Genomic DNA, 55,617 nt, shown 5'->3' on the forward strand with positions numbered 1-55,617 from the left:
TTCCGCCGGGGTCGTGGTGTCGCTGCGCCCGCCCCACCTGACCGGGGGGGGTTTCCTGTGCCGCTCCCGGAGGTTGTGGGGTCGGGGCGGGGCCGCGGGGCCGGGGCCCCGGGCGACGCTCCATGCCCTCAGTACTCGCCCTTGATGACGAAGTAGGAGCCGCGGATCGTGCCGGCCAGTTTGGACTTCTGGCGCGCGAACTTGAACGACGACAGCTCCTCCGGCACTTCCATCCCGTCCGAAAGCTTGAACCCGACCGCCCGCTTCCCGCCGTCGTCGACGGTGTACATCACGTTGATCGACAGGCCGCTTTCGTAGAACACGTAAGCCATCCGGATGTTCTCGACCTGGAACGCGGTCGCCTCGAGCGGGCGCGAGGCGATCACGATGCCGCGCTCCTCCTCGAGGATCCGGTGCACCCAGTCGATCGTCGGCCGGGCGTCGGCCGCGGGCTCGACAGTGAACACGTGGTCGTACTTGTTCTTGTAGTACCGGGCCTCGTTGGCCCGCAGGCCGGCCAGCGCGTCGGCGACCGGTGACGTCTCCAGGCCGGTGGTCGATACGGTCCCGAAGTCGACGGCATGGGGCATGGCGCAGTCCTCCGCGTGTGTGTCCGGTCGATCGGGCCTCAGCGTAGGCGCCGGCAGCGGAGGTGGACCACTCGAAAGCTCGCCGCCCGGCTCGAGGCGCGCCGGCAGGAGTCCTCGGCGTCCCTGCGGCAGATGCAGGACGGGCTCGGCCAGGCCGGCCTCAGCGCCCAGGACATCCGCCGGTGCATGGTCAACATGCAGGCGGAGACGGTCAAGCCGGGGCTGGCCCTGGCGGAACGGCGGGCTTACATCGAGCTGACCCAGCACTTCACCACGATGCTCGTCCAGCACCACACCGACCTCACGGGCGGGGTCGCGGTCGTCATCGACAAGGTGCTCAACGGGGCCGGTGCCACCGCGCGCGCACCGGCCGCGCGGCCCTCGGGCGCCCGGAAACCGGGGCCACCGGCGAAGCGGAAGTCACCGAGCGGGCGTCGGTGATCCGTGGCCGGTAACCGCAACGGCTGCGGTGGGTGCGCCGCCGTGGTCCTGGCCGTGTTCGGCGGCCTGCCGCTGACGATGGTGCTGGCGGCCCCGGCGATCGCGGCGCGCATCGCCACCAGCGGCGCGCCCGCATTGACGCCGTACCTCGCGGAATGGCGGTGGGCCATGATCGGCTCGCCGCTGCTCGCGCTGCTGCTGGTCCGATTCGTCCTGGCCCGCGACGGCCGGCTCCGCGGCGGCTCGGTCCGGCCGGGGAAACGGTGGCTCGGCCTGCTGGGCCGGGCCGCGATCCTGCTCGCGGCGGTGAACGTCGTCGTCTTCGCGCAGCTGGCCCGGGCCGGGCGCACCGACTTCGTCATCGCGGACGGGATGCCGATCTTCGTCTTCGGGGCGCTGGCCGGGATCGCCGTGCTCGTCGCGGTCGCGCGGTGGGACCGCCGCCCGGAACGCGTCACCGTCGAGCAGGTCCGCGTCGCGGCCAAGGACGCCGATCGCGCTCTGCGCCGCGTCCGCGCGGAAAACGAGCGGGTGCGCCGGCAGGCCGAGCAGGTGCAGGCACGGCTGGCGAAACTCCGCGCCCGTGCGCCCGGCCCGCCCGCGAGCCGGGCCGACGTCGCGTTCCCGGCCCTGCGGATCTTCCACCGCGAGTCCTACCAGTGCGCCGACACCGCGCACGTGGCGTACCAGTCCGCCCAGGATTCGCTCCGCACGATGTCGTACGTGGTGCGCCGCGCGCGGCTCACCTCCCCGAACTGGCTGCCGGGCGGCCGGCAGGCGCGCGCCGAGCTGCGCGGCCGCGGCGCAGCTGGCCCGGTCCCACGGGGAACTGCGGGTCCAGGTCGACCAGGGGCTGACCATGGTGCGGACGCTCAACGCGAACACGTCCGAGCTCAAGCACGAAATCCGCGACAGCTGCGGCCGGCCCGGGCGCCAGTGGTTCGCGGACCTGGAGGAACGCGTTGCCGAGCGCCGGCGTGCCGAACGGGTCAGCCGCGGGTAGCCAGGACCTGGTGCAGCCGGGCGAACCGCACCGGATCGACCGCGGCCGGGTCGTCCAACAGTTCGATCACCGCGGCCGCACCGGGCGTCCGCCGGACGCGCGCGCCGAGCTCCGCCGGGACGGGCGGCAGCGCCCGGAAGCGGCCGGCGTCGAAGTAGGTCGACCAGCTCAGCCACTCCGGCCAGGCCCCCGGAGGCGGTGGGGTGCTGTCTGACCGCGGATCGCGCAGCTCGGCCCAGATCTGCTCGAGCGACCACTCGTCCTCGACCCGGCCGAACACCGCACCGAGCTCGTCCGCCAGCGCCACCCACAGCTCGGTGAGCCGCCGGTGCAGCGCGCGGAAGGGGTCCGCCCGCGCGTCGGGGGACCGCCTGCAGTAGCACGAGTTCAGCGACAGGTACACCTCGTCCCAGGCGCCCGGACTGGTGGACAGCCAGACGTCGACGTCGGCCCCGATCCACAGGTTGGTGGCCCAGGATCCGGTGGCCAGCCCCCGCACCAGCTGGTGCCGGTCGTGCACCCGGTGTTCGCCCTCGCGCCCCGGCGCCCTGTCGAAGCCGTTGATCCCGCCGCCCGGCCGGTCCGGGACCAGCCCGAACGTGCCGGCCGTCGCCAGCAGCCGCTCGACGGCCGCCGCGTCCACCGCGCCGGCGGGGAGTGTCAACGTCCACGACCAGTCCGAGCCCATGCAGTACAGCTTGGCATCGCGCCGCGGGAAGGTCCTCCGAAATAATCCGGGCGGCGGTGTCGGATCGGGGCAGCGGTGTTCGTAGCAGTGGTGAAGCCGTCCAATGAGCACAGGGAGTTCGGATGCAGTACCTGGTTTCGGTGATCGACGACAAGAGCAACCCCGGCAGCACGGACCGGCAGCCGGCCATCAGCGAGTTCAACGAACGGCTGATCGCCGAGGGCTACTGGGTGTTCGCCGGCGGGCTCGCGGACACCGACGCGGCCACCGTCGTCGACAACCGGGGCGAGCAGGCGGTGATCAGCGACGGGCCCTTCGTGGAGTCGAAGGAGTACCTGGCCGGCGTCTGGGTGTGGGAGGCGCCCGATCTGGACGTCGCGCTCAAGCTCGCCGCGGAGGCGTCCAAGGTCTGTGACCGCAAGATCGAGGTGCGGCCGTTCCGGTGAGCGACGTCGAAGCAGCGGTCACCCGGGCCCACCGTGACGAGTGGGCGCGCGTGGTGGCCGCCCTGACCAGGCGGTTCGGCGACCTCGACGTCGCCGAGGAGGCGGCGGCCGAGGCGTTCGCGGTCGCCGTCGAGCGCTGGCCGGCCGACGGCGTGCCGCCCAGCCCCGGCGCCTGGCTGACCACCACCGCCACCCGCAAGGCCATCGACCGGATCCGGCGCGAGAGCAAGCGCGACGACAAGCACAAGGAGGCTCACGTGGGGTACGCCGACGACCCGCCGGAGCCTCCCGGCGCCATCGACGACGACCGGCTCCGGCTGATCTTCACCTGCTGCCACCCGGCGCTGGCGATGGACGCCCGCGTGGCGCTGACGCTGCGCATGGTCGGCGGCCTGACGATGCCCGAGATCGCCCGCGGGTTCCTGGTCGCCGAAGCCGCGATGGGACAGCGGATCACCCGCGCGAAGGCCAAGATCAAGGCGGCCCGCATCCCCTACCGCGTGCCGTCCGCCGAGGACCTCCCGGCCCGCGTCGACGGCGTGCTCACCGTGCTGTTCCTGGTGTTCAACGAGGGCTACCTGGCGACCGGCCCGGGCACCGACCCGGTGCGCCGCGATCTGACCGCCGAGGCGATCCGCCTCACCCGCCTGATCCACGCCCTCCTGCCGGACGACGGCGAGGTGACCGGGCTGCTGGCGCTGATGCTCCTCACCGAAGCCCGCCGCCGCGCCCGCGTCTCGGCGGCCGGCGAGCTGGTCGCCCTCGACGAGCAGGACCGCGGCGCGTGGGACACGACGCTGATCGCCGAGGGACACCGGCTGGTGCGCGCGCGGCTGGCGTCCGGGGTGGCCCCGGGCCGCTACCAGGTCCTCGCGGCGATCAACGCCGTGCACACGTCCGCCCGCGACATGCGCGACACCGACTGGTCGCAGATCCTCGCGCTCTACGACCAGCTCGTCCGGCTCGACCGGTCGCCGGTGGTCGCCCTCAACCGGGCCGTCGCGGTCGCCGAGCTCGACGGCCCGGAGGTGGCGTTGGCGGCGGTCGACCGGCTGGGGGACAAGCTCGCCGGCTACCACGCCTACCACGCCACCCGCGCGGACCTGCTGCGCCGCCTCCGCCGCAGCCAGGAGGCCCGCGCGGCGTACGACCGAGCCATCGAGCTGGCGGGCAACACCGCCGAAACCGCGTCCCTCACCCGGCGCCGCGACCAGCTCAGGCCCTGACGACCCGCACCCAGGTCCGGAAGAACCGCCGGTCACCGGTGGCCGGCGGCGGCACCCGCTTGTTGAGCGCGTCTGCGCTGGCCTGCCGCTTGAGCGGGGCGTCGGCGGGCACCTGGGCGGCCTTCGGGATGGTCACGTTCCGGTACCCGGGCCAGTTTTCGTCGAGCAGCTCGTCGATGACGTCGTTGCTCAGGCCGGCGTCGAGCAGGGTCAGCCGGTCGGCTTGGGTGCCCGGTGTTTCGGCGAGTTCCATCAGGTTGAACCACGTGGTCGCGTCCTCGGCGGGCACGACCTTCAGGTAGCTGGAGAACGGTGTGGTGTCGTTCCACAGGGAGCGGAGGAAGCCGCCGACACCCGAGCACCCCTCGTGGAACGCCTTCCGGGCGGCGCCGGCGTCCTGCACCATGTCCTGGCCGTACGTCTTGGCGAGGAACGCGGCGAGTTCCTTGCCCGACACCGTCCGCCCGCCGAGCTGCGGGCTCATGTGGTGGATGGCCTCGTCCACGAACGCGACGAACTGGTTCGGCCTGATCGGCGCGATGCCGATTTCGGCCGGTTTCCCCAGCCGGCCGCGCACCCACCGCAGGTCGTTCAGGAATTCCGGCGGCAGGGACTGCTTGATCTGTTCCTCGTGTTCCGGGACCACCGTGGGGTTGAGGATGTATTCGGGCCCGGGGATGTCGACGTCGGTGTCGTAGTTGAGGTTGACGAACAGCGTCTCCCCGAACGTGTCCTTGTGCAGCATGTCCCGCCCCACACCCTGGCGTCGCCGGTAGTAGTGGATCTCGACGAGGACCTTCCACTCCTTGCCGACGAACCCGCTTCGGCGCAGGTATTCGAGCTGGTGGGCGGCGCTCATGGTGAGCAGGGTGTAGCGGACGAGGTGCCGTTCGGCGCCGACCGCCTGCGCCAGTGAGAACCCGTTCTGGTTGGTGGCGAGAGCGTGGATGGGCACCGCCGTGCCCTCGGCTTCGTAACTCGACGGCAGGTTGATCAGCTGGAGGGTGTCGAAAAGCGCTCCCTCCGATTCGGGGATGCCGGGCAGTTCGAAAGCGCCGACGAACAGAACGTGCCTGTCGAACTTCCGGTCTTTCTCGATCCCTTCCTCCAATGCGGCGACGAGAGACTTCTGGAGGTCGAGATCCGGGCAGTTCCCGACGAGCGGCGAGGCCAGTTTTTCGAGCAGCCTGGCCGATTCGCCGGCTTCCATGGTCGTCACGAATTGATCACATCCCCTGTGTGAGCCATTATCCGCACCAGCCTATAGCTTGCTCACGGTGAGAACGCTGGCCTCAACGGGTGGATTTCCCGGCTGAGTGAAACAGGGTGAAATCTTCACGGAATACCCGGGAAATCCGGCCTGTGGTGTCCGTGCTACATCGGGAAGACCGCGCGCAAAGCGGCCGAGATCGGTTCGAGGTCGGCGACGAGGCGGTCGAGTTCGGTCGGGCTCAGCACGTTGTAGGGCGCCTCGGCGAGCCGGTCGGTCAGCGCCTCGACGCGGTCCTTCGCGGCCCGGCCGGCGGGGGTGAGCCAGCCGTCGGTGCCGACGAGACCGCGGTCGCGCATGCCGTCGATGACGGCGTCCAGCTGGGCCGCCGGGAGGTGCCAGACCCGGCCGAAGTCCTTCGCCGGGACGTCGACGGACAGGGCGTGGAGCACGTGCGCTTCCGTCCCGCCGATGCCCTCGGCCACCAACGCGACGGTGTGGCCGTCGCCGCGGTGCTCGCGCAGCAGGGTGGCCGCGTGCCACAGCCGCGCTACAGGCTCCTGCGGCACTTCGACCGCGCGCAGGGCGGCGTAGAGGGCGCGTCCCTCGACCGGCGCGCTGGTCGCCGCCTTGAGCAGGAGGTCGGCGGCGCGGGCGACGCCGGGGCCGTCGGCGAGGTCGCCGAGGATCCGACGCATCCCCGCGACGCACCCCCGCTCGCGGGCGGCCAGCGCGGCCTCGGGCGTGGTCAGCTCCCAGACCCGCGGCAGGTGACGGGCAACCTCCCCGGGGGCGAAGTTGAAGAAGACGGCGTGGATGACCTGGGCGGGCACCCCGCGGCCGAGCGGCGCGGCGCGGCCGGCGAAGTAGGCGTCCCACGAATTGCGCAGGCCGAGGGCCATCAGCGCCTCGTCGGACTCGTCGGCGAAGTAGGGCACCAGGCCGAGCGGTTCGACCAGGTCGTACATCCGGCGGGCGACGGGTTCCGCGTGCGGCATCTCGGTCTCCTGTGATCATCGGCGGCGCCTTCGTGGCGGCCGTTAACCCGTCCACGAACGGCGCACACCGGATCCGACACCGGACATGTGTCAATCTGGTCGGACGATGAACGACACCGAAGCGCTGACAGAGCTGATGACGGCCCGCCTGCTGTCCTTCGGCGGCCGAGGCTTCGCCGGAGCCATCGACCCGAGCACGGCCGCCTACTGGCACCTGGCTCAACGGGGCGCAGAGGCGGCGCCGTTGCTCGAGCGGGTGCTCGTGGAGGGGACACCGGCAGGCCGCGCGTACGCGGCGACGCTGTTGACCGAACTGGATGAGACCGCGGGCCGCGCGGCGTGGGAGCGGCTGTCCGGTGAGCCCGGCCGGGTTCGCTTCTACCAGGGCTGCGTGTCCGAGGAGCTGACGCTGGGTGAGTACGCCCGGCGCAGCCTGGGTCGCGCCGGCTGACCGGTTCGGACGGCAACTCCGGCCGCGCGGGCGTTGCCCGCTGCGCTCGAGTATCGCGGGAACAACTGCCCGCCATGGGCGATACTCGGGCGGTGACTGAGCCTGAGGTCGTGAACACCGTCGGCGGTTTCGTGTCGGGATCCGTGGTCCAGGCCGGAACGATCACGGGAGGCGTGCACTTCCACGGTCGCCGAACCGATCCCACGCCGCCCGTCGGGCGCGTGCCGGCCGCGTCCAGGCTCTTCGTCGGTCGCTCCGTGGAGCTGAACAAGCTGGACCACCTCCTCCGTGAAGGGCCGACCGCGGTTGTGCACGGCCTCGGCGGGGTCGGCAAAAGCACCCTCGTCGCGCGGTACGCGCACCTCAACGCCGAGCGGTACCGCTTCATCTGGTGGATCACGGCCGACACCCCCGCCGCGATCCGGGCCGGGCTGGCCGAGCTCGCCGTGGCCGTTGCGCCGGACGCCGGCAGCCTGCCCGTCAGCGAGCGCGTCGAGATGGCCGTCCGGTGGCTGGGCGGCACCTCCGGCTGGCTGCTCGTCCTGGACAATCTGTCCACACCCGCCGACGCCGAGGCGGTGCTCGCGCGGGTTTCCTCCGGCACCGTCGTGATCACCGCCCGGCAACGCACCGGCTGGCGGGGCATGGCCACCCTCGCCCTCGACGTGCTCCCGTCCGGCGACGCCGAGGAACTGCTGACGCGCGTCGTCGTCGCGGACTGGCCGGAGGCGGACATCCCGTCCGCCACGCGGTTGTGCGAGGAGCTGGGCTGGCTGCCCCTGGCCGTCGAGCAGGCCGGTGCTTACCTCGCGCAGACGCGCATCACGCCGGCCGCCTACCTCGAACTGCTGGCCCAGTACCCCGCGCGGATGTTCGCCGCGGCCGGGGAAGGCGGGGACGCGCAGCGGACCATGGCCCGGGTCTGGCATGTCACCTTCGACCGCCTCGCGGACACCCCGGCGGCCGGGGCGTTGCTGCGTCAGCTGGCTTGGTACGCCGCGGTCGGCATTCCGCGCCGGCTGTTCGACGGCGAAGGTCCCGGCACCCTCGACGCCCTGGGCCGGCTCCACGCCTTCAGCATGGTCAAGCTGACCGCCGACGACATCGCCGTCCACCGGCTCGTCCAGGCCGTCACCCGCACGCCGGATCCGGCCGACCCCCACCGGCAGCCCGAGCAGATCGCCGACGCCCGCGCGGCCGCCACCACCCGGCTTTCCGACAGCCTCGCCGGCCACGACTTCCGCGATCCCCGGTCCTGGGCGCGGTACACCGCCGTGCTGCCGCACGCCCAGGCTCTCTTCGGCTTCGCCGAACCGGAAACCGACTTCGCCGACACCTGCCGGCTCTTGATCAGCGCGGGGAGCTTCCTGCGCGACCAGGGTGACCTCGGCGGGGCCACTGACCTGTTCGAACGGTGCTTGCGCAGCAGCCGCCGGATCTTCGGCGACGATGACCGGTCGACCCTGGCGGTACGAAGCCACCTGGCCAGCGCCTATGAAGTCGCGGGCAAACTCGACCGCGCCATCCAGATGTTCGAGGACGTCCTCGCCGATGGCGAACGTATGCTCGGGTCCGAGCACCCCGACCTCTTGGGCGTCCGCAACAACTTGTCGGTCGCCTACCACTCGGCCGGTGATCTCGCGAGGGCCATACCTTTGAACGAGGCCGTGCTCGCGCAGTACGAGCGATTGGTCGGTCCTGACCACGCGACGACACTCACGTGCCGCAGCAGTCTCGCCAGCTGCTACGAATCCGACGGCGATTTCGCCCGCGCCATCTCGCTTTACGAGTCGACGCTTGCGCAGCGCACTCGGGTTCTGGGGCATGAGCACCGCGACACGCTGAAGTCCCAGGCCAAACTCGCGTCGGCCTACGCGCAGCTCGGTGATCTGACCCGTGCTGCCGCACTGCACCAGGAGACCGCCGATGCCTTCGAACGGGTCGTGGGCGAAGAGCACCCGGATTCCCTTGCGGCTCGCGAAGACCTCGCCGGCGTCCACGAATCGAAGGGTGAACTCGCGGAATCCATCGCCGGTTACACCGGCATTCTGCGGACCCGCATCCGGATATCCGGGCCACTCCACCCCGACACGCTCAACTGCCGGAGGCGGCTCGCCGGAGCGACCATGTCGGCGGGCCGGGTGGCGGAGGCCATCGACGAGCACCGGAAGATCGTTTCGGACTGCGAGCGGGTCCTGGGGCACAACCACACGTTGACGTGGCTTTGCCGGGGAGCACTGGCTTCCGCGCATTACCGATCCGGTGACCTCACACGAGCCATCGGCACGTACCGGAAGTTGCTGCTCGACCACGAGAAGATGTTCGGTTCCGACAACCCGGGCACGCTCGCTTGCCGCGTGAACCTGGCCCAGGCGTTGGCGACGGCGGGTGATATGGAGGGTGCGATCGCCCTGCTCGAAGCCGGTGTGGTGGCTCTCGAGCGATTGCTGGGGCCCGGTCACCCGACCACCCTCGGTTCCCGGAGCCAGCTCGCCGGCGTTTGGCTCGACGCCGGCGATGTGGCGAAGGCGCTCCCCATCCACCAGGACGTCCGTGCCGAAGCGGTACGTGTGCTGGGTGAAGACCATCCGGACGCGATCAGGTACCTCAGCAACCTCGCCGGTGCGCACGAGAGTGCCGGCGACATCGCGACCGCACTCGCCCTGCACCGGACTGCGCTCGCGGACGCCGGACGAGTCCTCGGTACGGACCACCCGGAAACGCTCACCTTGCGCAACAACGTTGCGAACGCCTGCGAATCAGCCGGCGACCTGGCCACCGCGATCTCGTTGCACGAGGAACTCCTCGCCGATCGGCTGAGGATCCTGGGGCCGGACAACCCGGCCACGCTCGTCACCCGGAACAACCTCGCGCACGCCTACCTGAACGCCCGTCGCCTCGACGAGGGCCGGGCGATGGCCGAGGCCGTGGCCGCCGACCGGGAACGGATCCTCGGCGCCGACCACCCGGACACCCTGGTCTCCAAGGACAACGTGGCCACGGCCTGCTTCGCGGGCGGCGACTCCGCGAAGGCGCTGCGGCTCTGGACGGACGTCGTCGCGCGTCGACGGCGCATCCTCGGCGACGAGCACCCCGACCTGCTCGGTTCCCTCTTCGGACTCGGCATGGCCCACGTGCTCGAAGGCGACCTCGGCGGCGGCCTTTCCCTCCTGCAGCAGGCGCGAACCGGCTTCGGAAAAGTCCTGGGCGCCGACCACCCTCAGACTAGGGCGATCCAGGAGCGCCTCGACCAGATCACCAGTATCACGGGGACGTCCGGCGGGTCGTGAACGCGCTCGCGTTCACGCCGGCAAGGTCCGCCGCAGGAATTCCGTCGTCAGTTCCCACGCGCGGGCCGCCGCCTCGGGGTGGTGGAACATCGGGGCCACGTGGTTGTGGAACGCGTGGCCCGCCTCCTCCTGCACGTGGATCTCCGCGCCGGGGTGCGCCGCCACGGCCGCCTCCACCACGGCCACGTCCGACCGCGGGATGTACGGATCCTGGCCGCCGAAGTGGAACTGGATCGGGCACGAAACCCGCGAGAGGTCCGCGATCTGCCCCGCCACCTTCGAGCCGTAGAAGGACACCGCGACGTCGGGGTCGCCCGCGGCCGCCGCCGCGAAGGCCAGCGAGCCGCCCAGGCAGAAGCCCAGTACTCCCACCCCGCCCGAAACTTCGGGCAGCGCACGCAGGTGGGCGATCGTGTCGAGCACGTCCGACAGCCCCAGCGCCGGGTCGAAGGAAGCCGCGACCTCCGCCGACGCTGCCAAGCCGGCTTCGTCGTGCGTCGAGGACCAGCCCGGCGCGATCCGCCGGAACAGTTCCGGTACCGCCACCACGTACCCGGCGGCCGCCAGGCCGGCCGCCACCGAGCGGAGGTAGTCGTCCAGGCCGAAGATCTCCTGGATCAGCACCAGGCCCGGGCCGCGGCCGGCCGGCGGGTGCCACATCGGGAGGCCGGTCATCGCCACGCCCTTTCCGGGATGTCCACGGCCGGGTGGCCGTCGGGGTCGACAGCTCGAAACCCCCGGTCACCGTACTGGCTCCGGGGCCGGGAGCGTCCTAGGTTGGGGTGCCGACCAAGGAGGCGTGATGGCTGAACAGACCAAATACGTCCTGGACGAAGCCGATCTCCCGACCCAGTGGTACAACGTCATCCCTGACCTGCCCGAGCCGCCACCGCCGCCGCTGCACCCCGGCACCCGCGAGCCGGTCGGGCCGGAGGACCTGGCTCCGCTCTTCCCGCAGGCGCTCATCGCCCAGGAAGTGACGACTGATCGCTATGTCGACATCCCGGAGGAGGTCCGGGAGGTCTACCGGCTCTGGCGCCCGTCGCCGCTGTTCCGCGCGCGCCGCCTGGAGCGGGCGCTGGGCACGCCGGCGCGGATCTACTACAAGTACGAAGGCGTCAGCCCGGTCGGCTCGCACAAGCCGAACACCGCGGTGCCGCAGGCGTTCTACAACGCGGCCGAAGGCGTCAGGCGGCTGACCACCGAGACCGGCGCCGGGCAGTGGGGCAGCGCGCTCGCGTTCGCCTGCGCCCAGTACGGCCTCGAGTGCGAGGTCTGGCAGGTGCGCGCGTCGTACGACCAGAAGCCCTACCGCAAGCTGATGATGGAGACGTTCGGCGCGACGGTCCACCCGAGCCCGTCGGAGCTGACCGAGTCCGGCCGCGCGATCCTCAAGCAGCACCCCGACTCGACGGGCAGCCTCGGCATCGCGATCAGCGAGGCCGTCGAGCAGGCGGCACAGGACGAGAACACCCGCTACGCGCTGGGTAGCGTGCTCAACCACGTCCTGTTGCACCAGACGGTCATCGGCGAGGAGGCGCTTCGCCAGTTCGAGCTGGCGGGCGACACCCCGGACGTCCTGGTCGGCTGCACCGGCGGCGGCTCCAACTTCGGCGGCCTGGCCTTCCCGTTCCTGCGCGAGAAACTGGCCGGCCGGATGGACCCGGTGATCCGCGCGGTCGAGCCGGCCGCGTGCCCGTCGCTGACGCGCGGCAAGTACGCGTACGACTTCGGCGACACCGCCGGCCTCACGCCGTTGCTGAAGATGCACACGCTGGGGCACGAGTTCATCCCGGACCCGATCCACGCGGGCGGCCTGCGCTACCACGGGATGTCACCGCTCATCTCCCACATCCACGAGCTGGGCCTGATCGAGGCGCTCGCGATCGGCCAGCAGGAGTGCTTCGCGGCGGGCGTGCGGTTCGCGCGATCGGAGGGCATCATCCCGGCCCCCGAGCCGACGCACGCGCTGGCGGCGTGCATCCGGGAAGCGTTGCGGTGCAAGGAAACGGGGGAGGAGAAGGTGATCCTGACGGCGCTCTGCGGGCACGCGCACCTCGACCTGCCCGCGTACGGCGCTTACCTGGCGGGGAACATGGTGGACGACGAACTCTCGGAGGCCACGCTCGAAGCGTCGCTGGCGACGCTGCCGTAGGCGGACCCTCGAGTCAGAGGGCGTCCGGGATCTCCGGGCGGGTCAGTTCCGTGCGGGCGGTCGCCAGGACCACGCGGTCGCGGCCGCCCGCCTTGGCCTCGAACACCGCGTCGTCCGCTGCCTGCAGCAGCATCGTGTACTCCGTGGCCGTTTCCGGGTACACCGCCGCGCCGATCGATGCCGTCAGACCGGTGATCACCTCGGGTTTGCCCGGGCGGATCACCGGGACCGGGACCTCGATGCGGGCGATCGCCGTCCTGATGCGGTCGGCCACCGACGCTATCTCCGTGCTTGTCGTGCCCGGCAGCAGGACCACGAACTCGTCGCCGCCGAAGCGGCCCACGTAGTCGCCGCCGCGGACCGAGCCCTGGATCGCCGCCGCCACCGCGCGCAGGACCTCGTCGCCCGCCAGGTGGCCGTTGCCGTCGTCGATGGCCTTGAAGTGGTCGATGTCGATCATCAGCACGCCCGCCGTCGAGGACAGCTCCGCCGCGCGGGCCAGCTCGTTGCGGGCCAGCTCGACCCAGAACTCCGGGGCCAGCAGCGCGGTCTTCGAGTCGGTGCGCGCCGCCGCCTGGAACTGGGGGAGCAGCAGGCCGATGTGCAGCGCCACCGGCGTCACCATCAGCACCGGCAGCAGCCACGGCCGGACCGTCATCACCAGCGCGATCCCGCAGCCGACACCGACCGCGGCCAGCACGATCAGCACGTCCGACGGGTTGCCGAACGCCTGCCGCGGCGGCTTGCCCGGGTTGCTCATCAGGATCGCGATGATGACGAGCACGTAGTTCAGGCCGAAGTAGACGAGCCCGGACACCAGCAGCGCGGTCATCCCGCCGAAACCGTCCAGATAGGGCACGTACGGCGCCACGTGCCCGGTGCCCGCCGAAAGAACCGCGCCCGCGGCCGCGCACGCGAGGATCACCGTCGCGCCGGAAAACACTTTCCGGTGAATTACGCCGCGTCGTTTGTAGACGCGAACCCACGAATGGGCATAACTGACGACGATGACCACAGTGGCCAGTGGCGGGGGCAGCAGCAGGAGCCCGGCGAAGATCCAGATCGACTGCAGGTGCATGTGCGGCCGGCCGTCGGCAGCCAGCTCCCGGATGCGCTCGATGCGTTGCGCCGCTTCGAGATGCACGATTTCGCCGGCCAGGATCAAGCCGCACCACAGCAGCGCCTGGGCCGTGATCGGCACCAGCGCGGCCGTCGTGACGACCATGATCAACGCCAGCGCGTCGACGACGAGGACGTAGCCGAGCACCGGAGTGGCCAGCTTCCACATCGCCCACGTTCGGAAACCTGATCGTGGACGTTCTGAGCTGGGCTTTCGCCCTTGGGACCCGGACAATCCCACGAAACGCCCCTCTTCCCAGGACGGAACTCTTCGCGGAAATCGTCAATGTAACCGAATGAACGCGGTGTGTCACTAGGCCGGTCAGGCTACCGTTCGATCACGCACCGTGTGTGAACCCTCACGAACTGGAGAAAACCATGTCGCACTTCCTGCCCAACGCCAACATCGTCCCGTCCCGCCGCCGCACGCAGCGGCCCACCGACTGGACGCGGCAGCTCCCCACCGACTGGACCCGCGCGATCCCGACCGACTGGACCACGCGGCAGCTGCCGACGGACTGGACCGCCCGCGAACTGCCCACCGACTGGACCGTCCGCGAGCTGCCCACCGATTGGACCCGTCCCGGCGTCGCGCCAGCGCTGCCGCAGTGCCCGACCGATTGGACGCGGCCCTGACCCGTGCCCGGTGACCGGCAACGGTGCCGGTCACCGGGAATCCGGTTGCGCCTGCCGCCACAGGCGAGCCGCGCCGAGTGCGGCCAGGACGCCCAGCGCACCCGCACCGGCCACCACGGCGTGCGGAGCCGCGCGTTCGGCCGCCAGGCCGGCCAGCACCACGCCGAGGCCCTGCGACACCCGCAGCGCCGTCAGCGCGAACCCGAACGCCTGCGCGCGCTGGGCGTCGGGCGTGAGCTGCACGAACGTCGTGTTCGCGATCATGTTGTACGAACTGGCCACCCCCGACAGGGTGAACAGCGCCAAAGTGGCCGCCAGGTCCGGTCGCAGCGCGCAGCCGAGCAAGGCCGCGCACGCCAGCACCGCCAGCGGCCCCAGCAGCCGGCTGCGCCGCGAAGGCGGGATCCGCGACAACGCCGCCATGCCGAGCACGTTCCCCAGCGCGTACGCCCCGAGCAGCAACCCGACCACCACCGCGCCCCCGCCGAGCTCGGCGGCGTACGGCGCGGCGATCGCCTCGCCCGCGATGTAGATCCCCGACACGCAGCCCAGCGCCACCAGCGCGAGCCGCCGCCGGTCGCCGGCCACCACCGTCCAGCCCGCGCGCACGTGCCGCCACCAGCGAACCCCGGAGGATTCCCGAGGCGGCCGCGGCCGGACGCCGCTGACCAGGAACAGGGCCGACACCGCGAAGCTCGCCGCGTCCGCCATCAGGGCGCCGCCGGTGCCGAGGCCCGCGACGAGCAGGCCGCCGAGGGCGAACCCGGCGACCTGGCCCGCCTGCACCAGCATCATCAGCAGACCCATCCCGGGCACGAACGCGTCGCCGGGCAGCACCTGCGGCAGCAGCGCGGCCCGCGCCGAGTTCCACACCGGGTTGAACAGCTGGACGCCGACCAGCAGCGCCGCCACCGCGGGCAGCGGGAGGCCGGGCGCCGCCATCACGGCCACCGCGAGCGCCCGCAGGATGTCGGCCAGGACCATCACCGTGCGCGGCGGGTACCGGTCGGCCAGCCCGGACAGCAGCGGGCCGCCGACGAGGTCCGGCAGGAACGTCAGCGCGTAGGTCAGCGCGGCCCAGCCCGGCGAGTTCGTGCGGTCGTACACCAGGATCGACAGCGCGACCCGCGCCAGCTGGTCACCGGTGACCGAGACCAGCTGCGCCGAGAACAGCGCCCGGAATTCGGTCACCCCGAGCACGTCCCGGAACCCTGCCGCGCGCACCGTCATGGGCACTCAGGGTACCGCCGTGGACGCCCAGCGTGAACGGCCGTTAGGAGGTCACTGACCTTCCCCGCAGACGATTTTCGGCTGCGGGTTGTAGTGGACGGTCCGGGTCGAGCGGCCGACCTCGCGGCCGGTGGCGGCGTCCTTGAGCACGCGGGTGTTGCTCGTGGTGAACCCCGGGGCGCCGTTCGAGGCGTGGCAGTTCTCCGCCGGGCCCGGCTTGGTCGGCGGGTCGCTCGGGTTGGTCCGGGCGCCCTCGATCGACTCGACCGTGTAGCGCTTGGTGCCCCACAGCTTCACGGTGATCGACGACGGCGTCCAGATCGCCTGGATCGCGATGCCGGTCGGCGAGTCGTTGGTGAACTTGAGGTCGATGACGCTGGACCCGTCGGGGTTCTGGAACACCGTCGCCTCGCGCGCGGCGGGGTAGCGGCTGATGTAGTAGCTGTGCTCCTTGTGCCCCGCGTCCTTCAGCCCGGCGAAGTACGCCGCGTTGTACAGCGTGGTCGCGAACTGCGAGATGCCGCCGCCGACCTCGCGCCCGGGAGCGCCGTCCTTGATCACGCCCGCCTCGACGTACCCCTGGGCCGTGCCGCGGGGGCCGGTGAAACCGTTGAGGCTGAAGGTCTCCCCGGGCTTGACGATGGCGCCGTTCACCTTCTGCGCGACGACCCGGATGTTGACGCCGGAGTCGGCCGCGAACTTCTCGGTCGTGAACTCCCCGACGACTTCCTTGACGCCCAGCTGGTTCGCCTGGTCGGTGGTGACCTTCGCCGGGCTGTTCTTGTAGATCGCCGGGACCTCGCGCCCGTCGGTCTTCTTCAGCACGTCGGGCAGCGGCTTGAGGCTGGGGTCCCAGTCGATGGTGCGGCCGTCGGTGGAGGGGTCGACCGCGGGCTTGCCGCCTTCGAACACGATGGTCGCGTCCTTGCCCTCCTTTTCCGTGGACTTCAGCTGTGGCCCGGCGGCCTCGGCGATCTTCGCGTTGTCGATCTTCGGCATCAGCCCGCCGCCGTCGCCCGGTTCGAAGCTGATCGCCGCGGCGATCGCTTCCGGCTTCACGGTCGCGTTCTTGCCCTCGCCTTTGACCACGAGCGGGCCGGAGACGGCGGGGCGGGCGAACCCGTCGAGTGCCGCCTGGACGCCTTCGGGCGTGGTGCGGACCGGCGTGCCGGTCACCGGCAGCGCCAGGGTTTCCCCGCTCGCCCACTTCTCGACGACGGCGGCGGTCGCGGCCGGCACGTCGAGCTTCTGCCCGGCCTTCGGCGGCACGGCGACCGGCTCGACGCCGTCGAACTTCACGGTGCCCTCGACCGGGTCGCGGTCGATCTTGCCGCGCAGCTGCTCCAGCGCGGCGGTGAGCTTGGCGTCGTCGGCGTGGCTGACGACGCCGACCTCGCGGCTGGAGAACAGCGACGACAGCCGCGTGAACGGGTTCAGCGGCTGCTCGCCGGCCTGGTCGAGGGTCTGCGGCCAGTCGAGCTTCAGCCCGGCGAGCGTCGGCGAGAGCGTGTCCTGGACGTCGCCCGCGGTGACGGCGATCGGGCGGGTCAGCCGCGGCTCGATCTGCCCGCGCAGTTCCTGCTCGGCGGCCTCGCGGTCCATCCCGCCGACGTCGACGCCGGCCACGGTCACCCCGCGCGGCACGCTGCCCTGGCTGATCAGCAGGTCGATCCCGTAGACCGCGACGAGCAGCCCGAACACCCCGCCGGCGATCAGGCCGGCCGTGCGGAAGGAGCGCTTCGACGCGGCGCCGGGGCCCGGCTCCGGTTCGGGCCGGACGACCGGGAGGACGTCGGTCTGCTCACCGTGTGAGTCGGGCCAGCGCGGTTCGTGCGGCAACTCTCCACCCCTTCAACGCGGCGCCGGGTCGCGCCGGTGACGGCCTCAGCGTACGGGGCACCCGGACAAGCCGTACGACTCGCCCTAACGGGGGATGAAACGGTCACGGATCGGTGAACCGGGACGACCTCAGCCGGCATCCGGTTCCGGGTTGTGGCCCGCGCGGGCCAGGAAATCGAAGTCGCAACCCTCGTCCGCCTGCGTGATGTGTTCGCTGTAGAGCGCGCCGTAACCGCGTTCGAACCGCGGTGCCGGCGCGGTCCACTTCGCACGCCGCCGCTCGAGTTCTTCGTCGGGCACTTCGAGCCGCAGGGTCCGCGAAGGAACGTCCAAGGTGATCAGGTCGCCGTCGCGGACCAGCGCCAGCGGGCCGCCGACGTGCGACTCGGGTGCCACGTGCAGCACGCAGGCGCCGTAGCTCGTGCCGCTCATCCGCGCGTCGGAGATCCGGACCATGTCCCGGACGCCCTGTTCGAGCAGGTGTGCCGGGATCGGCAGCATCCCGTACTCGGGCATGCCGGGGCCGCCGAGCGGGCCGGAGCCGCGCAGCACCAGCACCGAGTCCGCGGTGATGGCCGGGTCGTCGATCCGCTTCTTCAGGTCCGGGTAGTTCTCGAACACCACGGCCGGGCCGGTGTGCGTCAGCAGGTGCGGCTCGGCGGCGATGTGCTTGATGACCGCACCCGACGGCGCCAGGTTCCCGTGCAGCACGGCGACCCCGCCCTCGGCGGCGACCGGGTTGTCCCGCGGCCGGATGACGTCGTCGTTGTGCACGCTCGCCTGCGCGAGGTTCTCGCCGAGGGTCCGGCCGGTGACGGTGAGCCGGTCCGGGTGCAGCAGGTCGGTCAGCCGCGACAGCAGCCCGGGCAGGCCGCCGGCGTAGTAGAAGTCCTCCATCAGCCAGTCGCCGCCGGGCCGGACGTTCGCCAGCACCGGCACGCGCCGGGCGATCGCGTCGAAGTCCGCCAGCGAGACTCCGATCCCGCTGCGGCCGGCCATCGCGATCAGGTGGATCACGGCGTTGGTCGAGCCGCCGAGGGCGAGCACGGTGGTGATGGCGTCGGCGTAGGCGCGCTTGCCCAGCACCTGCGTGATGGTCAGGTCCTCCCAGACCATGCCGACGATCCGGGCGCCGCTGGCGGCGGCCATCCGGTGGTGCGCCGAGTCGACGGCGGGGATCGACGCGGCGCCCGGCAGGGTCACGCCGAGCACCTCGGCGGCCGAGGTCATGGTCGACGCCGTCCCCATCGTCATGCAGTGCCCCGGCGAGCGGGCCAGCCCGCGTTCCAGTTCGGACAGTTCGGCGTCGCCGATCAGCCCGGCGCGCTTGTCGTCCCAGTACTTCCACATGTCGGTGCCGCTGCCGAGGACCTCGTTGCGCCAGTGCCCGCGCAGCATCGGCCCGGCCGGGACGAAGATGGCCGGCAGGCCCGCGCTGGCCGCGCCCATCAGCAGCGCCGGCGTGGTCTTGTCGCAGCCGCCCATCAGGACGGCGCCGTCGATCGGGTAGGACCGGAGGATCTCCTCGGTCTCCATGGCCAGCAGGTTGCGGTAGAGCATCGGTGTCGGCTTCTGGTAGGTCTCCGACAGTGTGGCGACCGGGAACTCCAGCGGGAAGCCGCCGGCCTGCCAGACGCCGCGCTTGACCTGCTCGGCGCGTTCGCGCAGGTGCATGTGGCAGGGGTTGATGTCCGACCAGGTGTTGAGGATGCCGATGACCGGTTTGCCGAGGTGCTCTTCCGGGTTGTAGCCGAGCTGGCGGCTGCGGGCGCGGTGGCTGAAGTTGCGCAGTTCGCCGCCGCCGAACCACCGGTGGCTGCGGAGTTCCTCGGGTTGCTTCATGCGGTCCAGTATGGCATCTGATATACGATCGGGGGGCCTGGTTGAATTGGGGTTCACAGACCGAGTGGGCTTTTCAGATCGAGGGAGCGCGCCATGACCGGGACGTTCAGCCTGCCCGCCTCCCGGACCGAAGTGGTCCTGGAGGAGATCCGCCGTGGCATCCTGACCCGGGAACTGGTGCCCGGCCAGCCGCTCGTCGAGGCGGAGCTGGCCGCGCGGCTCGGCGTGTCGAAGACCCCGGTGCGCGAGGCCCTCAAGGTGCTGTCCAACTCCGGGCTGGTGACGTTCAGCCCGTACAAGGGCGCGTCGGTGATCACCGTCGACGCCGAGCTGGCGAAGTCCGTCTACGACGTGCGGATGGTGCTCGAACCCGAGGCCGTCCGGCGGACCGTCGAGCGGAACGACCCCGAGCTGCTCGAAGACGCGGCCGAGGCGCTGAAGGAGGCGTCGACGGCGATCGCGGACAAGGACCAGGCCGCGCTGAGCCTGCTGAACCGCCGCTTCCACCGCGCCCTCTACTCGGGCTGCGGCAACCCGCTGCTGGTCAGCATCCTCGACGACCTCAAGGACCGCGCGGCGCTGATCAGCGTCGTCGGCTGGGAGGCCAACCCCAGCTGGAAGAAGGAGTGGACCGAGCACCGGGCGGTGCTGGCGGCGGCGAAGAAGGGTGACGCCGAGGGTGCGGCGGCGCTGCTGCGCGACCACATCGGCGGGTTCCTGGAGCGGGTGCTGAAGGCCATCGGATGAGGCTGCTGCTGATCTCGGACACCCACCTGCCGGCCCGCGCCCGCGAGCTGCCGCCGCAGGTGTGGGCCGAGGTGGCCGGGGCCGACGTCGTCGTGCACGCGGGCGACTGGGTCGACGTCGCCCTGCTGGACGAGCTCGAGGAGCGCAGCAAGCGGCTGATCGGCGTCTACGGCAACAACGACGGCCCGGCGCTGCGGGCACGGCTGCCCGAGATCGCGCGCGCGGACCTTGACGGCGTCCGCCTGGCCGTCATCCACGAGACGGGCGCGAAGCAGGGCCGTGAGCAGCGGTGCGACGCGCAGTTCCCGGACACCGACGTGCTGGTCTTCGGCCACAGCCACATCCCGTGGGACACGGTGGCGCCGTCCGGCCTGCGGTTGCTCAACCCGGGTTCGCCGACGGACCGCCGTCGTCAGCCGTACTGCACGTACCAGACGTGCCGCATCGAGAACGGCGTGCTGACCGACGTCGAGCTGCATCAACTGCCCCGGAGGGGGTAGACAGGTCCCATGGATCCGGCATGGGCGTTGCGGGAGATCGCGTTCCAGCTCGAACGCGCGGGTGAACCGACCTACCGCGTCCGGGCGTTCCGGAACGCGGCGGCGACCGTCGACAAGACCGGCGCCGAGCAGCTGGCGCAGATGGCGGAGAACGGCACGCTGACGTCGCTGCCCGGCATCGGCAAGGCGACGGCCGGCGTCATCGAGGACGCACTGGCCGGCCGCGACCCGGCGTACCGGGGGAAGATCGTCGAGAAGAAGCTGCCGGACGGCGAGCCCCTGCGCTCGGCGCTGCGCGGCGACTGCCACACCCATTCCGACTGGTCGGACGGTGGCAGTTCGATCGGCGAGATGGCGGTCGCGGGCCGCGACCTCGGCCACGAGTGGATGGTGCTGACCGACCACTCGCCGCGCCTGACGGTGGCGAACGGGCTGTCCCCGGACCGCCTGCGGACGCAGATGGAGATCGTCGCGAAGGCCAACGAGCTGATGGCGCCGTTCCGCCTGCTGCACGGCATCGAGGTCGACATCCTCGACGACGGTGCCCTGGACCAGGAGGAGGAGCTGCTGGGGCAGCTGGACTTCGTGGTGGCGAGCGTCCACTCGAAGCTGCGCATGCCGGCGCGGGACATGACACGCCGGATGGTGGCGGCGGTCCGCAACCCGCACACGCGGGTCCTGGGCCACTGCACCGGACGGCTGGTGGTGGGGCGCGGGCGTCCGGAGTCGGAGTTCGACGCGGAGAAGGTGTTCACGGCGTGCCGCGAGAACGGCGTGGCGGTGGAGATCAATTCCCGCCCGGAGCGCCTGGACCCCCCGATGCGGCTGCTGCGGCTGGCCGCGGAGATCGGCTGCGACTTCACGATCGACAGCGACGCACACGCGCCGGGACAGCTGGACTGGCTGGGTTATGGCTGCGAACGCGCGATGAAGGCGGGAATCGGGCCGGAGCGCATCCTGAACACGCGTACGGCGGACGCGCTCCTGACCCGATAGCCCTGCGTCAGTTGATGGTGTACGAGTCGCCGTACACCTTCCACTTCAGCGGCGTGTGCAGGTCGAAGTTGCCGTCGCTCAGGAACTTCGCCTGCTCGGTGTCGACGCGCGAGGTGTCCGCGTGCGCCTCTTCCTGCTTCATGATCACCTTGCGGGCGGCGAAGAACGCCTTCAGGTACGTCGCTTCGTCGCCGCCCTGGGCGGGGGTCTTCGCCTTCTTCATCGCGGCCTTGCGGATGCCGCCGAAGCTGTCGGAGCTGTCGCCGGGGCCGTGCATCACGATCGCGTCGTAGTAGGCGAACTGGCCGAGGTTGCTCAGGCCGTCCGACTTGCCCTGGTTCACCGCCGGGTTGAAGTAGACGCGGTCGCGCTCGTTGTTCTGCGCCGTCTGGAACGCCGTCGTCGCCGCGGCCTGCTTCCACGCGCTCTCGAACGCCGAACCCAGGCCCGCGTGCGAATCCGTGCCGTTCACCTTGCGCAGCGCGGGAAGGTACTTGGCCAGCGGGTTGTCCGGGACCGCGTTCGTGTACGCCTCGACGAGTTCCAGCATGTCGCCGGTGCCCGAGCAGAACCCGATGATGCCCGCGGTGTAGCCGCGGCCGTCACCGATGTCTTCGATGTACTTGTACTGCGCCTTCCAGTCCAGCGACGAGTTTTCCGCGCTGGAGACCAGCTTCATCGCGATTTCCTTCTTGGCCGGGGCCGAGAGGTCGCCGGTGGCGAGCACGGCGGTGCCGGTCGTGGCGACCGGCGCGGGTGCAGCGGACGAGAGGGCCGGCGTGGTGATCACGAGGGCGGCGATGGAGGCCGCGCCGAGCGTGCCGACGAGGACCGGCCGCAACTTCTTGCTCATGGGGAGGGGACCCTTCCGCGGGATGCGCCGTCGGAACACGGCGTTACGGGCAATGGGGGTGGAGCTGCGGCGTAACGACACGGTAGCGAAGGGTCAGCGGGCTCCACAAGAGGCGGAATTCGTTCATGTTCGTGAACGGTCCAGACCACCGTGGCGGGGTCCTCAGAGGACGGTCAGCGGCCCCCGGCGAACAGGCGGATGACGGCGGGCAGCACGGACACCGGGATCGTCGGGTCGATCGCCCGCTGGACGCCGAGCCCGATGCCCAGGGACAGCAGCGCCGTCGCGGCGTCGTCGGCCGACATCGGGAGGGTGATCCCGAACCGCTCGGCGTACCCGGTGAGCAGGCCGGCGATCGTGTCGCGGATGGCCTTGTCCCGCGCGGCCAGCTCCGCCCGCACGTGCGGGTCGCGCCGGGCGTTCGTGGCGAACTCGACCTCCAGCGCCGTCCACGCCTCGTCGCCGATGCTCCGCTCGGCCCAGGTCTGGAACGCCGCGAGCAGCCCCTCGACGCCTTCGGCGCCGGCCAGCGCCTCGGCGACCAGCGCGACCTGCTCGTCGTGGATCCGGTCGAGCACCGCCAGGCAGAGCTCGTCCTTGCTGCGGAAGTTCGAGTACACCGCGCCCTTCGAGTACCCCGCCTCGTCGGCGACCTTCTCCAGCGACGTCACCGAGTAGCCGTCGCGCAGGAAGAGCAGCTTCGCGGTCTCGACGAGCTGCTCGCGGGTGCGGGCCTGGCTTTCCGCGCGGGTGAGTCGGGGCATGCGGGCACTCTAGCGAGGTCCGGAATCGGGGTACCGATAGTATTCGGATACTGTTAGTCTCCGGAAAATGGAACAACGTGACTTCGCGGTCCTCGTCGTCGGAGCCGGGGCCTCGGGGCTGGGCGCCGCCATCCGCCTCGGGCAGGCCGGGGTCAGCGACCTCGCCGTCCTCGAAAAGGCGGACACGCTCGGCGGTACCTGGCGCGACAACACCTACCCCGGCTGCGCGTGCGACGTCCCGTCCGCGCTGTACTCCTACTCCTTCGCCCCCAATCCGGAGTGGACGCGCGCCTTCGCCGGCCAGGCCGAGATCCGGGCCTACCTGCGCGACACGGCCGAACGCTTCGGCGTCACCGGAAAGATCCGCTACGGCGTCGAGGTGACGCGCGCCCAGTGGAACGAGCGGGACGCGCGGTGGGAGCTGGAGACGTCACGGGGTCCCTACCGCGCCCGGGTCCTGGTCGCCGGTACCGGTCCCTGGCACGAACCGCTGATCCCGGACCTGCCCGGCCTCGGCGGCTTCCCCGGCGAGGTGTTCCACTCCGCGCGCTGGAACCACGGCTACGACCTGACGGGCAAGCGGGTCGCGGTGATCGGCACCGGCGCGTCCGCGGTCCAGTTCGTGCCCGAGATCGTGCCGCGGGTCGCCCGGCTGCACCTGTTCCAGCGCACGGCGCAGTGGGTGCTGCCGAAGCCGGACCACCCCGTCCCGGGCGTCGAACGGTTCCTGCTGCGGCGGTTCCCGGCGCTGCGGCGGGCGCTGCGCAGCGCGGAATACGGCGCGATGGAGACGCTCGGCTTCGGCTTCCGGCACCCGTGGCTGCTGCGGCAGGTGCAGCGGATCGGGCTCGCCCACCTGCGCCTGACCGTGCGGGATCCGGTGCTGCGCAAGGCACTCACCCCGGACTACACGCTAGGCTGCAAGCGCCTGCTCATGTCGAACACCTACTACCGGTCCCTGACGCAGTCCCATGTGGACGTTCATCCGACCGCGGTCCGTTCGGTCGAGGGGTCGCGCGTGCTCGGCGCGGACGGTTCGGACGCCGAGGTCGACGCGATCATCTTCGGCACCGGCTTCCACATCCTCGACATGCCGGTGTCGGCCCGGGTGTTCGACGCCGCCGGCCGCAGCCTCGACGACCACTGGAAGGGCAGCCCGCAGGCGTACGCGGGCACGACCGTGGCCGGCTTCCCGAACCTGTACCTGCTGCTCGGCCCCAGCCTCGGCACCGGGCACTCGTCGGCGTTCATGATCCTGGAGGCCCAGCTGCGGCACACGGTGGCGGCGGTGACCCGGACACTGCGCGAAGCGGGGACGGTGCTGTCGGTCCGCCCGGCGGCGCAGGCGGCGTTCAACGACCGGGTCCAGGCGGCGCTGCCGGGCACGGTGTACCAGTCCGGCGGCTGTTCGAGCTACTACACCGACGTCAACGGGCGCAACAGTTTCAGCTGGCCGTTCTCGACGGGCCGGCTGCGGTCGCAGGTGGGTGCGTTCCGCGAAGCCGACTACGAGATCGCTCAGTCCCACTCCCAGCACATCCCGTAGACCCCCGGCCGGGCGTCCAGCACCGCGATGTGGCTGGTGGCGCTGGGCCCCACCGGCAGTTCCGGCCGGGGAGCCGCCTCCCCGGCGTACCGGTAGCACCGCACCGGCACCGCCGCCGGGTCGAAGCACGCCTGCAGCACGATCTGGCGGGCCGGGGCCCGGACGCCGAACTGCAGGTAGTTCGTCTCCGGCGGCACGCCGTCGTAGGCGAACTCGAAGTCGAACACGTACGTCTCGCCCGCCCGCAGCGGGTAGTCGAAGCGCAGCTCGCAGGCCACCAGTTCGGACGCCGGGTCGCGGCGGACCCGGCCCGGGCGGCAGCAATGCGCCGACCGCAGCACCGGCCGGTGCCCGCCGCCGGTCTGGGGGCGGAAGAACGACACCCAGCGGTCGACGCCGTCGGCGCGGCTGGTCACCACCAGTTCGGTGCGCACCGACCGCTCGGTGCGGTCCGCGCCCAGCGTCGCCCGCTGGTGCACCGACACCAGGGCCAGCCGGGCGTTGCCGTCGAGGTCGATGCCGTCGCAGGCCGCCAGGTCCGTCGGCGCGGAGCCGAGCGCGCTGGCCAGGCTGACCCCGCCGGGCCACGGCTCCGCCCGGCGCACCCGCGGCCGCGTCACCAGGCTGGTCAGCGCGTCCGCGGGCAGGCCGAGGCAGCTTTCGGCGACGCCGACCGCGTGCAGCGAGCGCCGGCCTTCCGGGTGCCGCCGTCCCCGGCGCCAGTAGCTGAGCGTGGCCAGGCTGACCTGGGCGCCCCGGATCGCCATCCGGCGCTGCAGCGCCTCCAGGCTCAGGCCGCGGTGCCGGATCGCCAGGTCGAAGGCCACGGCGAACGGTCCTTCCCGGACCGACGCGGCGACCTCCGCGGGGAACGCCTCCATCCGGGTAAGCATGAGTACCGGACGCGGCCGGCGCAACGAGGGCCTGCCACCAAAGTAGGTGGCAGGCCCGCGTGGGGTCAGCTCAGCGCGACCCCGGTGTCGTCCACGGCGAACGACGTCTGCAGCGACTGGTCCTCGGTCCCGGCGAACTTCAGCGTGACCGTCTGGCCCGCGTAGGCGGACAGGTCGAGCGTCTTCTGGACGTAGGCGGAGGTGCGGTCGAGGTTCGAGTACGTCGCCAGCGTCGTCGTGCCCGCGGACACGACGAGCTTGTCGTAGGCGACGTTCTCGGTCTCCGCCGTCCACACGCGCAGCCAGAACGTCAGGCTCGCGTGGCAGCCGGCGGGGATGGTGACCGGCTGCGAGAGCGTGTCCGTGTGCGCCGAACCCCAGCCGCCGAGCCAGGAGTCGTAGCTGCCCGAGCGCGCCGGCGCCTGGCTGCCCCATTGACCGATCGTCGTGTTCGGGTCGGTCCAGGACGCCTGGCCGGACTCGAAGCCCGGGTTCTGCACCGGCTGGCCGCTGCACCCGCCCGGGGGCGTGGTGGTCGGCGGCGTGGTGGTCGTGGGCGGGGTCGTCGTGGTGGTCGGCGGCGCGGGAGTGCACGTCGGGTCCCCGGACTGCGCCGGGACGCTCACCGCGTTCCACGCCGCCTTCACGGCGTCGAATTCGGCGCAGCTGTCCGGGTACAGGTTCTTCGCGGCCTGGAGCGTCCACGTCCGGTAGCGCAGGTACGAACTGCCGGACGTCTTCAGCTGCAGCGCGCCGTGCATGATGTTGATCGCCTTGCGGATGCCGATGCCCGCGACCGTGCTGTTGTTGCACGTCGAGCTCGCCGGCTGGCCGTTCGTCGGGTTGCTGCCTTCGGCGAGCAGGTAGAACCAGTGGTCGCCGGGCCCGGCCGCCTTGTGCACCTCGGCGTTCGGCGTCGAACTGGAGTAGCAGTTCGGGTCGCCGACCTTCGACGGGTCGTACATGTACCGGATCGCGCCGGTGCCGACCAGGTTGACCTCTTCACCGATCGCGTAGTCCGGCGGGTCGTACTGGGACGGCTCGTTCGCGTAGAACTCCGTCGCCGTGCCGAACGTGTCCGCGATGAACTCCTGCGTGCCGCCGCCGGAGAAGCCGCCGGACCCGGAGTAGTCGTCGACGCCGTGGCCCATCTCGTGGCCGAGGATGTCGAGCGAGCCGACCCACTCACCGCTCGGGTTGTGGCCGAGGTTCACGTATGCGGGTCGCGAGTTGTAGTAGTACGCGTTCTCGTCGTCGAGCCCGACGCGGATCTTCCACGCGCCGCCGTTGCCGGTGAACCCGTTGCGGCCCACCCATTCCGAGAGCATCTTCTTCTCGGTCTGCGCGACGAACAGCGCGTCCGCGCAGCCGGTCTCGATGTTCGTGCCGTTGCCGTTGCCCCAGCTGTCGTCCGGTCCGGTCAGGACGGAGTCGCTGCTGTAGCTGCGGCAGTCGAGGTTCGGCGTGGCCGGGTCCGCCATCGCGTACGTGCTGCCGGACTTCGTCGTGTTCAGCGGCAGCGGCGCCGGGCCGTTCCACTTCCCGGTGCCGGTGCCCGCGGCGACGTGCTGGACGGTCCGCAGCACGCGCCCGTCCACGGCGTCGACGTAGACGCTCAGGCTGCTCGGCTCACCGTGTTCGTCGGTGCCCTCGACGTTGCTCTCGTAGGCGAGCCGCCCGGCGCCCTCGGTGACCACGACGAGCGTGCCGCCGGGCAGGGGCTTCGGCCCGCGGACCTGCTTGCGGGCCACGGCATCGGCCTGCGCGGCGGTCAGCTTCGCGCCGTGGACGTCGAGGTCGCCGAGTGCCTGCTGCTGCGCGACCGAGGTGGTCTTGACCGTGCCGGCGGAGTCGGTGGCGATGACCAGGTCGCCGCCGATCACCGGCAGGCCGTCGTAGGTGCGGTCGTAGACGACGTACGACAGCCCGGCCGCCGACCGCACGTCCCGCTGGACGAACTTGTCGTGCTTCCCGGCGTGGAGGGCGGCGGGCCGGGCGGCGACCAGGCCCGCGGCGGCACCGGCGGCGTTGGCTTGGGCCTGCGCGGCGGACGGCGGGGGTTCGGGGGCGGGCTGCGCGGGCGCGGCGACGGCGATGCCGACCACCACCATGCCCGCCGCCGTCGCGCCGCCGAGCGCGGCGAACCGTTGGGGCAATCTCATGACGCTCCTTGGGAAAACGCGAAGGGGAAGGGGAGAACCCGATCGACGCTAACCGCGGCCCCGGAGCGGCAGAAGTTCCATCACAGCGGCGGAATTTCACGCCGCCGCACTGTGAAAGCGTGAAAAGCCTCGTGAGTGGTAAGGCGTGTTCTAACTCGCCTTTGCTGCCTTGCAACTTACGTTCCTAAACCATGATCACGGTAGCACCGAAAAAGTGGCCTGGACCTGCGGGAACGCAGGTCCAGGTCCTGCAAGACGATTCTAACGTCACGGCAATGGCCTGCGCGGCTGCGCTCGGAGGTCTCAGCACGTCGGTATGGCCTCTGAAGTGCAGTTTGTCGACTAGAGTGGGCACGCACAGTCCAAGGTCCAACGGTGACCGGAACCCGGCTATCCGCTGGGGGTTTGTTCGTGGGTAAGGCTCTGACACGTCGGCTGATGAAGTCCGCTGCGGGTGAGGTTCCGCAGCTTCGGGTGGTCATCTACGCGCGTGCCTCGAAGGACGGCAAGGGCCGCAAGATCTCGGTTGCCTCGCAGATCGCGCAGGGCCGGAAGTGGTGTGAGCGGGTCGGGGCCGTCGTGGTGGCGGTTCTGGTGGACAACGACCTGTCCGCGTCCCGGTACGCGACCGAGGCACGCGGAGACTACGAAGAGGCGTTGCGCTTGCTGGCGACCGGAGCGGCCAACTGTCTGTGGACCTGGGAGAACAGCCGGGCACAGCGGGAACTGGACGTGTTCGTCCGGCTGCGCAAGATCCTGGTCGACGTCGGAGGCTACTGGGCCTATGACGACCGGCTGTATGACATGAACGACCCGGACGACCGGGTGGACACCGCAGAGGATGCGGTGGACGCGGAGCGGGAGTCCGAGAAGCTGCGCAAACGCGTTCTCCGTGGCGTCGAGGCACGCGCGATGGAAGGGTTGTGGGCCGGGCCGCTGTCCTACGGCTACCGGATCTTCTACGACCGGGATACCGGCGAGGCTGGCCGTGAGGTCGACGAGACCACGCGCGAGTACGCCCGGGAAATCGTCCTCACCCTGACCGAGACCGGCAACGAGACGGCCCTCGCCGCCGACCTGGAACGGCGCGGGGTGCCGTGTGCGCGGGCGAGCGTGTGGCGGGCCGATCACGTGCGCAAGCTCTACGCCGTGTCGCAGGACGCGGAGGGTTGGGCCAAGTTCACCGCCAGCCTGCTGCCCGAACAGCTCGAATCGGCGTATGAGGCCCTGGTGCGGGTGCGCACTGAGTCAGCGGCTCAAGTGGCAAAGGACATGAACAAGGGCCAGTGGGCGCACCCGCTGCCCGGGAGCTGGAACGCCTCGAAGGTGCGCAACATCGCGTTGAACCCGGCTCTGGCCGGTCTGCGGGTGTTCAGGGGGAAGGTGATCGGTAAGGGCAGTTGGCCCGCGATCATCACCGAGGAAGAGCACAACGCGGTCGTGGCGAAGCTCGGTGATCCGTCGCGTCGAGGGGTGAAGGACGGCACGCGGGTTAAGTACCTGCTGACCGGCATCCTGCTGTGCAGTGTGTGCGAGGAAGCGGTCACCAGCGGTCGGTGCGGCAGGCACCGAACGTACCGGTGCAAGAACGGGCACCTCAGCAGGAACATGGCAAAGACGGACTCTGTGGTGGTCGAGCTGGTGTTGCTCCGCCTGGCTTCCGAGGCCGCGCGCGAGTTCTTCCAGTACGACGGGCAAGCCAAAGAACTGACCGAGGCGGTGCAGACGGCGCAGGACTTGCGGGCGCGGCTGGACGGCTTCACCGACAAGGCCGCTGACGGCGAGCTGTCGCCGGAACGGCTGTCCCGGATTGAGGCGAAGCTTCTGCCGAAGATCAGGGCGGCCGAGGAGCGCGCCCGGCAGATCGGGGTTTCTCCGGTGGTGGCCGAGCTGGTCGGCCCGCAAGCCCCGGAAGTGTGGGAGACGCTATCGGTCACCCAGAAGCGGGCCGTCCTTCGCGCGGTCGTGCGGCCCCGGCTGCTGCCCACGGCGGGCGGTCGGGCTCCGTTCAACCCGCGCAACATCACGCTGTCGTGGCTGGGGCGGCCTGCACCGATCCCGGGTGTAGACGACGTGGAGCAGTCGGCCGACGTGGCTTGAGCGAGTCAGAACGACAGAAAGCGGCCCCGGCACTCAGGTGAGTGCCGGGGCCGCTGTTGTCTGTTCTAGCTCGGGGTGCTGGTCTGCATCCGGTGGACGGCCGGGCCGAAGATCTGCCGCAGCTCATCGCGCTGGCCGTCGGTGAACGGCGGCGCGTCATCAGCAGCAGCGTGAACGACAGCCAGTTCGTCCGGGGTCAGCGCGGAGCGTGGGTCCAGTGGAACGGGGTGGGTGGTCTCAGGCATCGAAGGTTCCCCAATCCTGCGGCTCGGTCTGCTTGCTGGCCGAAGCGGTCACCAGCGGGTCGCCCTGGCGGTTGCGCGGGTCGACCAGCGGAGTCACCTTCTTCTCGGAGGACACGACCACACCGAAGGTCGCCAGCAGGGTGATCACGCCGGTGATGATACCGGTGACGGCGTTGCCCTGGTCGGCGGTGAACAGCCCGGATCCGACCAGGCCGGAGACGACAGCGGTCAGCGCTCCGACGATCGATCCGGCGACGCGCAGCGGGTAACGGGACATGCGGGGTGGTTCTCCTTCTTCTCGGATGGGGCGGGGTGGGAGCTGGTCAAGCACCTCGTAGGCGCGGACGAACGCGCGAGCGGCCTTCCAGACGGCGTAGGCCGCCAAGGCCAGCAGCAGCACGAGACCGCCACTGCCGGCATCGGCGGACGTGGCGGTCCCTACGGCAGCGACAGCCACTGACCGGCCTGGATCTTGTTCGGGTTGGTGATCCCGTTCCGGGCGCACAGCGCGGCCACGGTGGTGCCGAAGCGGGCCGCGATCGCGGAGAGGGTGTCGCCGTAGCGAACCTGGTAGCGGCGGCCGGCACCCGAGGCGGACAGCCGCAGCGTCTGCCCGGCGTAGATCAGGTTCGGGTTGCTGATCGAGTTGAGCGCGGCGAGCGCGGCGACGGTGGTCCCGAACTTCGTAGCGATCCCGGAGAGCGTGTCCCCGGATCGCACGGTGTAGGTACCGCCTCCAGCGGCAGGCGGCGCGGGGGCCGGTGCCGGGCTCGGCGGTGGGGTGGGCGCGGTCCCGTCCAGCGTGAGCTGTCCCAGGGTGAAGCCACCCACGGTGGCGTTGCGGTCGACGTTGCCCGTGACGCCGGGGACGGTGCCGTGCTGCGTGTGCTGGTGCAGCGCCAGCTGCGGGTGCGACCAGCCGGGGCGGCCGGGGTCGCCGTTGTAGCGGGCGATCCAGAGCAGCACGTCTGGGTCCGCCCAGTCGCCGGGGCGCAGGACATTGGTGAACCAGTCGAGGTTCGCGTAGACGAGCACGCGGCGGATGCCGGTCGCGGAGCGGAGTCGGCCGATGAAGTCGGCCACGAAGCCGTTTGCGGCGGGGCGCAGGTCTGCGGCTTCCATGTCGAGCATCGGGGCGAGTGCGCCTCCGCCGAGAAGGCCGGCCGCGCGCAGGTTCGCGGCGAAGTGTGCGACCTGGCCGCCGACGTCGCCGGGCCGCGCGAAGTGGTATCCGCCGGGGACGATCCCGGCAGCGCGGGCGGCGGGGATGCGGCCGGGGCTGGTGGTGTCGGTGTAGGTGGTGCTCTCGGTGAGCTTGAACGAGCAGAACGAGATGCCGTTGCTCCGGACCGCGCTCCAGTCGGTGACTGCGTTCCAGTGCGAGACGTCAATTCCGTAATCGGTCAAGGGGTGAAGGTCCTTCGGGCGGGTGTCCGAGTTGGGCGCGCAGGGCGCCGACTTCGAGTAGCAGCCGCGCGTTCTCCTGGCGCACGGCGATCAGTTCCGTTTTCACGGCGGTCAGTTCCGCCAGTACGTCGCGGGTGTGCGTGGCCCGGTCGTCGAGCAAGGCTTGATAGCCGCTGTGCAGCGCCGTCAGGGCCTGCTGGTCGGAGTTGGTGCGGGCGGTGCGCACAGCTCGGCGGGCAGCTAGGAAGCCGGTCAGGATGCCGGTTGTGGGGCCGAGAAACGCGGCCAATGCGGTGAGCCATTCCGGCGTCACGGGTCACCCTTCGAGTCGTTCAGGTGCCGACGTCGTCGACCCAGACGAACGCGGGCTGTCCTGTGTCGGCGCGGAAGTCGGTGGTTCCCGAGCCGCCGGTGCGGCGGACGAAGAACCCGATGGTCACTTGGCCTGCGGGTAGGCCCGTAGCTTCGGCGGTGATGACTTTCGGGCCTTCCCAGTTCCCTGGTGATCCGGCCGAGGTGTCGCGGTAGTAGAACTGGGTTCCGGTGTTGGTGACGGTCGTTCCTGCGGCGTACCGTCCCCACACACCGAAGTAGCTGGTGTCACTACCAACGTTCTGGTAGTCCATCGTGACGCGGTACCGACGCCCGTTCTGGGCGTTGAAGGTCACGGCTTGGAGCAGGGTTTCGGTGGTGAAGGCCGAGGGGCCGACACCCGTGGTCCGCCGCGATCCGGCGATGCGACCGAGCGAACTGGACGTGGCTCCTTCGAGGACTTGAAGCCGGGCGTCAAGGTCGCGGATATTCGCGAGTGCTTTGTTGTATTCGGCCGACAAGGCGACGTTGCCCGCGACGGCATCGGTCATGGGGACATTCGACATGGCTAGTCCTCAGTTCCAAATCAGGCTTTGGTCCCAACGGCCGTACTGCGGCGAGTCCCAGATGCCCAGGCCGGGCGGGCGAAGAAGCTCGACGCTGAGCGTGTCGACGAGCCCGCCGTCTCGGCTGACCTTGCGGTTGATACCGAAGATCTGCATCCGAAGTCCGGAGCCGAGTCCGTCCGGGTCCTCGACCTGGAGTGTGTCCGCGAGCTGAAGTCGCGGGTCGCCAGGCATCGAGATCTGTTGTGTCGTAGGGATTGGCTTCGTGGTCCGAGGAAGCAGGACGTTCAGAAGTCCTTTGTCGTTGTAGTTCTGCTGGTACCAGTCGCCCCGTGCCTCGAAGTTCCGGGGACCGTACTTGGAGACGGAACCTTTGTCCGTGGTGCGGAACACCTGATCGGTGCCCTTGATGATCCGGGTCCCGTCGATCCGCAGGGCGGGCTGGTTGTCGTTCTGGGTCACGCTGCCGTCGCCGTTGCCCACGGCAAGGCGCGCCGTCTCCTGCCAGGGGTTATCGACGCGCAGGACAAGCATCCCGTCGTTGTTGAAGAACGCGTAGACGTCCAGTTCGGCGTTCACGAAGTTGGGTTCGTGCCAACCCTCGGGGTAGAGCAACTGCATGACATAGCCGTGGTGTGACCAGTCGTTAGACCACTGAAGAAAGGTATTCCCTGTGGGCGTTCCCAGCGGAATCGTTGTGTGGCGCGGAAGTCGGCGCGGCTCGGCGAACTGGACGTCGTCCACGTACAGGATGAAGTCTTTGCGGGTGAAGCCGGGGACGATGAACTGGTCGACCGCTTGTGCTTCGTAGATGCGGCCCGCGTTGGCGGTGCGCTTCGATGCCTGAACCGAGTAGATGTTGCGGACCGAGTCGAGAGAGTTGGTGATCTCCAGTCCTGACAGCGTGTCGAGCGACACGGTTCGGACGATCTGGTCTTGCTTCGCCTTGACCGTGTTGTAGTTCCAGAAGCGCAGGACGCCGGACTCGTCCCAGAAGACGCTGCCGAACTCGGCGGCAGCCAGTCCGGTGATGACGTCCCATGCGTCTTTGCCGTTGACGCCCGGGTTGAACGAGAGCGTGTTCGCTCCGCGGTCCAGTACGGCGGCGTACTTCGCCTGACGCCACAGACTCGTCTCCGGAGCAAGAGTTTCTTGGAAAAGGTTCCGGTAGGCGTAGCAGATGTCGAACATGGCGACGCGGTGGCGCACCAACAGCAAACCCTGAAGCGCGTCGAACGGGTAGGTGTTCGGGTCGAAGTTGGGGCCGATCTTGTTGTATCCAGTGGCGTTGTTGCCTGCCCGGATGTACGCCTTGATCCCGTCGTTCCGGGAGATCATGACCGTGGCGTAGACCTCGACACTGTCCCGACCCGACGGGACGGCGACCTTCGCGGTGGACGAAGAGGTCTTCGTGTTCTCGTTGAAGACCTCCACCCAAACCTGATTGGCCTGCAAGTGAATTCGGAACACGTAGTTCCCGCCCGCCCGGTACTCGTACAGCACCGTGTCCGGCGCGGTCACGTGGTAGCCCGCGTTGGGGAAGCCGGATGCGGTGGAGAGGACGAGGCCGAGGAAGTGCGAGCCTTCGGCGCGGGTGAGGTCGCGGTTGGCCACCCAGTACTTCAGGTAATCGCCATCGCCGTTGCCGCCCATCGCGGACAGGGCCATTGGTCGGTTGCTCTGGTCCGGTGAGTTCGGGTGCGGCTGCGCGCTGGCCTGGTACATCGGGACGCCGTCGAGCGGGTAGGTGATGGCCTGCGCATTGTCGAGCCAGCCGACAGTAGGAATGATCCCGCCATTGGCCGGCACGAACACCCCTACGCCGTCAAGAGAGCCGTCCGGGACGTTCAGTTCGGCCCGGGTGGCGGGCCGGTACTTCGTGGAGGACGTGTCGCACTGCTGAAGGCAGTTGTCGATGAGACAGGCGGTGTCGGCCTGCTGCGCGGTGACTCGGCCGAGGTTGTTCCAGTAATCCGATACCGCCCACGGAGCAAGTACCACGGGGCGGCGTAGTTTCTCCACCCGGTCCAGTGCGGTGATGTGTACGTCGCCACTGTCCCGGTTGACGTCGATCGTGGTGATGTTGCCGACGAACTGGGGGTACCACACCGTTCCGTAGGCGGTATCGATCCCGATATCGAAGTAGCACTCCGTGCCGATCTGCTGTTTGGTGTACAGCGGCGAGAACCCGTTGTACGGGCTGAAAATCGCGTCGTACCCCAAGCCGGTGGTCTCGTCTCGACCGGCGAGGATGACGCGCAGTTCGGCGGCGGAGGATCCTTCGATGAGCATGATGGGTTCCGGGGCTGAGCCCTTGAGGGCGCGATCAACCTCGGCCTCGATCACGGAGACGGCGAGGAAGCTCAGCGGATGGTCGTAGCCGCCGTTGCCGTTCCAGTCGCAGTTGAAGCGCCACCGGATCCGGCGTTCGTTGTCGGTGATGGCGCGGCCGGCCTCGTCTCCGCCGTGGTTCTGCAACTACGCCTCCCAGAGAGTGACCGTCACGTCGGACAACGGGAATTGCGGCGATGTACTGGTGATCTGGTCCAGCAGGACTTTTGTGCTGCCGCCGCCGAGGTCCCACGGCGTTGCTGCTGGGCCGTATTCGACCTGTGGGGCGGCAAAGGCCGTGTTGTAGGTCTGCGCTGCGGTGAACGCGAATCCAGGCCGTACTGCGGCTGTACCTGCGTCCGGGGCGTAGGTCAGCGTGTACCGCTGCCAGTTCGTTGTGACGTTCACGGTCTGGACCGGACCGCCCGCGACTGGAGTTCCGAACTTGTCGATCTTCTCCAGGTACATGTTGACCGAGCGGGCGGCGTCGGCCTTGAGGTAGACGGAGAAGGTGACCGGTTCCCCCGCCAGCACGGGGACGAACTTCTTGCTGCCGTCCAGGATCAGGTATCCCGGCGCGGACGAGACGTTCGTGATCCGGAAGGTGCGACTACCCGTGAGCGCGACGACTGCGGGATAGTCCAGCACGTAGTCGTAGCCGGGTCCGACAGCTTGCCATCCGTAGTCTTGGACCCCGTGGATGTAGCCCGTGCTGCACTGCGGTGACAGCAGATTCCGCCGCAGCGGGTTGATCAGGTAGTGCGGTCCGCGGATGTGGCGCAGGTACAGCGCGCGCAGCCACTGGTATGCGGGCTCGTCCAGGTAGGTGAAGCCGAACCGGTACTCCGTGCGGAATCCGGTGACGTCCGCCGTGCAGGAGCCGTTGAGTGATTCGTGGATGCCGCCGAAGCGCTTCTCAGTCGTGGTCAAACCCGGTTCGGGGACTGGGAGAGCCCTAAGCTCTCCCAGCCACCCGAGGTACCAGGTTCCGGGGTCGAACGGCAATTCAGCCTCGCCGTGCCTTTCGTGCGTTGGATCGGTTCACCAGCCGTGCGATACCGGCACCGTCGACCGTCATGTGTGCGCCGTCCAAGGCGGCGAGGACTCCGGCGGTGACCGCCTCGGTGACCGCCGCGAGGTCTGCGCCCCGGCCGGCCGATTCGTCTGCGCTGGCGAGCGCGGACCCGTTGCGGCTCGCACCCACCGCGCCGGGCTGCATCGAGACCGATCCGGACACATCCAGAGGCAGCGACTTCGTGAACCGGGAGAGGTAGTCGCGGATCTCGGGTTCGCCGTCGTTCAGCCCGGCGAGTAGACCGCGCATGATCAACCGGCCGTTGTCGGAGAGCAGCACGCGGTCCCGGGCGGGCGGCCCTTTCCACTGGGTTATCCAGTTCGTCAGCTGGCCGAGTTTGTCTTTAACCCAGCCGAATCCGGCGGAGATGCCGTCGACCAGACCGCGGATGATGCTGCGGCCCGCGTCCAGCAGCAGCCCGCCGAGATTGCCGAGCGCGCCGAGGATGCGCCCGGGAAGGCTGGCGAACCACGAGAGCAGGCCGCCGATCCCATCGGAGACGACTCCGGAAATCGCGCGCCAGATCCCGCCGAGCAGGTTCTTGATCCCGGACCAGGCTTTGTTCCAGTCACCGGTGATCAGCCCCATGACGAGATCGATCACGCCTTGAATCGCTTGCATTGCACCGGAAATGACCGCGACGATCGCCGTGAAGATAGGCTGGACGAAGTCGAACAGGGCCTGAATGATCGGGATCAGGAACTGCGCGATCTGCGTGATCAGCGGCGCGATCGCCGACACCAGCGACGCGAACAGCCCCGCCACCTGCACGATGATCGGCAGCAGGGACGTGATCAGCCCGAGCAGCGGCGGCAGCAGCGCGGACACCAGCTGCAAGATCGGCGGCAGGATCGGTAGCAGCGCCGTCACGATCGACAGGAACGCCGAGGCGAGCGGCGGAAGCACGGGCAGCAGCGCTGACAGGACCTGACCGGCGATCTGCCCGAGCAGCGCCCCGACCTGGGTCAGGACAGGCGTCGCCGCCTGCAGGGCGGAACCGACGACGTCGGCGAGCTGCTGGACTACCTGCACGACCACCGGGAGCACGGGCATGACCGCGTTGAGCGCGGCGAGCAGTACCGAAGTGAACAGCCCGGACAGGGCCGAGATCACCGGCAGCACAGCCGAGAGGGCTTGCAGCAGCGCGCCGCCGAGCTGTCCGATCAGCGGCGACAAGGCGGTCATCAGCTCGCTGAGCACGGGCGCGACGAGCGCGAGTGCCTGCACGAGCAGGCCGCCGAATCCGGAGATCAGCGGAGCGAGCGTCTGCGCCAGCTGCACCAGCGCGGGCGTCAGGGTCGTGATCGCGCCGCCGAGTGCGCCGCCGAGCTGGCCGACCAGATCGGCGACCACCGGGGCGAGGGACGCCACGATGGGCGCCAGCGCGCCCGCGGCCGGCACCAGCACCGCCGCCAGAGCATGCGCGGCGGCACCGGCCACGGGTGCCAGCGCCGCGAGGACCTGCCCCAGGGGTGCCAGCGCCGGGGCCAACGAGCTGAGGGCTTGCCCGATCATCGGGCCGAGCTGCGCGATCGCCGGAGCAATCGAGGTGACGACGGCTTGGCCCAGCGCGACCAGGACCGGCAGCAGACCCGTGCTCACAGCGTGCAGGCCGCTGAAGATCTGCACGAGCGCGGTTGCGCCTTGCGCGGATTGGACGAACGCGGCGATCTGCCCCGTGATCGCGACCAGTGTGGACAGCAACCCGTCACCGCCGGTGCTCGCGGCGGAGAACACCGAGAACACGATCTGGCCGAGGTTGCGCAGGATCGTGACCAGGTCACCGACGGCCGAGAGCCCGGCCGAGATCCACTCGCGCAGCTGTCCGGTCTGGCGCGCGGTGGAGATGAAGTCCGCGAAGCGCTGGGCACCGTCGGCGAGCCCGGAGGCGAACCCGGGTAGGAACTCCGCGCCGACCGCCGCCACGTCCCGGAGTGCTTGCAGGAATGGCTGCACCCCGGCCGAGGCCGCCCGCACGGACACCCCGGTGCTGTCCAGGATCGAGCGGACGTCGTCGACGGTGCGGCCTTCGCGGGCGAACGCGGCCAGGCCGCCCGCTCCGGCGTTGAGGCCGTCCGCGATGCCGCCCAGCTCGGTGCGCAGCAGCGGGAGGTACGTACCGGCCAGACCGGTGATCTCCGCCGCCAGGCCAGCGAACAGACGTTGCTGAACGTCCTGGCGCAGCCCGGTCAGTTCCGGACGCAGGGCGCGGACCGCGTTCGCGGCGGCGGCCATCGCGGGCGGGAACTCGGCGATGGCCTGCGCGTACTTGGCTGGGTCGCTCTCCTTGAGGGCATCGGCGAACCCGGAGACGCCGAGCTTGAGCGTGGCGATAGCCGCCGCAGCGGCGAGGCCGGCCGCAGGGACGACGAGCAGGGCGCCGGAGGCGGTAGCCGCTGCCGAGCCGATGCCGCCGAGCACCGTCGCGGCCTGGCCCACGGCGGCGGCCATCGCGCCGTACTTGAGCACTGCCGCGCCCACAGACAGCGTCATGCGGGTGAACTGCGCGGTGGTGCGGTTCAGGCCGTCGTCCAGCGCGCCGAGGCCGCGCACGGTCGAGCCGATCGACTTGTCGGCCACGGCCTTGATCGAGACGGACTTGCCCGACAGCTCGCGCATGAGCCGCTGGAACCGGGTCTCCGCCGGGACGGCGTCCAGCTCGGCCAGCAGCCGCACGGCGCTGTCGTTGCCCTCGCGGGCGGCGGCGCGGATCTGCTCCTTGAGCAGGGCCGTCTGCACCTGCGCCGACAGCGTGATCGTCGGGGCGGTGCCCTCGTTCTGGCGGACCTGGTCGCGGATCTCGCGGCCGAGCCCTTGCAGGCTGGGCAGGAGCTTGAAGTAGGCGTGACCGACCGTCGTCACCAGGCGCTCACCCCCGCCCGGTTCCAGGGGTGCTACCCGTTACGCATCCATACCGCGATCTCGCGCAGGGACTTCAGTTCCGGTTCGCCGGTGCCGGCCGGGGCCGTGCTGGCGGGCGGAGCGGGGTCGGTGATCGCCTCGATCGGGTCGGCGAGCTGCGCGTCGGTGAGCTCGTGACCCAGTGCTGCGGCGACGGTGGCCCACAGGGCGGTGATCCGTCGTTCGGTGACCGAAGCGAGCAGGTCGGCGCGGGTCCAAGCTCCGCGCGGGTTCAGCGTGCGCCAGACGGCGGCGTCGTCGGGCAGGTGGGTGATCAGCGCGCACACGCGCCGGTAGGACAGGCTGCCCCGGTAGAGGTCGAGCAGGTCGACCCCGTACCGGAGCAGGTCCGTTTCGAGGGCTTCGGCGGTCGCCTCGTCGGCCAGGAGCAGGGCGACCGTTACCGGTTTCCCCGGCCCAGCTCCTTCATGACCACGGCCGAGAAGTCCTCGGCGTCGGCGGCCGTAGCGGCCAGGCCGCGCCAGGTGGCGTACTGGGCGGTCCCGAGGATGAGCTTCAGTGCGGTGAGGTGCTTGCCCTCTTCCTCGGCTTCGAGTGCTTCGAGCGGGAACTTCTCCGGGCTGGGCAGGGTGAACCGCTTGCCGCGCCAGGTCACGGCCAGGTCGTTGCCGGTCGAGGCGGGTTTGCCGATCGCTTCCGCGCGCTGTCGAGTCGCCATAGCTGTGGGTTCTCCTTCGAGTTGGGCCTACGTCGGTGCGGGTGCTCACCCGGGAATGCGGTCCGTCACCGAGTGGGGTGGAATTGACCGGTGAGATCAGATGGGGAGCCGGTGAACCCGGCCGTAGAAGTGGAGCAGTTGCGTGAGGCCCTTCGGTCACAACCGGTGATCGAGCAGGCCAAAGGCATGTTGATGCTGCTGCGCGGCTGGACTGGCGACCAAGCGTTCACGGGACTGCGGGAGGTGTCGCAGCACACGAACGTGAAGCTCCATGACGTCGCGGCTGTGATCGTCGCCGCAGGTAGCAAGGCGGGACCGGCCGCTGTCGACGAGGCAACGAAGGAAGCGGTCTTGAAGGAAGTTCGTCGACGAGTGCTCGGTGAAGGGTTCGGCGTCGAGTAGCCGTCACTTCGTCGGCGACCGGTCGTCGGTTATGACGTCGAGGGCGCCGGTCGCCACCGCCGGGGCACCGAAGAGCACGGCCGGGTCGTTGGTCAGCCAGACGGCGATGTAAGTCTTGCCCTTCGGCGGCGCCAGCGCGGAGAACGTCATGCCCCAGCGGGCTTCCTGGGTGCGGGAGAACTGCGCGTCCTCGGTCTCGGAGACCTCCGCGCGCGGCAGGTAGAGCCGGTGGCTGTAGATCTCCTCATCGGAAACGACGTCGGTCCAGTCGACGCAGAGCGCGCGGACGTCGCTCTTGGGGATCGAGCTGATCTCGGCGCGGTAGTTCGTCGGTGTGCCGGTGCCGACAGCGGCGAACTTCATCCCGCCGAAGTAGGCGGAGAGGACTTCGCCCTTGGTCTCCTGGAACACCGACGCCACGGTGAGTTCCTGGGACTTGTAGATGTAGCGGGCCGGAGTGAGCTGCTGCCAGTGCTCGGTGCCTTCCTTCTCCACCTTGCGGGCCAGCGTGGTGCCGTCCGGCGTGGACAACCCCAGGCCGGTCCAGGCCGCCGCCAGCGGAGACGTGGCATCCGGCGGTTCCGGGGTGTCCGGCGGAGCTAGCGACACCTCGCCGGTGCCGGGCACACGCACAAGGGCACTGTTCATTGCCATGTAACGGAAATCCTCCCAGCGGCACGGAGTCGCGCCGGTGGAGGCGCGGGCCTCCAAGCCGGGTCAGGGCCCGAACGGTGTCCGGGCGTAGGCGGTCAGGCTGACTGTCGCCAGCGGTGCAGCGGTGTAAGGATCGATACCGCCGATCGGTGCGGAGACGGGTTCGCCGCGTAGCAGCGCCCCGGCCGGCTGCGGGGCACAAAGCAGGCCGAGGGCGATCCCGGCGAGCCGTTTCGCGGTGTGGGTGTCGCGGTGCCAGCAGGTCAGCCGGATGACGGTGCGCTGGACGGCGGGCCAGTCCCAGCGGTGTCCGTCCTCGGCGACCAGCAGCCACGGCAGCGACGTTGGTCCGCCGTCGTGGCCGCGCCCGGTCTCGGTGGAGACCTGCACCAGCTCGGCGGCCGGGTCGGTCACAGTAGCGAGCTGGACGCGCAGACGGCGCACGACCAGTCCGGCGACGTCGAGCGGGACCGGTGGTAGCGGGCTCACCCGCCGTCGCCGGGTTCGAGGCCGGTCACCTCGAAGCCGTTGGCCTCGGCGGCTCGCTTAAGTACGCCGTGCCGGGCCTCCATACCGACCCCGGCCGCGTGCTGGATCGCGACCGTGGCGGAGACCCGGTCGGTGGCGGGCTCGGTGATGACTTCCACCGGCAACGCTTCCCCGCCGGTGACGCGGTGGCCTTGTGCGCTGGCGGTGTCGGCGACCCGCTGCGCGGCCGCGCGCACGGCCTCGGCGACTTCCGGGGAGTTCAGCAGCTCGCGCGCGCCGTCCGAGTCGATCGTGATTCCGAAGATGCTGGGCAGCGCCAGGGGTCAGCCCTCCGTGTGGGTCAGGACGGTTTCGTAGTGCAGGAACCCAGGCCGGGGCTCGAACCGGGCGGGCTCACCCTCGACGGCGAACGTGCGGCCGTCGACGATGACGCGTTCGCGGGCGCGGATCGGCTCGGTGGTCAGCAGCCACCACGCGCCGGTGATCGCAACCCGCCCCGGGGACGGCTCGGTGCCGCCGCCGCGCGGGAGCAGGAGGCCGGCCACGGCGCGCCGGGGCGCGTCCGGTCCGTAGTCCGGCGCCGGAGCCGGGTTGTCGTAGGCGTCGGGCACTTCCCGGGGTGTGATGACGATCAGCTGGTGGGGCAGGTTCAGGGCGGGGGCTCCTCCCAGGGGAACGGCTCGGCCAGCTGGCCGTCCGGACCGAGGACCGGCAGCGTGACGGGGCCGCGGTCGTCCGGCTCTGCTGCGTAGGGGGTCCGGACCGAGCGCAGGCCGCTGCGGCGGGCCAGGCGCCGCAGGACCTTGTGGTCGTGATCGGTGAGGTAGACCCCGGAGGTGGCGTCGTCGCCGTAGCGGTAGGTGTACTGGCCTGCGGTTTCGGAGCTGTAGCCCTCGGGGTTGCGCACCGCCCGGCCCGCCGCCTGGCACACGATGGTGACGACGGCGGGCGGGACGGTCGGGGTGAGCAGCGCGGGCGGCAGCTCGGCGCGCACCAGGTTCGAGGCGTCGACCAGCGCGGTGAGTGCGCGGGCCTCGGCGTCGGGACTGGTGAGGGCGATCCCCGGGCGGGCCTTCAGCTGTGTGAGGGTCGCCAGCGGGTCCGGCTCCGCGGCTTCGGTCACGCGGCGGGCGCGGTGGTGAACCGCACGGCGCGCTTGACCGAGCCGTCGTCCACGGTCGTGCTGGTGCCCGCCAGCGTCGAGACCACCGAACGGTCCTGCTGGAAACCCGGGTCGTAGTCGCGGATCAGCCGCATGGCGAACCCGCCGTAGGTCATCGCCTGGCCGAAGGTCGCCCCGGCCGGCACTTCCAGGGCGCGGGTCACCAGCGGGAACGCCGTGGTGTGGTAGGCGACGCCGGAGCCGTCCGCCAGGTAGTTGCTCGGCAGGACGGTGAAGCCGTAGAGGCGACCGATGATCGCCTCGCGCAGCGCTTCGGTCGAGCCGGAAGCGTCGAACGGGACCAGCCGCTTCTGCGGGTCGTTGAGCAGCATGGATTCCAGCTCGGACGACACGGCGAACCACCGCTGGTCGAACGGTACGCCCGCCTTGTTCAGCAGGGCACGGGCCCGGACCAGCTGGGTGTGAATGTCGGTGCCGTCGGACTTGACGGTGATGGTCGAGGGCAGGGCGTTCATCTGCCCGGCGACCATCGTTTCCACCCCGATGGCCACGCTCTTGGCCTGCGGGGTGGCAACCTGCTTCGTGAAGTCCTTGACCTGCAAGGTCAACTGCTCGTCGGGCAGGTTGATGCCCTTGTACAGGTAGGTGTCCAGCTTGACGTCCACCGACTTCTCTTCGGCGTCGTCGACCACGATGGGCTTGTTCTCGGCACGGTTGAACGTCCGGGCCGGACCGACGACGGTATCGGTCCGGACGGTGACGGTGTCGCCCTGCTTGCCGGTGAAGTCGGCTTCGGCGTCACGCCACGCGGTCCCGGCCAGCACGGTCTGCTGGGCCAGGGCCGCGATCGAGGCGGACGCGATCTGCTTGGGGGTGAGGAACTTGTTGGCCATAGGCGGGTGCGGTTCTCCAGACGTTGACGGGTGGGCGGGAAGGGAGCGCGGCTACTTGCCCCAGACCAGACGGCTGATCTGCTCGGGCGTGTCCTCGACCGGCTCGGCCGGAGCGCTGGCCGCCGGACGCAGGGCCTCGACCGGTGGCCGTCCGGCCGTGGTCCGGGCGGGCGGCGCGGCGGCCGTGACCAAGGCCGAGATGACCCCGGCCAGCTCGGCGGCGTCGGCGGTCAGTTCCTCGGTGGTCGTGCCGGTGAGCCGGGAGGCCAGCGCGTCCGGCAGCTTCGCCGTGCGGATCACGGTCAGCCGGGCGAGGTCCAGTTCCGCGGCCTCGGCGCGCTGCTGCGCGGCGGCGGCCTGTTCGGTGAGCTGGTGGGCCTGCTCGCGCAGGCTCGTCAGCTCGGCGGGTTCGGCGGGCTGCTCGGCCGCCGGGGCCGGCTGCTGGGCAATCGCCGCTGTGGGAGCGGCCGGAGCTGCGGGCGTCTCCGGGGGCTCGGTGGTCTGGGCGGGCTCGGCCGGAGGGGTTTCGGGCACTGCGGGACCTCCAAGGGGTTGGCGGGTGGGGCAGGGTGAGAGGCCACCCGCCCGGTTTCCTCATGCGCGACAGCGGGGAGACGGCTGTTTTCGGGCTGTCGTGGGAATCCGGGCGGGCGGCCGGTCTGGGGCGCTTCAGCCGCGACGGGCGGCGGCGTGAGCGCGACGGAAGGCGTTGCGGGCGTCCTTGCCGGACAGCCCTGCGGTGGAGGTCTCCCATAGCGCGGCGAACCGCTGGGAGGTCTCGGGCAGCACAGCGGTCCGGAACACTGGCTCGGCCTGGCAACCGCAGCCGTCGTGATACGGCTCGTCGGTGCCGCCTCGAGTACTGGCGGAGCGCTGAGACAGGTAGACCGCGCCCCGGCTGGCGAGCATCGCGCAGAACCAGCACGGGTCTGCGGCGGTCACCCGCAGCCACCCGCGCGCGGCCGGGTCGGCTCGCAGCGCGTTGTCCACGACGTCACGCCCGGCTGCGAGGACGTGGCGGGAGCTAGCCGCCGCGACCCCGGGCCCGGCCTTGTCCAGGGCCAAGGCAGGGTCCCAGCCGCCGAGGATGAGCCGGGCGACTACGCGCGTGCCGGTGACGCGCAGGGAGGTGAGCGCGCGGTTTCGCCACGGCAAGGAAGTGCCGGCCGCAGCGGCGGGCGGCGCGAACGCCGCAGCCGCGGGAACCTCGGCCCGCCGGAAGTCGCGGTAGTAGTTCGCGGCCAGCTCGGCGGAGTCGGCACGGTGCCGCGCGAGTGCGGACAGGACTTGCCCGGTCCAGCCGGGATCGGTCAGCCGGAGCGGGTCGAGCGATTGCCAGATGCCGAGGACGTCAGCCACGACCCGCGCCGATACACGGCCTTGAGCGAGCCGGTGCGCTGTGCTGGCCGCGCGTCCGGCCGGGGTGCTGGCCACCGGGTCACTGCCCGGTGGGGTCGGTGGCGCGGGCCAGGGTGTCGGCCAGCAGCGCGTGCCCGTCGAGGTTGGCGGGCATCTGCTCCCAGCGACGGACGTCCTGGTCGGTGACGCCGGGGAGGCGTTCCCAGGTCGCTCGGGCGGGAACGTCGAGCATCTGCACGGCCTTGCCCCAGGCGTCGACCACGGCCGCCAGGGAGCGGGTCGAGGTGTCGCGCCAGCGCACGACCGCCGTGGTGTCCAGCCAGCCGGCCTCATCCCCGGCGGCGAGGCAGGACAGCCGCAGCGTCTGCTGCCACGACTCGCCGTAGGAGGTCTTCCGCTCGCCGACCCGGCGCTGTAGCCCGGCGTCGGCGGCGTCGATCGTGTCGGCGGCCAGGTTCGACAGCGACCCGTGCAGCGCCCACGCCGGGGTCTGGGTGATCGCGGCCAGGTGCCGCAGGATCTGTTCCAGCACGGCGACGTAGCCGGACATGTCGGTGGAGTCGAACGTCCCGAACCGCGTCTCCGGGGAGTCGCTGTGCAGCAGCCGGTCCGGGCCGATCGGCGGTTCTTCGTCGTCGTCGAGCTCCAGTCCGGCGGCCCAGCGCTGCCGGTGCGCGCCGTGCTCGCCGGTCGTCATGAGCAGGAACGTCTGGTAGTTGAGCCGGTCCTGAATGTCGAGGACCGGAGCGACCACGCCGGGGCTGTCGGCGTCGAGGTCGTCTTCGTCGAGGAACCGGACGACCGGGCAGACGCCCAGGCCGTGTTCGGCGTGGTCGAGGTAGGCCGGGCCGTCGCCGGGGTCGTTCTCGGCGAGGGTGTACACGGCCTGGTCGTCGAACAGCCGGTAGACCTGGCGCGGCCCGTCCGGCGTCCAGGACGTTTTCCGCTGGAGCGCGTAGACCGGCCACGGGTCTGCGTCGTCGGCGTAGACCGCGGTCATGTTGCGCGGCGAGACGCCCCGGATGACCGGGGCCGTGTCGCCCGGCAGGACGGTCGTGTACGACCAGCCGTATTTCAGTGTCGCCCGGTGAACCGCGGCCTGGCGGCGTGCCAGGCCGTTCTGGTTCCAGTGCGACCAACCCTGCGGCTCGTCCGCCTGGTCGTCGCCGAGCGCGCGGTAGCCGTCCACGAACAGGTTCTGCGCCAGCAGCTGCATCAGCAAGCGGCACCAGTTCGTCCGTGACCGGTCGAGCAGCCAGCGGTACGCGCGCCGCGCCGAGCGGGGCGCAAACGGCAGATCATGATCACCCTGGACGTAGCGGTGAATCCGGTTGTTGCGGGCCTGGTCCGGCCAGACAGCTTCGATCCGACGTGCAATGTCTGACGCACTTGACGGAGGTAGCAACGGGCGGGCGCCTCCTTAAATGACGAGCTGGTGGCGGCAACAGGTACGATCACTGCCGCGCGAACTGGATCATCATCAAGCTGGAGCAGGACTGTGATTGAGCGAGATCGACCTAGCCGGAGAGCCCTCCAATGGATTAGAAATGCCGCACTCACGGTCTTGATCACCGGAGAGATCTACTTAGTATTCAGCACCATCATCAATGACGCTTGGCGCTGGCTGACCAAATATAGACAACCTGATTGGTGGGCTGCGTCCGGCGAATGGGCGGGCGCAGTAGGAACCATTGCAGCCGTCGTCGTCGCCTTAGGAATAGCAATAAGGGATGGACGGGCAATGCGACGCGAGAGCAACGCTCAATCAGAGCGAGAGCGACGCGAGCATTTTTCTCACCTCTCGGCCTGGCCGAGCAGGAGTGATGCAGTCATGGACCCAGTCTATCCGATCAAGCTATTAAACTCCTCAAGTGAGCAGTTTTATAATGTTGTGGTCTTTCCAGTATTTATCCAAGGTACCGGTGCCCACTCAGGAGAGGAAGCACTGCAGGACGGCAAACCCGAGTATGGGAACGAGAAGTGTGCAGTAGTTGGCGCTCTTCCGCCTGGAAAATGGGAAGTTCTGACAAGATTCGACACTGGCATTTTGCAAGGTCGACCAGGTGTGGAAATCGCGTGCACGGATCGATTTGGCTGCCACTGGATCCGCCGGGCTACCGGAAAAGTGGAGGAGATTCCCGTCAACCCATTGGAGCACTACAAGATCGAACGACCTTTTCAATATCAGATGCCGCGCGAAACGCGCAGGTGATACGGCTTCTGACTCCTCATGTGAAGACTCGCAGTCGGCCAGTGCGTTTACGTCCGCGCTTTGCCCATTCCGGGGAGGCGAGCACCAGGCGGCGGACATGACGAGCGCCGATCAAGCACACGGCGAGGTCGATCTTGTGCGGTGAGTCCCGCGCTTCCTTGCGGATGAGCACGCCGTAGCGGGTCGGCTGGCGACGGGCGTTGAGCACGTGCCGCTTGAGCCGGGGGTCACCGTCGTGGGTCAGGGCCTTCTGCTTGATCTCCGCCAGCGTCCGACTCACGGCCGGAGCGAACTCGGGGACCTTGGCGCGCATGTCGAACGCCACGGCCGAGCGGCTGCGGCCGGTGGTCGCGTCAACCAGCAGCTGGTCCCCGAACTCGAACGCCCACGCGTCAACGTAGGACTCGAACTCGCGGACGTCGGCGAAGAACCCCACCACGTCGAACCGGTCGAACGCGGTGCGGACCGCCAGGTCGGCGGCCGCCCGGTCGACCTCCCAGCCGGCACCGGCGGGACCCTCGGGCTTCTCCTGGCAGTGCAGGACAGCGGCATGCCCATCGGACATGCGCACCGCCACCAAGCCGGTAGCGTCGTCGTTCTTCGACCCGTCGAAGAACATGACCACCGTGTCGCCGTCGAGCAGAGCAGGCCGCTCGGGGTCGTGGCAGGCAGTCCACTCCGGGTCGGTCGTCCACGCTGTTGCCGCCGAAGAGCGCTGGTTGAAGAAGTACCGGCGCGACTCCTCCGGGGCCTTTGTCAGGTCCCAGAACTCGTTCTCGACGATGCCGGGCAGGTCCATCCAGTCGGCGGCCGGGCCGTAGACCTCCCGCAGCGCCGCCACCATCGCGTCCAGGTCGGTCAGGTCGACGTCGGCGGGAGCCTCGCGGTGGTCCCACAGCAGCCGCGCCGAGCGGGTGCGTCCCTCCCGAATCGCCTTCGCCTGCTGGTCGAGGGCTTCCAGGATCGATTCCTCACCGGCCTGGTACATCGTGGACGTCAGCAGGCCCCAAGGCTGGGCGGCCTTGCGCTTGCGCAGGTTGCGGTCCACGGTCTTGAACATCCGCCGCAGCTCGGGCGTGATGTACAGGTGCGGTTCGTCGAAGATCGCGAGCGATTCCTTGCCGCCGTTCTTCGCGGATGAGCTGGCGGTTGACGGGACGATCTCCCCGCCGCCGGGCAGCAGGACGCGGGTCAACCCGGCAGCGTCTTTCGGCAGGTCTTCGCTGAGCGGGCCTTCGGTGAGGTTGAAGTGAATGACGTCGTAGGTGTTGCCGGTCTGGCTCTCTTCCGTTGCCAGGCAACGAATGTAGGGGTAAATGAGCGGCTGGCCCATCGGTTCGCCGGGCTCGTAGGTGTAGGTGAAGTCCCGCCAGCGGTAGGTCTCTCCGCCGGTGGCCCAGCCGCAGAACCGGCACGGGCCGAACGCCTCGAACAGCCCGACGAACCCGGCGATCTCCGACTTGGCGCGGCCCTTCGCGCGGGAGAGCACGGCGCGGCTGTACTGGCGGCGGCCGTGGACGTCGAGTGCGTAGGCGTCGACCAGGAACCCGGCGAACTCGTCGTCCAGGTCGACGTCTTCGCCCTGGACGTCGCCGGGGCCGTGCACGGTGAAGTGCTCGGTCCAGGCCGAGGCGAGCCAGCCGAGGGAGCGTCCCCGATCGTGGCCGGGGGCGTAGACCAGCTCACGCGCCACTGGACAGCCTCCGGCGCCGCTCGTCGAGCCGGGTCACCGCCGCCGCGTCCGGAGCCGGTGGGGCGTCGGTGTCCCCGTCCGGGGCGGCGTAGCGGATGCGCAGCTTGAGCCGGTCTTCGTGGGTGAGCCCGAGCTTGGCCGCGCGCAACCGCAGCTCGGCGGCGCGGTTGGCTTCGCCGCACCAAAAGGCGTCGACCAGTACCGCGGTTTCGATCGCGAACCGCCAGTCGGTGTCGGTCCAGAGGCGGCAGTGCGGCATCTGTCGGACCGCGTCCCACCATGCGACCGTTTCCGGGTGCCACTTCTTGCGGCCGTTGGGCGGCAGGTCCGGCGACTCGCCGTCGAACGGGGCTGCTTCGACGGTGGTCCAGTCGTAAGCCTTCGGGTTGCGGTTGCGCGGGTTGGCCGAGGGGGGCCGTCCGGTGATAGCCACGGCTCACCCCCTTCATTCAGGCGGGAGCGGCGGGATACGGCTTCGCCAGCGGGGTGACCTGCCGACGCATCGCGCGGTCGAGCGGGTACAGGTAGCGGTGTTTCACCGTGCTCTCGACCACTCGGCGCACGTGCGGGTCCACGGTCCGCCGGACGAACTCCTCGGCGGTCTCCCCGGCCGGCCGATGGACCGCCATGTGGCGCAGCGTCCGCCCGTGCACCAGCTGCCCGTGAACGACGTAAGACGCGTTCGTGGGGTTGGTCGTGCCGGTGTAGATCCAGTTCCCGGCCTGGTAGATGCCGCCTCGGTGCCCCTGGGCGGTATCGGCGTAGGACACGATCAGCCGCAGGCCGGGGCAGGCGGCACGGAGCTGCCGCAGGCTGGCGGCAACCATCTGTGTCACCGGGCGCTGGTGCGGGCGCAATGCGACACGCAGCAGCTCGACGCATTCGGTCTGGTCGAGGCCGTAGGGACTGCCGAGCGCGGCCGTGGCGGATCGGCCGAACATCACCACGCCGGTGAACTCGCCGTGTTCCCAGACGCCGAACGGAGCGATCTTGCTGCGCGGCATCTTCTGCGAGTAGTGCCAGCGCAGCACGGCGTACTGGGCGGCGTGCCAGCTGCAGGGCGCCACGAGCAGTGGCACGGCGGGGTCAGCGTGCGGTCCGCCCGGCGGAGGCAGCTCCGCGGCACCGGCGGGCAAGGGTTCGGGCAGAGAGCTGGTCGAGGCGGGGGACGTCGGTGAGCGGACGGAAGTCGGGTTCGCGGGCATCCTTGGTCCGGGGACGGGGTGAGGTGGCGGCCATAGCGCATCACCTCCAGCGGGTGAGGTGTGGCGGGACAGAGCCCGCCAGTGCCGGCCGGATGCCGCCGTGGCGAAATCGCCGGAGTTTCGTACAGACCGCGAGGTGCTATGCCTAACCGGTGCGGCGGCCGGGGCAGGCAGGGGTCACCCCCCAGGGGTGGCGGTGCGTGACGGACGACGACCGCGCCGTGCAGACTCGCTGGTCACAAGCTCGGCCGGATCGGTCGGCTCGGTGGTCGGCGGCTCGGCCGGGTCGTCCGGTTCATCCTCGGCGGGCTTGGGGTCAGCGTCGGGTGCGGCGGCGGCCAGACCAGCAGCCAGCAGCCATTCGGCGGCGGCCTGGTCCTGGTCGACGATGGCGCGGGCGGGGTGTCCGCCGAGGGAGCGCAGTAGGAGCACGCGCACGTGTTCACCTCTCGATCAGTCCGGGGTGCGGGTCAGCGGGACGGCGCGCGGACGGACGCCGGGCAGCAGCGGCTCGGCCTCCTTCGCGTCCGCTCTTGGTGGCGTGGCACGGCGCGCAGATCCCTTGCAGGTTCGCGTCCGAGTGGTCGTCACCGGGGTTGACGTGGTCGACCTCTGTCGAGGGTGCGAGCAGGCACACCCGGCAGACCGGATCGCGGCGCAGGATGCGGGCACGGCGACGTGGCCAGTCTCGGGGTAGGCGGGCGGCTCGGTCGCTGCCGGACCAGGCGGGCATGATCGGTCACCCCGCCCCATCGAACGGGGCCGCGCGGGACCGTCAGAGGAAGCGCGGACATGGGAGAGCCCCGGCTACCGAGGGGGGAGGGTAGTAACCGGGGCTCTCAACTGAAGCTTAGTGGACCGCCGTGCACGCACACGGGTCCAACATGATCAATGTAGCGTTCGGTCCTGGTCAGGCGCAACCGGGGTCCGTTCGCGGATGGCGGCGACATGCCGTTGTGCCGTCCGGTAGTTCACGCCGAGACGACGGGCGATCTCCGCCGTGGACAGCGGCTCACCGACTTCGGTCCGCTCGTTCAGCAGTTCGGCCACGCGCGCGGCCAGCTCGGCGCGCGGAACCCGATCTGTCCGCCCAGCAGGACGTCCGCCGCCGCGTTTGCGATCCGGGTTCGCCCGGCCGGCGCGGTAGGTCTCGACCGTGGCGCGGTACCAGAACGGCACCCCGCCGAATTCTTCGTCCGCCGCCGGAACCAGCGGCCGTTCCCCCTCCGCGCGGGTCTTCTGCCGCTCCATGCTCTCGTAACGCGTCCAGGTAGCGGTGCTCATGCCCGCTTCTTGGGCAGCCTCCGGCCGGTCCAGTAGATCGTGCGGGTTGCCGAGCGCGGGCAGCTCGGGCACTGGTTCGCCGCGCGCGAAGGCTTCGGCCTGCTCGGCGTCCCAGAGCTTGCGGTGCGTCTTGCCGCGTTCGGGGTTGACCGGTGCCGGGTGTCCGGGCCGGTCCCAGGGAGCAGGGTTGGCGCGCTGCGCCGTGCGCAAGCTCATGCCGTACAACGCGGCGATCTCTTCCTGCGTGATGAGCGTGCGCCCCGCCGGTATCACGTGCTCTCTCCCTACTCGGCCTAGTCGTTCTGGCGTCGAGGGTAGACGGCCGCCCCGGCTCCGAGTCGGAGCCGGGGCGGTGGGTCGGCTAGCTGGTGACGGCGGCACGGCTGGCCTTGCCGACCTTGGTCTGTCCGGTGTCGGCGTTGCGGCCGTCGCGGCGGCCCGCCTCGGCTCCGGCGACGTTGTGGCTGTCCTCGCGGCTGAACCCGAGTTCCGGGAACTTCTTGTCGAACGCTGCCTTGGTGCGCTCAGCGTCGGTGACCAGGACCAGTTCCCCGGGCTTGCCCTTGACCTTCTCGGCCATCGCTTCGCGGGAGGCGGTGATCTTCTCGGCCACGCCCTTGCCGTAGGCGGGGAGGTAGGAGCGGAAGAACACGCGGCGTTCGATGTTGGCGTTGGCGGGGGTGTCGAACATGCCCTTGCGCTCGGCCATGTGGGCACGGGCGGCGGCCATGCCCTGCGATTCGGCCTGGAGCAGGATCGAAGGCAGCAGCAGTTCCAGCGCCTTGAGCGTCGCCGCCGGACCCATGATCAGGACCCATCGGGCGTTGCCGTTCATCTTGTTGCCCATCGTGCACACCGAGCAGCCATGTGCTTCGGCGACCGTGTAGACCAGCGAGGCGCGGGCCTTGCCGTGCCAGCCCTGGCCGGAGACCTCGAACTGGAGCAGCTTGATCGGCTCCGGTCGCTTGCCCTCGCGGTGGCGCAGGGTGGCCTGGTCAAGGTTGTGCTTGGCGATCAGCTCGGCCGCCTTGGCGGCGTAGGTCTGCGCCTCTTCGGGGGTGACGGCGGCGTCCTCGGCCTTGTCGAGCAGCTTGCGGACCCGGTCGGCGATGTTGGTGTTGGTGGCCATTGTGGTGGTTCCTTCCGAGTGATCACGGTGGGTTGTGGTTGTCGGGAGCGGGGTTCTAGTTCCGTTCCCGACAAGAAGAATACTATCCGAACTTAGCGACACGAGGAAGGTGGAGAGGGGGTGACCCACCCCACGTTTTCAGTGCTGGGCGGATCACCCCTCGAACAAACTCCGATCCCGGCTAGCTCTGTTCGTCAGCCTCTCCGGCCGCCGGTGGCCCGTCTTCCTTGGCACGCTTGACAATCAGCGCGTACAGATGCGTTGCGCACATCAGGACGGACACGTGCGGGGGCAGCTCGAACACGTCGACCTTGAGTGGTCGGATGCTCGTTGCCAGGCTCAGTCGGGCGTGCTGCGCGTAGGCGTGCGCCCGCGAGCCGGGGCACGGCCCTTCGCGGCCGATCCGGTGGCACTGGCGGCACGGCTGGTTGTCGTCCGGCCGAACCGGCATGGTCCACAACACCAACGGAATCGGAGGCTGTGGCGGTTCAGGCAAGCTGTAGACAACCCATACCCGGGTCGAGTGGATGTGTCCATTGTGGTCGGTCATGGTGATGCTTCCCTCTCAGGCTCGCGTTTCGCGGCCCGGCAGCCGAGCGGCCTGCCCGGTTCCCTGCCGGGCAATACTGGAAGACGGGGCGGCGGAACAACTTCCGCGTCCGCCACCCCGAGCGGGCAAGCGCCCGGCTACTGCTGGGAGATGACCTTCCGAGTAAGGATCAGGCGCTTGATCGCGTGCATGGCGAGCTGCCAGCCCAGCCCTTCGGGAAGCTCGACCACGGCCGTGGAGAGCAGGGCGCCAGCTTCCAGTTCGGCCCGGTCGCGCTCAATCGCAACGTGCATCCTCATCCCGGGACAGATGACCTGCTGACGCTCGAAGCAGAACACGCACGGATCGCTGCCCGTGGTCATGTCCGCCAGCAGGCGCACGATCGACGGTTCCCAGAGGGTTATCGCGTCCGCAGACGCACCCCGGGGAAGCGTGGTTTCGGGGTAGCCGTCCAGGTAGTTGTTCAGTGCGGTGAAGCGGTAGAGCACCCACCACTGAATCGTGTTGTCGCTCAACGGATTCCTTCCGATCTGATCACGGTGTGTTGGTGCTGGGATCGGGGTTCTAGGTCCGTTCCCAACGAAGACAATACTATCCGAACTTAACTACAGAGGGAAGGGTGAGAGCATGAGTGTGACCCGCCCCATATACTGGCGGTGCCCTTCCGTTTGATCACGGTGGAGCACGCGGGACCGGCGGGTTCTAGCCACCCTTCGGGGCGGTCGCCGGTCCCGCACCCCCATTCAGCCGGCCAGGAGCGCGCCGCGGCGACGCTGCCACGACGTCAGTACGGCGTTGCGCTCGTAGAGAGGCCGCCGCCGGGACCCGTGGTTGGTCCAGCCGTCTTCGCTGCGCCAGCGTCGCAGCGTCCCGGCCGGGACTTCCAGCCATGCCGAGAGCGCCGCGACGTCGGACAGCGGCGTGCCCTGCGCGTCGCTCAGCTCGTCCCAGCGGTTACGCGGCCACTGCGTCCGGCACCTCGGGCAGGTGATCCGATCCGCCTCGGCTCGCACGTACAGCCGCGCCCCGCAGGGCTGCCGGGCCTGCTCGTTCGGCGTCGGGCACGTGCCGACGGGGACGCTGGACTCCGCCGTACCGGTCGCGGCGTGCACGGCCGCGAGCAGGTCGCGGACTTCATCGGCGAAGTCCGCGACCCAGTACTGACGGGTGAGGTAGTCGAACCACTCGACCAGGAACGCGGCCTCACCCGCCACGGTGCGGGCGCTCAGGCCGAGCTGTTCGGCGATCTCGTCCCGCAGCTGGCCCAGCGGGCTGTCCAGCTTGCCCGCCCACGGCTGGTGGGCCGTGAAGTCCAGCCAGCCGACCAGCAGCTGCCCCTGGCGCTGCGCGGCCTGGTCGGGCACGCCCATGCCGGTGTCCTCGCGGATGTTGTCGGCCCAGCTCGACAGAATCTCCAGAACCGAGTGCGGGTCACCGTCGTCCTCGGCGCGAGTGCGGCGGTCGGTCAGAACCAGCACCATGTCCCGGGCCGGGGAACGCGAGCCGTAGCCGGGCGAAACTCGGCCGGTGGTGGGAGCGCCACCGCCGGGTACGGCGGACCGGATGAGTTCGGGGTACAGCCGGGCGAGTTCCTGAATGTCGGCGCGCAGCTCGTCCGCGCACGGATCGCACGTGCGGTAGCCCTGCCGAGCCCGGAACGGATCGCCGGAGCGGGTACGGCAGCCCAGCAGGCACCGGACGTCCTGGTCCTCGTTCTGGCCGGTGATGGTCGTCATCGTGCGTTCTCCTGGTCCTGGGTGGTGGCCGCCTGGCGGGCGAGCTGCGCGCGGGCGTACTCGAGGCGGGACGGATGCATCCGGGTGGTCTGGTCGCGCGGCTCCCGGACACCGGCGCGGTTGCGCGAGAGCGGTCCGCATACGGCCCACGCCTTGGCCTTGCAGAACGGGCAGGCGACGCTGCGGGCAAGATCGTGGTCGGCGTTGCGCTGCCAGCCCATCAGCTCGTAAGCGGCCCGGATGCCGCGCATCCCCGCCTGCCGGTGGTAGTCCCGGTCCGGTCCCCGGCCGCCGCGTCGCTGGTGAGGCGGGTCCGCCGCCGGGGAAAAGGCCGGCACCGGCGGGCCGGGTTCCGCGGCCCGGTCCCGCGCCGCGTCGCAGCTGCCTGCGACGTCCGCCGGGGTCGCCCGGCGGGCGCTGGTGCCCATCGCGGTCATGGCCGCGTGGCACTCGGCCAGGCTGTACCCGGCCAGGCCGGACAGCCACGACGTCACCAGCTCCTCCGTCACGTGCGCGTCGGTGTGGCGCATCAGCAGGCCGCGCACATCGCTGCGGCTCATCACGGCATAGATCGTGCTCATCAGGCCGCCCGCCCGTCTGCGGCCGAGGTCAGCGCGGCGTCCAGGATGGCGCTGAGCTGGTCGGCGTCGGCGTGCTCCGGCCGGGCTTGCCGCACGGCCAGCCCGACGCCGTGCTGTTCGTCCTCGGCGATCGCGGAGGCGCGCAGACCCTCGAAACGCTCGACCATCTCGGCGTCCCGAGCTCTCTTTTTCGCATCGGTAGCCGCGACGCGGGCCGCGCGCATCCGCTCACCGACCAGCGTGGGCACGAAGCCGATCGGCAGCGTCTTGGTCGACCAGGCCGCCAGCCCGGAGCCGATCACGGCCCCGGAGATGCCCTCCCGCAGCAGCGGGATCACCTCGGCCACCAGCTGCGCCCGCACCCGGGCAGGCACCGACTCGGCGTAGAAGTCCACCAGGCGCTCGGCCTCCGCGCGGCGCAGCTGCCGCACCGAGCCGTGCTCGCCGTCGTGACCGGCCTCACCTTGCGCGCCCTCCGGCCGGCTGGCAGAACGTGCGGCGCGCGCTGCACGCGCGGGAGACCCCACTTTCTTGCTACGCAACGGAAGAGAGGGTTCTCCAGTCTCCCGCTCCCCACTCCCTTCTCCCTGGGTGTTCGGCGAAGGGGTCGCCGAGGGGTTCGCCGAAGCCTTTGGCGATTCGGCGGGCGGGTGCGCTGGGGCCGCCGGACGGGCCGAACCGCGGACACTCATCGCCGCCTTGACCTCCGGCGGCGGCTCGTGCGCTCCGGCCTCCAATGCCTCGGCGGCCACGATCGGCGCGGGTCCGGTGATCTCGGCAGGAAGGCGGCGCAGCTCGGCCGCCAGCGCGGCGCGCAGGATCGGCGACTCGATCTCGAAGGCGACGCGCAGCGCGCCGCGCAGGACATTGGGCTGCTTGTACAGCTCGTCATTGCGGATGAAGGACCGGACGAGAAGTTCTTCAGTGTCCTGGTCGATCACCACGAATCGCGCGGCGTCCAGCTCCGCGAGCGCCGCACGCATCTCGGTCAGGTCCAGGTCCGGGTGCGGGCGCGACCAGCGTTTCACCGCCAGGTCGAGTACGCCCGCGTAGGTCAGTCGGGCCT

General features: G+C 70.2%; 58 protein-coding genes (1 of these 58 only partly in view). 14 read left to right on the top strand and 44 right to left on the bottom strand.

Annotated features, from left to right (window positions below; genetic code table 11):
- Positions 1-128: 128 nt before the first annotated feature.
- On the bottom strand, positions 129-590 hold the full coding sequence (locus AB0M93_RS37340) for a phage tail protein (RefSeq protein WP_364283058.1): 462 nt from the start codon (positions 588-590) through the stop codon (positions 129-131).
- Between the two features lie 132 nt (positions 591-722).
- On the opposite strand from AB0M93_RS37340, the gene AB0M93_RS37345 reads away from it, so the two are divergent.
- Complete coding sequence (locus AB0M93_RS37345) at positions 723-1,031, top strand: hypothetical protein (protein ID WP_364283061.1); 309 nt, start codon at positions 723-725, stop codon at positions 1,029-1,031.
- 989 nt (positions 1,032-2,020) lie between these two features.
- On the opposite strand, the gene AB0M93_RS37350 is transcribed toward AB0M93_RS37345, so the two are convergent.
- Positions 2,021-2,722, bottom strand: a complete 702-nt coding sequence (locus tag AB0M93_RS37350) for a hypothetical protein (protein ID WP_364283064.1) — start codon at positions 2,720-2,722, stop codon at positions 2,021-2,023.
- Between the two features lie 122 nt (positions 2,723-2,844).
- On the opposite strand from AB0M93_RS37350, the gene AB0M93_RS37355 reads away from it, so the two are divergent.
- Positions 2,845-3,168 carry a YciI family protein gene (locus AB0M93_RS37355; RefSeq protein WP_364283067.1) on the top strand — a complete coding sequence of 108 codons (324 nt, stop codon included), beginning with the start codon at positions 2,845-2,847 and terminating at the stop codon, positions 3,166-3,168.
- Entirely contained in the window at positions 3,165-4,394 is a 1,230-nt protein-coding gene (locus AB0M93_RS37360; protein WP_364283070.1) for a DUF6596 domain-containing protein, read from the top strand. Before AB0M93_RS37355 ends, AB0M93_RS37360 begins: the two co-directional genes overlap by 4 nt.
- Here the strand turns inward: AB0M93_RS37360 and AB0M93_RS37365 are convergent.
- Both AB0M93_RS37365 and AB0M93_RS37370 read right to left on the bottom strand, forming a co-directional pair.
- A complete protein-coding gene (locus AB0M93_RS37365; protein WP_364283073.1) occupies positions 4,384-5,613 on the bottom strand; it encodes a hypothetical protein in 1,230 nt (409 codons plus the stop codon). The two genes, AB0M93_RS37360 and AB0M93_RS37365, sit on opposite strands and share 11 nt — an antisense overlap.
- A gap of 155 nt (positions 5,614-5,768) precedes the next feature.
- Positions 5,769-6,602 carry a MarR family transcriptional regulator gene (locus tag AB0M93_RS37370; RefSeq protein WP_364283076.1) on the bottom strand — a complete coding sequence of 278 codons (834 nt, stop codon included), beginning with the start codon at positions 6,600-6,602 and terminating at the stop codon, positions 5,769-5,771.
- 106 nt (positions 6,603-6,708) lie between these two features.
- Between AB0M93_RS37370 and AB0M93_RS37375 the strand changes: the two genes are divergently transcribed.
- Together AB0M93_RS37375 and fxsT are read left to right on the top strand one after the other, a co-directional pair.
- Complete coding sequence (locus AB0M93_RS37375) at positions 6,709-7,053, top strand: hypothetical protein (protein ID WP_364283079.1); 345 nt, start codon at positions 6,709-6,711, stop codon at positions 7,051-7,053.
- Positions 7,054-7,145: 92 nt separating this feature from the next.
- Entirely contained in the window at positions 7,146-10,343 is a 3,198-nt protein-coding gene (gene fxsT / locus AB0M93_RS37380) for an FxSxx-COOH system tetratricopeptide repeat protein (RefSeq protein ID WP_364283082.1), read from the top strand.
- Between the two features lie 12 nt (positions 10,344-10,355).
- Here the strand turns inward: fxsT and AB0M93_RS37385 are convergent, their stop codons facing one another.
- Entirely contained in the window at positions 10,356-11,018 is a 663-nt protein-coding gene (locus AB0M93_RS37385) for a dienelactone hydrolase family protein (RefSeq protein ID WP_364283085.1), read from the bottom strand.
- Between the two features lie 127 nt (positions 11,019-11,145).
- Here AB0M93_RS37385 and AB0M93_RS37390 point away from each other — a divergent pair, with 127 nt between their 5' ends.
- Positions 11,146-12,498, top strand: coding sequence for a TrpB-like pyridoxal phosphate-dependent enzyme (locus AB0M93_RS37390; protein ID WP_364283088.1), 1,353 nt, complete (start codon positions 11,146-11,148; stop codon positions 12,496-12,498).
- 13 nt (positions 12,499-12,511) lie between these two features.
- Here the strand turns inward: AB0M93_RS37390 and AB0M93_RS37395 are convergent, their stop codons facing one another.
- Positions 12,512-13,786 (bottom strand): diguanylate cyclase, encoded by a 1,275-nt coding sequence (locus AB0M93_RS37395; RefSeq protein ID WP_364283090.1) that lies wholly within the window; start codon positions 13,784-13,786, stop codon positions 12,512-12,514.
- 209 nt (positions 13,787-13,995) lie between these two features.
- Between AB0M93_RS37395 and AB0M93_RS37400 the strand changes: the two genes are divergently transcribed.
- Positions 13,996-14,253 carry a hypothetical protein gene (locus tag AB0M93_RS37400; protein ID WP_364283093.1) on the top strand — a complete coding sequence of 86 codons (258 nt, stop codon included), beginning with the start codon at positions 13,996-13,998 and terminating at the stop codon, positions 14,251-14,253.
- A gap of 30 nt (positions 14,254-14,283) precedes the next feature.
- Here AB0M93_RS37400 and AB0M93_RS37405 read toward each other — a convergent pair whose 3' ends face one another.
- The 3 genes from AB0M93_RS37405 to araD form a co-directional block, all read right to left on the bottom strand.
- A complete protein-coding gene (locus tag AB0M93_RS37405) occupies positions 14,284-15,483 on the bottom strand; it encodes an MFS transporter (protein WP_364283096.1) in 1,200 nt (399 codons plus the stop codon).
- 51 nt (positions 15,484-15,534) lie between these two features.
- Positions 15,535-17,322 carry a VanW family protein gene (locus AB0M93_RS37410; RefSeq protein WP_364283099.1) on the bottom strand — a complete coding sequence of 596 codons (1,788 nt, stop codon included), beginning with the start codon at positions 17,320-17,322 and terminating at the stop codon, positions 15,535-15,537.
- Between the two features lie 129 nt (positions 17,323-17,451).
- Positions 17,452-19,164 (bottom strand): L-arabinonate dehydratase, encoded by a 1,713-nt coding sequence (gene araD / locus AB0M93_RS37415; protein WP_364283102.1) that lies wholly within the window; start codon positions 19,162-19,164, stop codon positions 17,452-17,454.
- Between the two features lie 93 nt (positions 19,165-19,257).
- Here araD and AB0M93_RS37420 point away from each other — a divergent pair, with 93 nt between their 5' ends.
- Genes AB0M93_RS37420 through AB0M93_RS37430 form a run of 3 tightly spaced genes read left to right on the top strand, consistent with a single transcriptional unit; the run spans position 19,258 to position 21,407 of the window.
- The gene (locus AB0M93_RS37420; RefSeq protein ID WP_364283105.1) at positions 19,258-19,911 is read left to right on the top strand and encodes a GntR family transcriptional regulator; all 654 of its coding nucleotides are present in this window, start codon (positions 19,258-19,260) and stop codon (positions 19,909-19,911) included.
- The gene (locus AB0M93_RS37425; RefSeq protein ID WP_364283108.1) at positions 19,908-20,411 is read left to right on the top strand and encodes a metallophosphoesterase; all 504 of its coding nucleotides are present in this window, start codon (positions 19,908-19,910) and stop codon (positions 20,409-20,411) included. The genes AB0M93_RS37420 and AB0M93_RS37425 overlap by 4 nt, the downstream gene beginning before the upstream one ends.
- A 9-nt stretch (positions 20,412-20,420) precedes the next feature.
- Complete coding sequence (locus AB0M93_RS37430; RefSeq protein WP_364283111.1) at positions 20,421-21,407, top strand: PHP domain-containing protein; 987 nt, start codon at positions 20,421-20,423, stop codon at positions 21,405-21,407.
- A gap of 7 nt (positions 21,408-21,414) precedes the next feature.
- Here AB0M93_RS37430 and AB0M93_RS37435 read toward each other — a convergent pair whose 3' ends face one another.
- Together AB0M93_RS37435 and AB0M93_RS37440 are read right to left on the bottom strand one after the other, a co-directional pair.
- Positions 21,415-22,260, bottom strand: coding sequence for a chitosanase (locus tag AB0M93_RS37435; RefSeq protein ID WP_364283114.1), 846 nt, complete (start codon positions 22,258-22,260; stop codon positions 21,415-21,417).
- 173 nt (positions 22,261-22,433) lie between these two features.
- Positions 22,434-23,024 (bottom strand): TetR/AcrR family transcriptional regulator, encoded by a 591-nt coding sequence (locus AB0M93_RS37440; protein ID WP_364283117.1) that lies wholly within the window; start codon positions 23,022-23,024, stop codon positions 22,434-22,436.
- 67 nt (positions 23,025-23,091) lie between these two features.
- Here AB0M93_RS37440 and AB0M93_RS37445 point away from each other — a divergent pair, with 67 nt between their 5' ends.
- Positions 23,092-24,570 carry an NAD(P)/FAD-dependent oxidoreductase gene (locus AB0M93_RS37445; protein WP_364283120.1) on the top strand — a complete coding sequence of 493 codons (1,479 nt, stop codon included), beginning with the start codon at positions 23,092-23,094 and terminating at the stop codon, positions 24,568-24,570.
- On the opposite strand, the gene AB0M93_RS37450 is transcribed toward AB0M93_RS37445, so the two are convergent.
- Both AB0M93_RS37450 and AB0M93_RS37455 read right to left on the bottom strand, forming a co-directional pair.
- Positions 24,543-25,451 carry a hypothetical protein gene (locus AB0M93_RS37450; protein WP_364283123.1) on the bottom strand — a complete coding sequence of 303 codons (909 nt, stop codon included), beginning with the start codon at positions 25,449-25,451 and terminating at the stop codon, positions 24,543-24,545. The genes AB0M93_RS37445 and AB0M93_RS37450 overlap by 28 nt on opposite strands.
- A gap of 77 nt (positions 25,452-25,528) precedes the next feature.
- Positions 25,529-27,625 (bottom strand): M4 family metallopeptidase, encoded by a 2,097-nt coding sequence (locus AB0M93_RS37455; RefSeq protein ID WP_364283125.1) that lies wholly within the window; start codon positions 27,623-27,625, stop codon positions 25,529-25,531.
- A gap of 438 nt (positions 27,626-28,063) precedes the next feature.
- Between AB0M93_RS37455 and AB0M93_RS37460 the strand changes: the two genes are divergently transcribed.
- Complete coding sequence (locus AB0M93_RS37460) at positions 28,064-29,725, top strand: recombinase family protein (RefSeq protein WP_364283128.1); 1,662 nt, start codon at positions 28,064-28,066, stop codon at positions 29,723-29,725.
- Between the two features lie 65 nt (positions 29,726-29,790).
- On the opposite strand, the gene AB0M93_RS37465 is transcribed toward AB0M93_RS37460, so the two are convergent.
- The 10 genes from AB0M93_RS37465 to AB0M93_RS37510 form a co-directional block, all read right to left on the bottom strand.
- Entirely contained in the window at positions 29,791-29,970 is a 180-nt protein-coding gene (locus AB0M93_RS37465) for a hypothetical protein (RefSeq protein ID WP_364283131.1), read from the bottom strand.
- Complete coding sequence (locus AB0M93_RS37470) at positions 29,963-30,370, bottom strand: hypothetical protein (RefSeq protein WP_364283134.1); 408 nt, start codon at positions 30,368-30,370, stop codon at positions 29,963-29,965. The genes AB0M93_RS37465 and AB0M93_RS37470 overlap by 8 nt, the downstream gene beginning before the upstream one ends.
- A gap of 38 nt (positions 30,371-30,408) precedes the next feature.
- Positions 30,409-31,377: a LysM peptidoglycan-binding domain-containing protein gene (locus tag AB0M93_RS37475; protein WP_364283136.1), complete on the bottom strand. Its 969-nt coding sequence runs from the start codon at positions 31,375-31,377 to the stop codon at positions 30,409-30,411.
- Complete coding sequence (locus AB0M93_RS37480) at positions 31,358-31,690, bottom strand: hypothetical protein (protein WP_364283139.1); 333 nt, start codon at positions 31,688-31,690, stop codon at positions 31,358-31,360. Before AB0M93_RS37480 ends, AB0M93_RS37475 begins: the two co-directional genes overlap by 20 nt.
- Positions 31,691-31,709: 19 nt before the next feature.
- Positions 31,710-32,240, bottom strand: coding sequence for a hypothetical protein (locus tag AB0M93_RS37485; RefSeq protein ID WP_364283141.1), 531 nt, complete (start codon positions 32,238-32,240; stop codon positions 31,710-31,712).
- Positions 32,241-32,264: 24 nt separating this feature from the next.
- Entirely contained in the window at positions 32,265-34,733 is a 2,469-nt protein-coding gene (locus AB0M93_RS37490; protein WP_364283144.1) for a hypothetical protein, read from the bottom strand.
- A complete protein-coding gene (locus AB0M93_RS37495) occupies positions 34,734-35,516 on the bottom strand; it encodes a hypothetical protein (protein ID WP_364283147.1) in 783 nt (260 codons plus the stop codon).
- A 76-nt stretch (positions 35,517-35,592) separates the two neighbouring features.
- Entirely contained in the window at positions 35,593-38,523 is a 2,931-nt protein-coding gene (locus tag AB0M93_RS37500) for a hypothetical protein (protein ID WP_364283149.1), read from the bottom strand.
- Positions 38,524-38,555: 32 nt separating this feature from the next.
- Positions 38,556-38,849, bottom strand: a complete 294-nt coding sequence (locus tag AB0M93_RS37505) for a hypothetical protein (RefSeq protein ID WP_364283152.1) — start codon at positions 38,847-38,849, stop codon at positions 38,556-38,558.
- Between the two features lie 113 nt (positions 38,850-38,962).
- On the bottom strand, positions 38,963-39,241 hold the full coding sequence (locus tag AB0M93_RS37510; RefSeq protein ID WP_364283155.1) for a hypothetical protein: 279 nt from the start codon (positions 39,239-39,241) through the stop codon (positions 38,963-38,965).
- Positions 39,242-39,352: 111 nt separating this feature from the next.
- Here AB0M93_RS37510 and AB0M93_RS37515 point away from each other — a divergent pair, with 111 nt between their 5' ends.
- Positions 39,353-39,643, top strand: a complete 291-nt coding sequence (locus AB0M93_RS37515) for an ANTAR domain-containing protein (RefSeq protein WP_364283158.1) — start codon at positions 39,353-39,355, stop codon at positions 39,641-39,643.
- Between the two features lie 3 nt (positions 39,644-39,646).
- Here the strand turns inward: AB0M93_RS37515 and AB0M93_RS37520 are convergent, their stop codons facing one another.
- From AB0M93_RS37520 to AB0M93_RS37560, 9 genes are all read right to left on the bottom strand, one after another.
- Positions 39,647-40,276 (bottom strand): hypothetical protein, encoded by a 630-nt coding sequence (locus AB0M93_RS37520; RefSeq protein WP_364283160.1) that lies wholly within the window; start codon positions 40,274-40,276, stop codon positions 39,647-39,649.
- A gap of 84 nt (positions 40,277-40,360) precedes the next feature.
- Positions 40,361-40,786: a hypothetical protein gene (locus AB0M93_RS37525; protein WP_364283162.1), complete on the bottom strand. Its 426-nt coding sequence runs from the start codon at positions 40,784-40,786 to the stop codon at positions 40,361-40,363.
- Positions 40,783-41,022, bottom strand: a complete 240-nt coding sequence (locus AB0M93_RS37530) for a hypothetical protein (protein ID WP_364283165.1) — start codon at positions 41,020-41,022, stop codon at positions 40,783-40,785. Before AB0M93_RS37530 ends, AB0M93_RS37525 begins: the two co-directional genes overlap by 4 nt.
- Before the next feature lie 87 nt (positions 41,023-41,109).
- Positions 41,110-41,397, bottom strand: a complete 288-nt coding sequence (locus tag AB0M93_RS37535) for a hypothetical protein (RefSeq protein WP_364283168.1) — start codon at positions 41,395-41,397, stop codon at positions 41,110-41,112.
- Positions 41,398-41,435: 38 nt separating this feature from the next.
- The gene (locus AB0M93_RS37540) at positions 41,436-41,909 is read right to left on the bottom strand and encodes a hypothetical protein (RefSeq protein ID WP_364283171.1); all 474 of its coding nucleotides are present in this window, start codon (positions 41,907-41,909) and stop codon (positions 41,436-41,438) included.
- The gene (locus AB0M93_RS37545) at positions 41,906-42,802 is read right to left on the bottom strand and encodes a hypothetical protein (protein ID WP_364283174.1); all 897 of its coding nucleotides are present in this window, start codon (positions 42,800-42,802) and stop codon (positions 41,906-41,908) included. Before AB0M93_RS37545 ends, AB0M93_RS37540 begins: the two co-directional genes overlap by 4 nt.
- A gap of 51 nt (positions 42,803-42,853) precedes the next feature.
- Positions 42,854-43,336: a hypothetical protein gene (locus tag AB0M93_RS37550; RefSeq protein ID WP_364283177.1), complete on the bottom strand. Its 483-nt coding sequence runs from the start codon at positions 43,334-43,336 to the stop codon at positions 42,854-42,856.
- 135 nt (positions 43,337-43,471) lie between these two features.
- Positions 43,472-44,161, bottom strand: coding sequence for a hypothetical protein (locus AB0M93_RS37555; RefSeq protein WP_364283180.1), 690 nt, complete (start codon positions 44,159-44,161; stop codon positions 43,472-43,474).
- A gap of 79 nt (positions 44,162-44,240) precedes the next feature.
- Positions 44,241-45,566, bottom strand: coding sequence for a phage portal protein (locus AB0M93_RS37560; RefSeq protein ID WP_364283183.1), 1,326 nt, complete (start codon positions 45,564-45,566; stop codon positions 44,241-44,243).
- A 159-nt stretch (positions 45,567-45,725) separates the two neighbouring features.
- Here AB0M93_RS37560 and AB0M93_RS37565 point away from each other — a divergent pair, with 159 nt between their 5' ends.
- Positions 45,726-46,373 (top strand): hypothetical protein, encoded by a 648-nt coding sequence (locus AB0M93_RS37565; RefSeq protein ID WP_364283186.1) that lies wholly within the window; start codon positions 45,726-45,728, stop codon positions 46,371-46,373.
- A gap of 16 nt (positions 46,374-46,389) precedes the next feature.
- Here the strand turns inward: AB0M93_RS37565 and AB0M93_RS37570 are convergent, their stop codons facing one another.
- From AB0M93_RS37570 to AB0M93_RS37625, 12 genes are all read right to left on the bottom strand, one after another.
- On the bottom strand, positions 46,390-48,066 hold the full coding sequence (locus AB0M93_RS37570) for a Terminase (protein WP_364283189.1): 1,677 nt from the start codon (positions 48,064-48,066) through the stop codon (positions 46,390-46,392).
- On the bottom strand, positions 48,056-48,499 hold the full coding sequence (locus AB0M93_RS37575) for a hypothetical protein (RefSeq protein WP_364283192.1): 444 nt from the start codon (positions 48,497-48,499) through the stop codon (positions 48,056-48,058). Before AB0M93_RS37575 ends, AB0M93_RS37570 begins: the two co-directional genes overlap by 11 nt.
- 16 nt (positions 48,500-48,515) lie before the next feature.
- Complete coding sequence (locus AB0M93_RS37580; protein ID WP_364283195.1) at positions 48,516-49,145, bottom strand: hypothetical protein; 630 nt, start codon at positions 49,143-49,145, stop codon at positions 48,516-48,518.
- A gap of 303 nt (positions 49,146-49,448) precedes the next feature.
- Positions 49,449-49,709: a hypothetical protein gene (locus AB0M93_RS37585; RefSeq protein ID WP_364283198.1), complete on the bottom strand. Its 261-nt coding sequence runs from the start codon at positions 49,707-49,709 to the stop codon at positions 49,449-49,451.
- A gap of 4 nt (positions 49,710-49,713) precedes the next feature.
- Positions 49,714-50,004 (bottom strand): HNH endonuclease signature motif containing protein, encoded by a 291-nt coding sequence (locus AB0M93_RS37590; protein ID WP_364283201.1) that lies wholly within the window; start codon positions 50,002-50,004, stop codon positions 49,714-49,716.
- A 155-nt stretch (positions 50,005-50,159) separates the two neighbouring features.
- A complete protein-coding gene (locus AB0M93_RS37595) occupies positions 50,160-50,828 on the bottom strand; it encodes a hypothetical protein (RefSeq protein ID WP_364283204.1) in 669 nt (222 codons plus the stop codon).
- Between the two features lie 88 nt (positions 50,829-50,916).
- Positions 50,917-51,684, bottom strand: a complete 768-nt coding sequence (locus AB0M93_RS37600; RefSeq protein WP_364283207.1) for a DUF2786 domain-containing protein — start codon at positions 51,682-51,684, stop codon at positions 50,917-50,919.
- A 181-nt stretch (positions 51,685-51,865) separates the two neighbouring features.
- Positions 51,866-52,234, bottom strand: coding sequence for a hypothetical protein (locus AB0M93_RS37605; protein ID WP_364283210.1), 369 nt, complete (start codon positions 52,232-52,234; stop codon positions 51,866-51,868).
- Between the two features lie 137 nt (positions 52,235-52,371).
- Positions 52,372-52,749, bottom strand: a complete 378-nt coding sequence (locus AB0M93_RS37610) for a hypothetical protein (RefSeq protein ID WP_364283213.1) — start codon at positions 52,747-52,749, stop codon at positions 52,372-52,374.
- Between the two features lie 228 nt (positions 52,750-52,977).
- Complete coding sequence (locus AB0M93_RS37615; protein WP_364283215.1) at positions 52,978-53,970, bottom strand: hypothetical protein; 993 nt, start codon at positions 53,968-53,970, stop codon at positions 52,978-52,980.
- Entirely contained in the window at positions 53,967-54,551 is a 585-nt protein-coding gene (locus AB0M93_RS37620; protein ID WP_364283218.1) for a hypothetical protein, read from the bottom strand. The genes AB0M93_RS37615 and AB0M93_RS37620 overlap by 4 nt, the downstream gene beginning before the upstream one ends.
- Positions 54,551-55,617 carry the 3' portion of a hypothetical protein gene (locus tag AB0M93_RS37625; protein WP_364283220.1) on the bottom strand. Its footprint extends 103 nt past the window's final position, so only the last 1,067 of its 1,170 coding nucleotides appear in the window; its start codon lies off the right edge, out of view — the gene reads right to left on this strand; it ends in the stop codon at positions 54,551-54,553. The genes AB0M93_RS37620 and AB0M93_RS37625 overlap by 1 nt, the downstream gene beginning before the upstream one ends.

The sequence above is a fragment of the Amycolatopsis sp. NPDC051102 genome (assembly GCF_040682815.1).
GTDB lineage: Bacteria > Actinomycetota > Actinomycetes > Mycobacteriales > Pseudonocardiaceae > Amycolatopsis.

What these genes read in the sequence shown, in the direction of transcription:
- AB0M93_RS37420 (WP_364283105.1), top strand. Translation starts at nt 19,258, where the DNA reads ATGACCGGGACGTTCAGCCTGCCCGCCTCCCGGACCGAAGTGGTCCTG.
- AB0M93_RS37430 (WP_364283111.1), top strand. Translation starts at nt 20,421, where the DNA reads ATGGATCCGGCATGGGCGTTGCGGGAGATCGCGTTCCAGCTCGAACGC.
- AB0M93_RS37455 (WP_364283125.1), bottom strand. Translation starts at nt 27,625, where the DNA reads ATGAGATTGCCCCAACGGTTCGCCGCGCTCGGCGGCGCGACGGCGGCG.
- AB0M93_RS37345 (WP_364283061.1), top strand. Translation starts at nt 723, where the DNA reads ATGCAGGACGGGCTCGGCCAGGCCGGCCTCAGCGCCCAGGACATCCGC.
- AB0M93_RS37545 (WP_364283174.1), bottom strand. Translation starts at nt 42,802, where the DNA reads ATGGCCAACAAGTTCCTCACCCCCAAGCAGATCGCGTCCGCCTCGATC.
- AB0M93_RS37445 (WP_364283120.1), top strand. Translation starts at nt 23,092, where the DNA reads ATGGAACAACGTGACTTCGCGGTCCTCGTCGTCGGAGCCGGGGCCTCG.
- AB0M93_RS37385 (WP_364283085.1), bottom strand. Translation starts at nt 11,018, where the DNA reads ATGACCGGCCTCCCGATGTGGCACCCGCCGGCCGGCCGCGGCCCGGGC.
- AB0M93_RS37460 (WP_364283128.1), top strand. Translation starts at nt 28,064, where the DNA reads ATGAAGTCCGCTGCGGGTGAGGTTCCGCAGCTTCGGGTGGTCATCTAC.
- AB0M93_RS37510 (WP_364283155.1), bottom strand. Translation starts at nt 39,241, where the DNA reads ATGGCGACTCGACAGCGCGCGGAAGCGATCGGCAAACCCGCCTCGACC.
- AB0M93_RS37590 (WP_364283201.1), bottom strand. Translation starts at nt 50,004, where the DNA reads ATGCCCGCCTGGTCCGGCAGCGACCGAGCCGCCCGCCTACCCCGAGAC.
- araD (WP_364283102.1), bottom strand. Translation starts at nt 19,164, where the DNA reads ATGAAGCAACCCGAGGAACTCCGCAGCCACCGGTGGTTCGGCGGCGGC.
- AB0M93_RS37485 (WP_364283141.1), bottom strand. Translation starts at nt 32,240, where the DNA reads ATGACCGATGCCGTCGCGGGCAACGTCGCCTTGTCGGCCGAATACAAC.
- AB0M93_RS37370 (WP_364283076.1), bottom strand. Translation starts at nt 6,602, where the DNA reads ATGCCGCACGCGGAACCCGTCGCCCGCCGGATGTACGACCTGGTCGAA.
- AB0M93_RS37615 (WP_364283215.1), bottom strand. Translation starts at nt 53,970, where the DNA reads ATGACGACCATCACCGGCCAGAACGAGGACCAGGACGTCCGGTGCCTG.
- AB0M93_RS37375 (WP_364283079.1), top strand. Translation starts at nt 6,709, where the DNA reads ATGAACGACACCGAAGCGCTGACAGAGCTGATGACGGCCCGCCTGCTG.
- AB0M93_RS37440 (WP_364283117.1), bottom strand. Translation starts at nt 23,024, where the DNA reads ATGCCCCGACTCACCCGCGCGGAAAGCCAGGCCCGCACCCGCGAGCAG.
- AB0M93_RS37605 (WP_364283210.1), bottom strand. Translation starts at nt 52,234, where the DNA reads ATGACCGACCACAATGGACACATCCACTCGACCCGGGTATGGGTTGTC.
- AB0M93_RS37450 (WP_364283123.1), bottom strand. Translation starts at nt 25,451, where the DNA reads ATGGAGGCGTTCCCCGCGGAGGTCGCCGCGTCGGTCCGGGAAGGACCG.
- AB0M93_RS37405 (WP_364283096.1), bottom strand. Translation starts at nt 15,483, where the DNA reads ATGACGGTGCGCGCGGCAGGGTTCCGGGACGTGCTCGGGGTGACCGAA.
- AB0M93_RS37465 (WP_364283131.1), bottom strand. Translation starts at nt 29,970, where the DNA reads ATGCCTGAGACCACCCACCCCGTTCCACTGGACCCACGCTCCGCGCTG.
- AB0M93_RS37435 (WP_364283114.1), bottom strand. Translation starts at nt 22,260, where the DNA reads ATGAGCAAGAAGTTGCGGCCGGTCCTCGTCGGCACGCTCGGCGCGGCC.
- AB0M93_RS37400 (WP_364283093.1), top strand. Translation starts at nt 13,996, where the DNA reads ATGTCGCACTTCCTGCCCAACGCCAACATCGTCCCGTCCCGCCGCCGC.
- AB0M93_RS37390 (WP_364283088.1), top strand. Translation starts at nt 11,146, where the DNA reads ATGGCTGAACAGACCAAATACGTCCTGGACGAAGCCGATCTCCCGACC.
- AB0M93_RS37600 (WP_364283207.1), bottom strand. Translation starts at nt 51,684, where the DNA reads ATGGCCACCAACACCAACATCGCCGACCGGGTCCGCAAGCTGCTCGAC.
- AB0M93_RS37620 (WP_364283218.1), bottom strand. Translation starts at nt 54,551, where the DNA reads ATGAGCACGATCTATGCCGTGATGAGCCGCAGCGATGTGCGCGGCCTG.
- AB0M93_RS37395 (WP_364283090.1), bottom strand. Translation starts at nt 13,786, where the DNA reads ATGTGGAAGCTGGCCACTCCGGTGCTCGGCTACGTCCTCGTCGTCGAC.
- AB0M93_RS37425 (WP_364283108.1), top strand. Translation starts at nt 19,908, where the DNA reads ATGAGGCTGCTGCTGATCTCGGACACCCACCTGCCGGCCCGCGCCCGC.
- AB0M93_RS37350 (WP_364283064.1), bottom strand. Translation starts at nt 2,722, where the DNA reads ATGGGCTCGGACTGGTCGTGGACGTTGACACTCCCCGCCGGCGCGGTG.
- AB0M93_RS37355 (WP_364283067.1), top strand. Translation starts at nt 2,845, where the DNA reads ATGCAGTACCTGGTTTCGGTGATCGACGACAAGAGCAACCCCGGCAGC.
- AB0M93_RS37340 (WP_364283058.1), bottom strand. Translation starts at nt 590, where the DNA reads ATGCCCCATGCCGTCGACTTCGGGACCGTATCGACCACCGGCCTGGAG.